We start from the raw sequence: 56,617 nt of genomic DNA, 5'->3' as shown, positions 1-56,617 counted from the left end.
GCTATCGATTTTTGTAGACCCAAAAATTTCTGTCATGTCAGATAATGTGGTGCGCGGAAAAGCCAAGTATACGAGTTTAAAAGGAATCTCCATTATGATGGTTACCTCCAGATTGATCGGGACTGTCCTTGCTCAGATCATATTTATACCCGGGGCCTATTATATTGCCTGGGCTTCAAAGTTTTTTGTATAGAAAAAACGGCACTGCTCATTCAGTGCCGTTTTCGATTTAGATACTTTTGCTCTTGCGCTTGCTGATGAATTTGTAAGCAAAGAAAATAATGAGTCCCGCAAGGATAATCAGGACTAGAGGAAGGGCGTAGCTATTGAAAATTTCCTCTGCTTCTTTATAATGAGGGCCAAGTTTAAACCCAAGATAAACATAGAATGCGGTAATCGGAAGCATTGCCAGGAATGTATAGATTGAGAACTTCCACACATTCATTTTGGCCATTCCGCATGGAATCGATATTGCTGTACGGACAACCGGCATAAAGCGGGCAAAGAAAGCGACCCCAGAACCGTACTTCTCAAAGAACTTGTCCGAAGCATCAATCTGTTTTTGTGAAACTAAGAAGTATTTTCCGTATTTTAAAACCATGGGACGGCCGCCATATCGGCCCAGCGCATATAATGTCAGCGGCCCGATCGTTCCTCCCACAGTGCCTGCTAATACAACCAGATAATAATTAAAGTCACCCTGGAAGACCCAAAAGCCGGCCAAAGGGAGAACCACTTCTGCCGGAACAAATTCAAAGCAGAGGGCAAGCAATATTCCAAAGTAAGAGAACTGTTTTAAAAATTCAATTAAGCTGATAACAATTTCTGACATAGCCACACATCCTGTAAATTTATAAAAAGGTAATTCTTCAAGTACATAAGTCAGTCTAACGGGTAATAGGAAAACAATCAAGTATTTATCGCTGTCTAACGGTCAGTAAGACCCCGCTTCAAGACTCAGAAGAACCAAAGGAGGATAAGTGGGGGTCAAACTGCCCGTAAAGGCCCGAAAGAAGGATAAAGACTAAGAACGCCACGTCCTGTGGCAACGTCTTTGTGACCCACTTCCTGTGGGCCTCAACTAACAATCAGCAGGGAGAAAAGCACTCCCTGCTGATTGTAGTTTCACTTTATATAGACACAAAAATGGCGGCTGCCGAAATCGGAGCCGCCGTTTTTTCTTAAGCTAACTGGGGCTTGCTTTTAAAAACCTCCAGATAATGAAGCTGGTGTCCATCTTTTTCGTGGACTTTAAAAGTAAATCCATCCGCTTCAATCTCTGTTCCTATCTCTGCTTCCATATGCTGTGTAAGGAACCAGCCGCCAATAGTATCTACGTCTTCATGCTCAAAATCCGTGCCAAGCAGATTATTGACATCTTCAATAAGAAGCTTGGAATCAAGGATATAATGGTTATCGTTTAGCTTTCGTATCTCAGGAACTTCATCTTCATCAAATTCATCACGGATCTCACCGACTATTTCTTCAAGAATGTCTTCAACGGTCACCAATCCGGAAGTTCCGCCATATTCATCCATTAAAATGGCAATATGAATGCGTTCCTTTTGCATTTTGACAAGCAGGTCATGAATTGGAATGCTTTCAATGACATGGATGACCGGGTTAATAAAGGAGTCAAGATCAAGATTCTCCGGGGTAATCCTGTCTGTAAGACTGGCTGTCAGAAATTCTTTTACATTAATAAACCCGCGGATATTATCCTTATCCCCATCTTCAACAGGGTATCGCGTGTAATTTTCTGTTTGGATGGTTTGCATAATTTCTGCCAGTGTATGATCTGAAGCAATCGTAATCATCTCTGTTCGCGGCACCATGATTTCTTTTGCAATTCTTTCATCAAATTCAAAGATATTGTTCACGTACTTTAATTCATTCTTATTGATCTCACCGCTCTTATAACTCTCGGATAAAAGAATTCGCAGTTCTTCTTCAGAATGGGCCATTTCATGCTCAGAAGCCGGCTTTAAACCAAATAGGCCAACGAGTACCCGGGCAGATCCATTTAAGAACCAAATGAATGGGAACATCACTCGGTAGAACCAGATAATCGGTGCTGCGAACGCCATTGTAACTGCTTCCGCTTTCTGAATGGCAACGGTTTTAGGTGCAAGCTCTCCTACAACGACATGCAGGAAGGTGACTAAAGCAAAGGCAATACCAAATGATAAAATATGGGTAAGGGACTCTGCTATTTCAAACCTCTCAAATAACGGATGCAATAACTTTTCAACCGTTGGCTCACCAAGCCAACCGAGACCTAATGCGGTGATAGTAATCCCCAATTGGCAGGCCGATAAATATTCATCGAGGTGCGTGACGACTCTCTTTGCCGCTATAGCCCTTTTATTCCCTTCAGCAATCAGCTGATCAATTCGGGAAACACGGACCTTTACAATCGCAAACTCGGTTGCTACGAAGAATGCGGTTAATGCTATTAATAATGCAATCAATAATAAATTTATGGTTGTCAACAAGCAGTCTTACTAAAAAGTAAGACATACACCTCCTAAAATGGTAATAATACTTAATAAGTTCACTACTTAAATTGTGCCCAAACAAATATGCATAATGCTCCAAAATTCAAAAAACCAATATTAGTTCAGCAATAAAAGCAGTGACTGAATTAATGATAAGCTTTCATGTGAAATATTTTTTTTAACGTATTCATATTTTTCCGGATCTGATTTTTTCAGCTGAGAAAGTGCTTTCGTTACATCCTCCTCCAGATCCTGAATTTTTAGCCTTAGCTCAAGAACATCTACCTCTTCAGAAAATTGGCTGATGACTTTTTTCTTGATTTCCTCCAATGACAAACCATCCGCTTTACATTTCTCGATGAAAGCAATACGTTCGATGGAGGAGTGGTCATAATAGCGATAATTTGAAGGTGAACGTTCTGCTTCTAAAAGACCCAGGGAAGTATAGTAATCAATCGTTCTCTTCGTAACCTTTGCTTTTTCAGCCAATTCTCCTATTCTTAACTTCTCAGCCCCATGAGGTTTCCTCCAAACTGTTACGTGATGGTTATGAATCTAATTATACTAAACTATCATAGAAAAGCAATGAAATTGAATGAAGAAGGGGAGGAAGAGCTCCGAAAAAAATAACACCGGATAACCGGTGTTATTTTTTGATCAGGCTTTAACAGCCTCTTTTTTTGCTTCTGTTTCCGCGACAATCACTGCACAAGCAGCATCGCCTGTAATATTGACAGCTGTTCTCGTCATATCAAGCAGACGGTCAATACCAATGATTAATGCGATACCTTCAACCGGAAGGTTAACGGAGTTAAGAACCATCGCCAGCATGATCAGGCCGACACCCGGCACACCTGCAGTACCAACGCTGGCAAGCACTGCGGTAAGAACAACCGTGATAAGCTGGGTGAGTGATAAATCCACATTGAATACCTGTGCGATAAATATAGTGGCAACACCCTGCATGATGGCTGTTCCATCCATGTTAATCGTTGCACCAAGCGGCTGCACAAAGCTGCTGATTGATTCAGGAACTTTCAGATTTTTTTGGGCAGTACTCATCGAAATCGGCAATGTGGCATTACTGCTTGAAGTACTGAACGCTACTCCCATGGCAGGTGCAAATCCCTTAAAGAAGGTTAATGGATTTCTTTTTGCAATGAGTGCTATTGAACCGCCATAGGTGATAATGGCATGGACAAGAAGGGCAAGAACAACCACGATCATATAAAGTCCCATTGCCTTAATGGCATCGAGACCCTGGCTTCCAACAGCAGAAACAATAAGTCCGAATGTTCCATATGGCGCAAATTTCATAACCAGATTAACAAGATACATCATTATGTCATTGCCCTGTTCAATCAGGTTTAAAATGCCTTTTGTTTTATTGCCGAGCATCGTTAAGGCAAATCCGACAAAAATGGAAAAAGTAATAATCTGAAGCATGTTTCCTTCCGTAAAGGCTTTTACCGGATTGGTCGGAATAATATTTAATAGTGTCTCTGAGACAGGCGGAGCTTCTTCAGATTCATACTCCACGTTTGTTACGTCAAATTCCCCGACATTTCCCGGCTGGAAGACATATGCCAAAGCTAGTCCGATAATAATCGCTATACTTGTAGTAACTAAGAAGTAGGATATCGTTTTGACACCTATTCTTCCTAATTTCTTTGGATCACCAAGCCCGGCTGTACCAAGAGTAATGGAAAAGAATACAATCGGGACAACCAGCATGTTGATTAAGTTTAAAAAGATTTTTCCAAGCGGTGTAAACACAAACTTGTCAAGCTCAGGAAATATTCCAGGCGCAAACAAATTAATCAGTAAACCTGTAATTCCCCCTGCAATCAAAGCAATAATAATTTTAGTAGATAATTTCATACGCGTTCCTCCAATGAATAAAGTAAAAAAATGTAAAATATAGACACAGAAAATAATGTCCTTCCCTATATTACCCCCAAAAAACATAAACCTAACTTAAAAAAGGCAACAAAAAAACACAGAGGTAAAAACCACTGTGCATAGATGCAGTGTTTCCCTCTCAACACGCTTACGAGGTTAGCTGTCGGGTTCGGGTCTTGAGAGTACCCTACCTGTAAAAGGATTCACCCCAGGTACTTTTAAGAAAAAGTACAATTGGTTCCCCCGCTCAATTATGATTAAGCGAAAAATATAATGTTTTTTTAATATATTAACAATAATCATAAAAGTTGTAAATCATAAGATTTTCTTATCCATGATTACTATTAAATAAATAGTAATTTTATAGAAAAGGACAAAAAGATCAGAAGTTAAGCCAGCTCAAAAGAGGGTGTCTTTTCTTGTCCGTCACCTTCAGTTCCTTCTTATTCAGCTTGTCTTCATGTTCAGCTAACCACTCTTTTAACTCCTCTTTATCCTTGCATTGCGTATAATAAGTCTCCCCGTTTTTCCCGGTGGCACTCACAACATATCTGCATGTATTTCCCATAATGCACCCTTTTCAAAGTAATTTCTTTTTGAATTATAACAAGATTTATGGGAATGTCCACTATATTTTTAATGAGTATGAGTATATGAATTATGGAAAAAATAATCCTATTTTCGCAAAACTGTAATAAAGCCGTCCAGAATATCGTGACTCACAGTAAATCCTTTGCTTTTATAAAATTCAAGGGCCTCTGTATTTCCATTTGATACATAAATAAAATAATCTTCCACATCATTAAATTGACTTAACCATTCCATCGACATGTTAAAAAGAACTGAACCAATTCCGTATTGCCGATAGCCATCTTTAATAAAGAATTGTGATAAGCAGCCAACATTTTCTTTCCTGACTGAAGTTAGATCAAAAAAAGTGGCGAAATCATTGGAGTAGGCTTCCTTAGGTGAAACATTAGAATAAACATAGCCCACGATTTCTTCATCGTCCTTAACAATTACAATATAATTATGTATAGCAGAATTTACGGATGGAACCAATCTTGTTTCAAAATTCATGCTGTCAAAACGCTCAGGTGTTATATGTGCCTTAGATTTTTGAAAAGCCATCAGCTCATTGCATAAATCCCGGCAAAGGCTGATATTGTCTTTTGTTATCACTTCATAGTTTAAATTCATCCCATTCGTCCCCCTTTAGCTAACATTTTATATTGGAATGCCTATATTCGTCCAAAAAAAGAGGGAAATTATTTTTGATAGAGAAATTATTTTTTAAACTAATATAAGAAGAGGGACCATCATGATTAAGGAAATAAATATTAAAGACCGAAAAGCGGCTGAGCAGGTTCTAAGCGTACAGCTTCCCGCGTATAAAATTGAGGCTGAAATCATTGGTTATCCTGATTTGCCCCCTTTGAAAGATACTGCTAATACCCTGCAAATTACAGGAGAGACCTTTTTTGGGTATTTTACTGGCAAAAAATTATGCGGGGTAGTTTCGTTTAAACAGGAGAAAGGTGTTTTAGATATACATAGACTCATTGTGCATCCTGAATATTTTAGAATGGGAATTGCACAAGAGCTGCTGAATTACATTGAACGGAGGCCGATGATTGAAAAAATGGTTGTGACAACAGGTTCTAAGAATACGCCTGCTGTTAATTTTTATTTGAAGAATGGTTTTAAAGAGCTTGATAAAATGGAAATAAATGAAGCACTCACTATTACTGCTTTTGAGAAATTACTATAGGAAAGCCATGAAGGTTGAAAGGAGCGACTATATGAATTTTAACTTAAGAGAAGCTATTGAAATTCTTGAACGGACACCGGATACGCTGGATGCATTACTAAGCGGTCTATCTTCAGAATGGCTTTATGGCAATGAAGGGGAAGGCACGTGGAATGCAGCCGAAGTGGTTGATCATTTGATTGATGGCGAAGAGAAAAATTGGATTCCGCGACTGTCATTTATTCTGCAGGAAGGGGAAAGCAAGCCATTTCCTCCATTTGACCGTTTTGCTCATTTAAGTTTGTCAGGGGATCTGCCGCTGGAAGAAAAGCTTGAGATCTTTAAGACTCTTAGAATAAAAAATTTGGCCACACTGAGGGAGATGCCTGATCTGGAAACTCATTTTGAAAAGAAAGGGCTTCACCCTGCATTTGGTCCAGTAAGAGTCAGGGAATTGATTTCCACTTGGGCTGTTCATGATCTTACGCATATTTCACAGATTACAAGAGTATTGGCAAATCGGTACAGGACAGATGTTGGTCCTTGGATTGAGTATTTGGGCATTCTAAAAAAGTAAGCATTATACGATTGTTAAGTATTGTAAAACAGCAAAATTTAGGGACCAATACATCATGCCATGGCCGAGGGTGTTCATTTATACTAAGAGTTGATTGTGACTTTTCTGTTTATTCTAAGTCCTTTCAAAACATTATGGAGGCGAATGAATGCTGAATCGTAAGAGAAAAGGTCTGCTTTTATCGTTTATTCTATTTGCTGCCATTCTCATTGTAATGCAGCCCATCCAAGATTCAATAACAAAGGCAGCTGCGGGAGATGGGACCTGGTCATCACCTTATTCGGTTTCACAGGGAATCAATGCACAAAATAACTCATCCAAAACTGTTCAAGGCTATGTGGTTGGACAGCCGACTGCAGCAAATACGGTTATCACCAGCGGGTTTCCAAATGACTATGCTTTAACCTTGGCGGATAGTCCATCAGAGACTAGCTTGGCTAAAATGATTTATGTTCAAATCCCATCCTCCTTTCGCTCAAGCTTTGGTTTGAAATCGAATCCATCTCTGATGGGAAAGAAAATGAAAGTTACGGGAACGCTGACTGCCTATTTTTCTCATCCGGGGCTTAAGGACGGTACTGCTTTTGAACTGGATGGTGGCGGCGGAGCAACTGACCCGGAACCCGGACCTGGCGGGTATTATGATGCTGCATATGGAAAAACAGGTCAGTCTTTAAAATCAGCTCTTCATAACATCATTGATGACCATACTGAAATTTCCTATTCCAATGTATGGGAAGCTCTTCGTGAAACAGACGAAGACCCGGCTAATCCTAATAACGTCATTCTCTTATATACCGGCCGTTCTCAGGGCAAATTCAACAATGGATCTGGAGTCAATGACTGGAACAGGGAACATGTGTGGGCTAAATCGCACGGAGACTTTGGCACAGCGATGGGGGCGGGAACTGACCTTCATCATTTGCGGCCAACAGATGTATCTGTAAATAGTTCGAGAGGAAATCTTGATTTTGATAATGGGGGGTCCCAGCATTCTGAAGCACTTGGAAATTACTATGACTCAGATTCCTGGGAACCAAGGGATTCTGTAAAAGGCGATGTAGCCCGGATGCTGTTTTATATGGCAGTCCGCTATGAAGGTGACAGCGGAGAAGTGAATCTGGAGCTGAACAATGCAGTCAATAACGGTTCTGCTCCTTATCATGGCAGAATGTCTGTCCTGCTCGAGTGGCATAAGGAAGACCCGGTCGATGATAAAGAACGAAGAAGAAACGAAATCATCTACTCTGATTACCAGCATAACCGCAATCCGTTTATAGATCATCCTGAGTGGGCATCTGCGATATGGGAATAATGCAATTTCCGTTTTAGTAAATAATTCAGTTAAAATAACATGTTAATTCACAGGTAAATTAACACAGTAAAATACACACAAAAAAGCTCGGAGCATATGGCTCTTGAGCTTTATTTTTTGTATGTGACATATTCCAATAAAGTACTCAATGAATGCTTAATAATGATTAATGTCTTTTACGATTTCCTTCCAGTAATCCCAGGCTTCAAGGTATTCCTGAAAATCACTTGGGTGATGTTTTATGCAAGTTGCCATTCTAAGATATAAACCAACTAGTGCCTCTTCATATAAAACAGAAGGATTTATTTCCGTTTTAGATTTCAAAAAGGCTGCTGCACTAAGAAGGGTTTCTTTTGTTAGTTCCTCTGGGGATGAACAAAAAGCATATATTAAATCATATAACGGCTCGCCAATAACAGGGGTGGGGTCAATTACACCACTTAATTCTCCATTACGAAAAATGAAATTATGTACTCCGCAATCCCCGTGCAGTAAAAATGGCTCTTTGTCTTTGCTGTTTTTTTCAGCAAGCTCCAGTACGAGATTATAATGACTATTATCTAATCGTGAATGGAGGATTTTATTTGCTTCATCGATGCTATCAAGGATAAAACTCTGCCAAGACTCTGATGGCTGATCCGCCCAGCCCCAGCCTTCACTGTTTTCAACGGGTTTGTAATGATTTAAAAGCCCTTGCACCAGTGTTTGGAGGGTTTCTTTTTTGTTTTTTCTAACATATTTGGCAGTGCCTTCAATGAAGGAATAAATGATGTACTTGTAAAATGGTTCAACGAATAAAAGTTTTGGCAATAAATCAGTCTTCTTGTAATCATTAAGGAAATTTGCCTCCGATTTAATAATTTGTGGTTCATTTTTCTTAATGACATACCTTATATCCTCAAAATGCAGAAGGTACAATTCACTTACCGTACCACCATTTAATTGTTCATGATAAGTTGGCTTTGAATGGAAAATGTTATTGTCCATTAGCTGATGTATTATTTCTTGTATATTCATATTTCTCCCCCTTTCTAGGATACCTCTTCTGCTTCTCTCTATATATTAATATAAGTTACCTGTTTCTTGCTGTTTCTCAAAAAAAAAATCGAGTATAATTGCGAATTCATACTCGATTCCGAATGTTAATTCTATTATTTCTCCATGATATCTGACCTGCTTGCCGTTCTAGGTAGGTACTTTAATATTTCACAAATTATCAATATATTCTGAAATGAATAAGGGGGTTAATCGGTTATAATTAAATAAAGGGGAAAGCGTTTTCATTCCTCCTTTCAAATTTTATAAAAGGCGAAAGGGTGCTGAAAATGAACTATTTAGAAATAAAGAAGAAGCTGGAAGCTGCAAAACAAGAACTGGAGATCAAAATGCACGGTCAGGCTGCATCAGAGAGTGAAAAGGAAACTCTTCAAAAAAGGATCGACAACTATGAGTATATGATTGAATTAACAGAAATGAATCATTTTGAAAGAGGGAATATAATCAGTTAGGGAGGCGGTGCTGAAAGCCGTTTCTTTTTTTTGTGAAAGGCCATGATGAAAATAATATTGATTTTTCTTTTTTAAACAAACGGGGCAGTCGTTTTCGCTTCTTTTATTGAGAGAGAATAGTTAAAAAACTTATTCCTAATATAATTAAAACTGTTCAATACTTGTATAATGATAATAAAATTATTAACTCAATTATTAGGAGATGTTAAATTGGATTTCTTAGGTTTTATTACTTTGTTGATAGCGGGCTTTACTGCTTGTGCTGAGTTTACTTCATACGCTTTAGTGCATCCAGTTATCCGTCATTTACCTCAAAAGCAACATATATTTTTTGAACAAGCTTCCCTGAAAACATATGGACGTATTATGCCTATATTAATGCCTGTAAGTGTCATTCTAACCTTATCCTTTGCAGTATTTACAAAAGAACTTGGAACAATCGAGCTTGCAAGCCGTTTTTCTTCTGCTGGAATGTTCATCTTAGCAGCAATAATAACTATTAGATATAATGTTCCTATTAACAAGGCAATCAAACAGTGGGATGGAGATAACCCACCCGCTGCTTGGAAGGAAATAAGAAAACGATGGATGTTCTTTCAATCTATTCGTTCTTGGTTGCTTCTTATTGGCTTTGTGTTACTTTGTTTCTCAGTTACAATTTAATTAATATTACATATAAAGGATTAAACATTTTGTCATTACCTTATTGAACAAACGGGTGTGCCAGTTCAATAAGGAATGACCAAAAGGACCTTATAAGGAGGTCTTTTTCTTTTGTTCAAAAATTAATATATCTTTAAACAAAGCTTTATGAAAAAAAGATTGACAAGAGATAAACATGGGAGTAATTTATATTTATTAATTTCATAGCAAACCTTTTTGCTGAATCATTTGAGCGGGGGAACCAATTTTGATAAACCTTGTTTATCTTGGGGTGAATCTTAGCATATTAAAGCTAAGAAGGGATACTCTCAATCCCTAATCCGACAGCTAACTCCGTAAGCCAAATCGAGAGAAGGGTTAATGGAAACCATTGGCCATTCTTTATTAAGAGTGGTTTTTTTGTGTTCATTTTTCAAAAAGAAGGGAATTTCTTCAATGAAAAAACAGTATGCTGTATTTGGTTTAGGCCGCTTTGGCGGCAGTCTTGTAAAGGAATTTCATGAATTGGGTGTGGAAGTGCTTGCGATTGATGTGGATCAGGAGAAAGTGAATCATTACGCACAGTTTGTGACATATGCCGTTCAAATCAATGGTATTGATGAAGCTGCGATTAAACAGACGGGAATTAAGAATATTGATCATGCATTTGTTTCATTTGGTGAAAACATTGAGTCCAGCATATTGACATCATTGCTGTTAAAAGAATTGGGAATTCCAAAGGTCTGGGCGAAGGCACATAATGAGTATCATGCCAGAGTGCTCGAAAAAATTGGCGTTGATCGTGTGATTCATCCGGAGCGGGATATGGCAAAGCGGATTGCCCACCATATTGTTTCAGAAAAGATGATTGATTATATTGAGCTGTCTGAAGATTATAGTATGGTGGAGATTGTGGCTACAAATAAGATTGCCAACAAATCTCTATCAGAATTGAATATAAGGGCTAAGTATGGCTGTAATATCGTGGGGATTCAGCGCGGGAAGGAAATAATCGTTACCCCGCCCGCTGAAGAGGTCATTTTAAAGGGAGATGTCCTGATTATAATGGGACACAATAAAGGGATTGGCAGATTTGAGAGGCATGGAGTTTAAGCTTTTCAATTATGTTTACCATCTAAATGAGGAGATTATGGACCATGTACAAAGAAACCAGAAGGAGTAGAAGAATTAAGCGGCCCGGCACCTGGATCAGGATGAATCCTGCTCAGGCTTTGTCTGTTGGCTTTTTAATACTAATAGCGATTGGCACCCTGCTGCTTATGCTGCCTTTTTCCACTAGTGACAGGCATCATCTATCGTTTATTGATGCATTATTTGAAGCAACTTCTGCTGTATGTGTGACAGGTTTAGTCGTCGTAGATACACAAACAACTTTTACGGTTTTTGGCCAGGTAGTTCTTATGGCGCTTATACAAATAGGCGGACTTGGTTTTATGACCTTTGGAGTTCTCATTGCCATTATGCTTGGGAAAACTATTGGCTTAAAGGGGAGGCTGATGATACAGGAATCATTAAATCAGCTTACAATTGAAGGGATGGTACGTCTTGTAAAATTTGTGGTGGCTTTTACTCTGATTGTAGAAGCAATTGGTGCAATCATTTTGGGTGTTCGCTGGGCTGAAGATTTTGGGTTTCCACAATCTTTATACTATGGGGCTTTTCATTCGGTCTCAGCTTTTAATAATGCAGGGTTTGATATAATGGGCGACTTTAGCAGCGTCACCGGTTATGCAGGGGACTTTACTGTCATTATGACGTTAAGCTCGCTGTTCATCATTGGGGGGATTGGCTATATCGTGCTGCTTGATTTAAAAATCAATAAAAGTTTACGGAAACTTTCTCTCCATACGAAATTGGTTTTGCTGATGACACTGATTCTTAATATTTTAGGCACAGTTTTCATATTCTTTTTAGAATTCAATAATCCCGCGACAATTGGTGACTTGGGAATGAAGGAAAAACTGTTAGGATCTTATTTTCACGGAGTCGTTCCAAGAACAGCTGGTTTTAATTCGCTTAATACGGGTGAGCTGACAATGGGCTCGCAGCTTATTACCATGCTTCTAATGTTTATTGGCGGAGGATCAGGCGGAACCGCAGGAGGCATTAAAGTAACAACTTTTGCCTTGATCCTGCTTGCTGTCAGAGCGCTCATTAAAGAAGATGAAGAAGTTAATCTGATGGGCAGAAGAATCCCTAAGGAATTAATTTTTCGGGCATTTACGATTACAGTGTACTCTATGGGATTAATAGCACTGGTTCTATTTCTTCTTTCTTTGACAGAGAATGCACCGTTGAATATGCTTTTATTTGAAGTTATTTCCGCCTTCGGCACAGTTGGGATGTCTCTTGGCTTAACTCCTGAACTGAGTCCATTAGGAAAACAATTAATTGCTTTGATGATGTTTGCTGGCAGAGTGGGTCCTTTAACTCTTGCTTTCGCACTTGCCAGAAGAAGAGAAAAAGCTAATTTTAAATATGCTGAAGAAAAAATCATGATTGGATGAGTAGATGATGATTTAAAAATAAGAAGAAATATAGACGTAATAAGTAAAAAAAATTGAGATTGTGCAGGATAGAGTGGGATGCTCTTCCTGTTTTTTTGTGAAGCTTGAAGCCGGAGATTAGTACAGTTGGGGGGAATTGTTCGTCATCAGGCGGTCATGAGGCCGAAAAAGAGTACAGCGAAAAGAAAAAGATCGCCATGCTAGTGCGAATACCAAATTTCATGCATCTAAATCGATTCAGTTCCTTTTATAATAAAATACATATATTTCCATTTTTAGGCCGACGGGTATTTTCAGTGAGTCATACAGGGGGACGATGATGGCTAAGGTTATGCAGATATCAGACGAACTGAAGGAATGGATTACGGGTGCGCTAAAAAATGAAGTGAGTCCGATTTCCCTTGCAAATGCTTTGATCAAGAAGGGATTTGATAGCCGGTTTGCTTATGAGACTTTATTTAAAATTGTTGGAAATGAAGCAATTGGGACGACAGAAGGGCAGCAGATTCGATATAATTATGAAGTCCCAGAAATAGGCAGGAAGGGGAACATCTTGCATGCCGATGACAGGGACGTCAAAGTGCTTTCCAGGAATGAAAAGCCGTTTGTCCTCCACTTGGATTCTGTGCTCAGCTCAGGAGAATGTGATGAGCTCATCAGTCTTTCAAGGAGCCGCCTGCAGCCATCCCGTGTAGTGGATACGGGTTCGGGAGTTGAACGGGCAGGTTCCGGCAGAACAAGCAGGAGCATGGCTTTCCGCTTCAGGGAAAATGAGCTGGTCGAAAGGATCGAAAAGAGGATAGCCGAATTGATGGGTTATCCGGCAGAAAATGGCGAATGCCTCCAGATCTTAAACTATGGATTGGGTGAAGAATATAAGCCTCATTTTGATTTCTTCCCTCCCCATATGGTGGATGCCGGCAAGGGCGGACAACAATTTATACGGAAAAGAGCTTAAAAGAAAAACCAAAAGGAAGTTTGATAAGGTGAAACTCATCAACAAACTATTCTCAAAGCAAAAAACATCTTCAATTGAATTTTGCCAGCGGAATCTGGATGAATTTTTAAAAGAAGATAATTTAACTGAATTTAATCAATTCCTGAGCCAGAAGAATATTATTTATAAAGAATACGAATGTCAGAGCAAATGCAAAGAATGCAGGCTGTCTCCCTATGCTGTAGTGGACGGAAAATTGATTGCAGCGGAGAATTCGGATGAATTATTAATAAAACTGAAAGAAGAAGTAAAGAAATAAAAGGAATCGGAGCAATCCGGTTCCTTTTTTCATACAATATTCAAATAATTGTTTGAATAAGCTCACAGACGAGGTATAATATATTCAAATGAATGTTTGAATAATGAGGGGAGAAAAAATTGGGCTCTAAAGATACATGCGAAATTTACTGCTTTGATGAAGACAAAGTGAACCGCATTCAGGGGGAACTGGTGAAGGAAGATCTTTCAGGTGCTGCCCAATTATTTAAGGCTCTTGCTGATGAGAACAGGGCAAAAATTTCTTATGCACTAACCCGGGATGAAGAGCTATGTGTCTGTGATATTGCCAATATCATTGGCGCAACAGTTGCAACGGCATCCCACCATTTGCGGACATTGCATAAGCAGGGAATTGTTAAGTTCCGGAAAGAAGGGAAATTGGCTTTTTATTCATTGGATGATGATCATATCAGGCAATTAATGATGATTGCACTTGAACACAGAAATGAGGTGAAAGCCAATGTCTGAACAAGCTGGAATTGCGGAGAAAGAGACGGTAACCTACCGTGTTCAGGGCTTTTCCTGAGCAGGCTGTGCCAAGACGTTCGAAGAGAACGTGAAACGCCTGGATGGCGTTTTAGATGCGAATGTGAATTTCGGAGCTTCCAAAATAACCGTTACTGGGACAGCTTCAATGAAGGCGGTCGAAAAAGCCGGAGCCTTCGAAAATCTGAAGCTGCGTGCCGAGAATGAAAAAGCGGTTGTGCGCGAGCCGTTCTGGAAGCAGAAATCAAATTATAAAGTCTATATATCAGCTCTTATTCTCATTATCAGCTGGTTTTTAAGCGAACAGTATGGAGAGGATCATCTATACCCGATCACAGGGTATGCAGCAGCTATAATCATAGGCGGTTATACTTTATTCCTGAAAGGCTTCAAAAATCTTGCAAGATTGAATTTTGACATGAGCACCCTGATGACGATCGCTATTATAGGTGCAGCGATCATTGGCGAGTGGGGAGAAGGAGCGATGGTTGTCATCCTTTTCGCCATCAGTGAAGCCCTTGAGCGTTTCTCAATGGAAAAAGCGCGTCAGTCCATTGAATCATTGATGGACATTGCCCCTAAAGAAGCATTGATCAAACGGGACAATGAAGAAATGCGGATTCATGTGGATGATATTCAAATTGGTGACATCATGATTGTGAAGCCGGGAGAAAAATTGGCCATGGATGGCGTGGTCTTGAAAGGAACCTCTTCTCTGAACCAGGCAGCGATTACAGGAGAGAGCGTGCCTGCCGTTAAGACTGCAGGTGATGAGGTTTTTGCAGGTACACTAAATGAAGAGGGATTGCTTGAAGTAAAAGTCACAAAGCATGCTGAAGATACCACCATCGCTAAAATCATTCATTTAGTTGAAGAAGCACAGGCGGAAAAAGCGCCTTCCCAGCAGTTTGTCGATAAATTTGCCAGGTATTATACGCCTGCCATCATTGTTTTAGCACTTTTAATAGCGGTTGTTCCTCCGCTGTTTGGCGGGGATTGGAACGAATGGATTTACCAGGGGCTAGCAGCACTCGTTGTCGGCTGTCCGTGTGCGCTTGTCGTGTCTACACCGGTAGCCGTCGTTACGGCCGTCGGTAATGCAGCAAGAAACGGTGTCCTGATTAAGGGCGGCATCCACCTGGAGGAAACAGGGGCGCTTAAATCGATTGCATTTGATAAAACAGGCACATTAACAAAAGGTGTTCCTGCAGTTACAGACATCATCACTATTAAAGGTGATGAAAGACAGCTCCTCAAAGTCACGGCTGCCATAGAGAAAGGGTCACAGCATCCCCTTGCTTCAGCAATCATGAAAAAAGCAGAAGAAATGGGCACTGATTTTACCGGGCTGGACACAGAGGAATTCACCTCTATTACCGGAAAGGGAGTAAAAGCCGCAGTAAATGGTGTCCTCTACTATGCCGGCAGCCCCAATCTGTTTGAGGAGCTTCATAGCGGCATGGAAAGCACTATTCAAAAGCAAATAGCAGATCTGCAGACCCAGGGTAAAACAGTTATGATTCTAGGGACAGCAAGCGAAATTCTGCTATTAATAGCTGTTGCAGATGAAATACGGGAGCATTCGAAAACGGTCATCAGCAAACTAAATGATATGGGAATTAAAACGGTTATGCTGACAGGCGACAATCACAGAACGGCTTTGGAGATCGGAAAGCAAGCCGGCGTTTCCGAGATTAAAGCGGATTTGCTGCCGCAGGATAAACTGGCTGTTATTAAAGAACTTCGTGCCGGCCATCAAAGTGTGGCAATGGTCGGGGATGGCGTCAATGATGCGCCTGCTCTTGCTGCTGCGTCTATCGGGGTTGCCATGGGCGGTGCCGGAACAGATACAGCACTAGAAACAGCAGATATTGCCCTAATGTCAGATGACTTGAGCAAATTGCCTTATACGATTAAACTCAGCCAAAAAGCGTTAAGGATCATCAAGCAGAATATCACGTTCTCACTTGGAATCAAGGCACTGGCTTTATTGCTGGTTGTTCCGGGCTGGCTGACCCTATGGATTGCCATATTCGCGGACATGGGAGCAACCTTGCTGGTCACCTTGAATAGCCTGCGGCTTCTCAAAATAAAGAAATGATAAAACTCAGAGTTATGCCTTCGGGCATGGCTCTTTTTTTGTGGTCTGAAATAAATAAAAAAGAAGGAGCATTATTGCTCCTTCCCTGCACCAAGCTCTTCTGCCAATTCCACAATCGCTTTGTTGATTCTCCAGACGAAATAAAGATGATGAATCAAATCACGCTGGGATTGCTGCCTTGGTGGTGCCATTCGTTCAATTTGTTCTCTTTCTCGGTCCAGACTATAGACAAGTGTGCCGTCTCCGCTTTCTTTAATCAGGTCCATTAATGTTTCAATATTTAATTCAAGTTTCTCCTCAATTCTTGTGAAAACATCGACCAGCTCATCAGGATAGTCGAATCCTTTCCGGTAGGAGGAAGCCACCAGATGTCTTGCATAGTAATTGATGGCTGAAAAAAGGGTGATCCATCTGTTAACGTCAGCATGGCGCGGAGATCCGGGTTTTTTTATCAGCGATTGCGCTTCGACGTTTATGGTTTTAAGCTTTTGATCCAATAAGAAGCCTTTGCCTGAAAGCTCCTTAACATTCACATCTTCCCGGAAGCTTCGCACATATGCCGTGACATACGGTTTCAGTTCTTGAAGATAATCATTTATCGTATCGGCCACTTTATCCTTCGTTTTTTTAGGAAAAATAAATAGAGATACGCCGAATGCAATGCCGGCACCGGCAATCGTATCGATAACCCTGGAACTGATAAGGGAGAATGATATTCCGCCAAGTAAAAGGTCATACATAAAAGCGACCAGCATCGTAATAAACATGCTCATTAATGTATAAGAGACTTCAAATAAATAAAAAGAGAAGAAAACTGCTGCAAAAATGAGCGTAATTTCCAGCACAGAATGGCCGCTGACCACTCTGGCAAGCGTAAATCCAATCACTGCCCCGATAATCGTTCCAACTGACCGCTGAAAACCTTTTGTATAAATGCGCCCGATTGATTCGGTTCCGAGCAGAACGATAAAGGCTGTTAAAAGAACCCAATAAGGCTGGTCAGGCGAAAGAATCTGTCCAGCAATGATGGATATGATGGCAGCAGTCAATGCCTGAAACGCTTTTTTGGTGGAAAGTTTGAGGCTCTTATCTTCCTTAGGTGATTCATCTTCATCAGGCGTCTCTTCAGATACTTCTATTTCATTGTCTTTTACTTTATGAAGCGCCTGCTGTATAGTTATGCCGCCCTCAATGACATGGTTTGCAAGGGACTCGATCCGCCTGATCAAGTAAAGCCATCCTGCCGGTTTGTCTTCCCTGTTGAACAAATCCATAATAAGCAGGCGAAGTGCCTGTACAGCAAGCTCTGCTTCACGAAGATTTTGTTCTTCATATTGATGGGCAAGAACTTCAGCGTCACGGAGAGAGCGGGTGACCCAGACCAGGAGGTTTCTCAGCTCTTCTATGTCAAGGGCATTCGCTTTTTTTAAGTTCCGGATGGAGTCAGTCAGGGTTTCAATCAGCATGCCTGTATCAAATATATATAACCTCAGCTGGGATGGAGTCAGCCCTTGCCATAATTTCTGCACATCATCCTCATTGATATACTCTGAAACGATTACAGCATAATCCCGGAGTTTAAGCACGTTTCTCCGCAATTCTTCCCGCTGATGAGCAGTCATACGCTCTCCCTGCATTCCCTCAATTAAGAGATTGAAGGTAAAATTACTTTGGAAATGAAAGGAGCGGATGCTTCTTTTCAGGTTTTTCGCGGTGTCCTGAAAAAGAATGAAATTGAACAGGAAAGCATACGCGACCCCAATCCAGATCCCGAAGTAAAAGGAAGGAAGCTGGCTGGCTGATAATTGCAGAATAGATGAGAAATAAAGTGTCATGAATGCGATCATGCATAATGAGAAATAGCGGACACCAAAGCGGGTCAAATAAAAGCTTAAAAATATTAATGCAACCATTGAAATATCGGTAAAGATTGTGCTTTCTGCCAGCAGTGAACCGATTGATACCCCTGCCATTGCTGAAAATCCAAGGATGCCGGTTGTGAGCATTTTCCCTTTTTTAGAGTCATCCATCACAATCATGATGCCAAGCATGCCGGCCATTCCGGAAACAATTGCCGGAGTAAGGGCGAGAGCGGCATCTGCCCCACCCAATTGCATAAGAAATAGAGTTGTAAATACCGAAGCCATTAAACTTAATGTGGCCCGTCCGGCTTTTTGAAAACGGATCAGGCCGGGGTCGGACGCCAGCAAGCGTCCAAGCCATCGGTGTTGGATTTGAAGCTGCTTCATTGTTTCACCAATCTTTTTTTTGAGAGTTAAAGTGTATTTTACCATTCGTACTTTTATTATCCAAATGAACCAACTTAAGCTTTTTCTGTTTTTTAGGTTTTAAAACAGAACAAATGTTCTATAATAGAATATGGAGGGATTTATTATGCCGCTAAAAGACAGAGGGAAAATAAAATGGCAGCCTGCTCACTTCATGCCGGAACACCGGGCGATGCTAAGAAAGCTGGAAAGAGATCAAATGGCGCAAAACAAGCCGCTCATTGATGAATATGAATTGGAGGAATATGAAAACAAAATTCACTATGCAATGGAATTTGCTTATCTTTTGAAAGTAAAAGTCTGGCGGGAAGGATTTTTCCTCGAATACAAAGGAAGGGTAAACCGACTGGATGGCATCAGCAGAAAAATTCATCTGCAACTGGAGAGCGGGGATCTGGAGAAAATTAACTTTGATGAAATAGCCGGGGCGGAAGTGGAAGAATGAATAATATTTTATAATTGCAGCAGACTCGAGGAACTTACCTCGAGTTTTTATTTGGGCCGTGGACCGCAAACCTGGAGAAAACACACCCATTTTTTTCAATTTTTAGATATAATAAAGAAAGAGCAGCTGGGAGTGAGTAGCGTTAAAGTACATCAAACATTTTTTCGTTATAAGGAGACTTATCAATGAATGAATTGTTAACAGATTTACTTGATAATCTGCAAAAGTCAAACGGAGGTCATATTCTTTATCACTATGATCAAATGGATTGCTATCTTCAAAATGCGGTCTCATACATAACGGCTGGTGTAAGATGCGGCGGACATGTTTTATTTGTGGAGAATGACCGAAATTATTTTCTTATTGATAAAGAATTAACTAATTTGTTAGGAAAAGAGGAATTAAACAGAGTTCATTTTATGAATAATTATGATTTTTATTACACTAACGGTAATTTTAATCCTGATACCATTTACATTTTTTTCTTAAACATATTCAGCCTTATTTAGACAGCAGTTCTAAGATATATACATGGGGTCTGGTTGAGTGGGGTAACGTGAAGGACTACATTCCGTTAGTGGAACAATATGAAAAGAATCTAAGCAATGCCATTTCTGACCATGACCTGATTTCCCTGTGTGCGTATGATAGCAAAAATACCCCTCCGGAACTAAAGGAGAATTTAATGCGCTGCCATGATGTGCTCATAACAGACAGAGAGTATAAATACCTATAAAATGTTCTTAGGAGAAACCGATGGAAAAGATCACATTTCATGATATTTATAAACCGGGACACACTGTTCTGGAAAATGACCTAATTATTCATAACCATAATCCTGACATGCTCCTTCAGTATGACAGCAATTTTATTGCCTTTAAAAGAATGCCTTCCGTTCAGGAGTTTGAGGAGGCACATCAATATTTAAGAGATTTTCATCAGAAAAATGGCCAAAAGCATGTAAGATTTTATTTTCCGGATGATGAGGAGCTTTCTGGAGAGCTTGTGGCTTTCTTTCAGCAGGATAAAGATAATACGGTTGGGTTCCTGGAGTTATTTGCGATTCTTCCGGCTGATTTTCCGGAAGTCCAGGAAAGGGAAGAAATTAAAGTTGAAAATGTAACGGATAAAACATGGAACGATTATTTGGAATTTCAGTATGAGCAGGATTCGGTATATGGGGAAAACTTCGCAGAGAAAAAGAAAGCTCAGCACTTAAGAAATTACAAAGATGAAAGTATTCAGCAGCTTATTGCATTTTATAAAGGAAAGGCAGCCGGATCTGTTGATGTCATTATCAAGGAACGAACAGCTGAAATTGATGGACTGATGGTCCATGAGGATTTTCAAAAAAAGGGCATCGGCAGCTCCCTGCAGAAATCCGTGATGGATCAGTATAAGGATAAAACGATCATTCTTGTGGCGGATGGAGAAGATACTCCAAAAGAGATGTATCGCAGGCAAAATTACCGGTATATTGGAAAGAAGTATAACTTACTAAAAATATACGAATGAAGGGAAACCTGGTTCAATATGAGCCAGGTTTTTTTGTGTCAATAAAACATTGTTTTACAGTGAGAAGCGCGAACAGTATTGATTTCGTGGTGAATTCCGGAAGATTTGTCGAAAAAAATCAGGAAAAAAAGAATAAAAACACATTTCATACGTAACAGTGTTATGTTACAATCATATCATCAGAAAGGAGTCCTGGAATTGAGCGATGAATTAATTTCAAAAAAAGAGGTTCTGGATTTAACTGGGATTTCATATGGACAGCTTTACCGGTGGAAAAGGAAGAACCTGATACCTGAGGACTGGTTTGTCAGGAAATCAACTTTTACAGGGCAGGAGACTTTTTTTCCAAAAGAGAAAATCCTCGAGCGGGTTGAAAAGATACAGAAGATGAAGGATAGCCTTTCTTTGGATGAGCTGGCTGATTTGTTTTCATTGAATGCTTCGAACCTGAAGCTGCCAAAGGAAAGTCTGATTGCTAAAGGAATAGCTTCTGATCCGGTTATGAATATCTTTCTGGACACACAGGGAGAGATTCACGAATTCAATTATTATGAGATTTTAAAGCTTTATATACTTTCCAGCCTGCTGGAATCGGGGGATATCCATATCGAAGAAGGGAAAATGCTCCTTCAGCTATTAAATGATCATCAAGAGATTCTGCAGCAGCCAAAAGCTGTGATCTGCTTCATTCGAAAACTCGGCATGTCCAGCTGCCTGGCTTCAATGAACGGGGAACAGGTCCTTCTCGAAAAAGGGACAAAATTGGCAGCCGCTATATCGGTAGAGCAATGTGCTGAGGAATTAAAATCCAAATTGGCATAGGAGGAAATGCTGTGGAAATGAAAACACTGGGGAACTTAATCATTAATGGAGTTGGATCGGTTAATGGAGGAACTTTTAATAAAGTCGAAATCAATGGAAAGGGCACGGTAAATAGTGATATAGAATGCGAGAGATTCAATTGCAACGGTACGGGGACGATCCATGGAAACGTAAAAACCGAAAAAGGAAAGATCAGCGGTGCAGCCAAGATCCATGGAGCAGTTAAAGCTGAATCTTTAAATATCAACGGCTCCGCATCCATTTCAGAAGCTGTCCACAGCCAAAAGCTTGAGGTTGCCGGGAATTCCTCCATTGGAGGTTCTGTAAAAAGCGATGAAATGGTAGTGAACGGGAAAGCAAAGATTGCAGGAGACTGTGAAGCGGAGGTTTTCCGCGCGGAAGGGGCTTTTAAGATAGATGGTTTACTAAACGCAGAAACGATTGATATTAAACTATTTGGAGAAAGCAAAGCGAAAGAGATTGGCGGAAGAAAGATAAAAGTGGCACAGCATAGAGAAAGCCTGTTTAAATTGATCAAATCACTCTTCCCCCTCAAGCTCGAGGCAGAATTAATTGAAGGTGATGACATCGAACTTGAAGGCACCTCAGCTCTTGTCGTCAGAGGCAAAAATGTCAAAATCGGCAAAAATTGCGAGATTGGACTAGTGGAATACTCGGGAGAATACGAATGTTCACCAGACTCAGTGGTGAAAGAATCCCAGTTAATATAGAATCATGAATTCCTAACCTGATTGGTTAGGTTTTTTTATTTAGGCTGTTATCAAAAGGCTTTTTGAATAGTATTTACTGAGTTGATTGGAGTGGAAGGTGCGAGATCGTCGAAAATGAATTCGCATTTTCTTCGTGCGGTGAATACTCAAGGAAGCTTAATCTAAGTCTTGCGGGAGCAGCGGGAGAGGTGAGACCCCGCAGACGCGCATCTTCGAGGAGGCTCACCGCTCGCCCCGCTTTTTGCTGAGCATCTTGGAGCGGAAATCAACGGACAACATTGATAGGCGAAAAAAAAATCTATACGAAAAGAGCCTTTTTTAAAAGGCAAGATATTCATAATCCAAATGGTACCGGGCACACTAACAAACAAGATTCGTTTTCCAAAGGAGATTTACTGTGTTCCGGAAACATTACAGTCACCATAAAAAGATAAGTAAGAGTATTCACTCTAATATTCAATACTTAACAGAGCAGTTTGGCAACAGCTCCGATCTATCAGTCCGAAATATAATACTTTCAAACCAAGGAAAAGCAGCCCTCATACATATCCAGGGGATTGTTGACGACCAAAGCCTGCATGACAATGTTCTGCATCCTATTCTTTCCTTTAGTAATGAACAAAAATCTATTCGAAATTGGTCCGATGAAATAACTCAGATCATTTCGGTACCTAAGGTGAATATCATTGATGAATGGCCCGTATTAGTCGACGGTCTGCTGAGCGGGGACACGGTTATTTTGATAGAGGGGCATTCAGAGGCGATCCTTGCGGGAACAAGAAAGATTCAATCAAGGTCTATTACAGAACCTACCACACAAACGGTGGTGAAAGGGCCAAAGGATGGATTTACAGAGAATTTAGGGACGAATATTTCGCTGATCCGTGCCAGAATACAAAATAACAATCTAAGGATTGAACAGACAAAAGCAGGGAAAGTGACCAAAACCGATATAGGCATTTTATATATGGCGGGCATAGCGAAAGAGGAAATCGTCAAGGAAGTGAAGGAAAGAATCAGTAAAATCGATATGGACAGTATATTGGACACAAATTATGTGGAAGAAGCCTTAAAGGACAACAGGAAAACGATCTTTCCCCTCTTCCAGAATTCAGAGAGGCCAGACGTGGTCTCTGCTAACCTTTTAGAAGGCAAAATTGCGATCATTATATAGGGAACACCATTTGCATTGATTCTGCCGGCTGTTTTTATCCAATTTTTTCACTCTCCTGAAGACTATTATGCCAATTACCTGGTGAGTTCTTTTTTAAGACTCATTCGGGTTGGCTCGTTTTACGTTAACATGTATGCATCGGCCATTTATTTGGCCCTGATCACGCACCACCATGGCTTAATCCCTACTACTTTAATGGTGACGCTCATGGCACAAAGAGAACAGGTTCCTTTTCCAGCCATTGTGGAATTACTAGTAATGGAGCTAGCCTTCGAAGTCCTGCGGGAAGCCGGGATCCGAATGCCAAGGGCCATTGGTCCGGCTGTTTCCATTGTAGGGGCACTTATTCTCGGGCAGGCTGCAGTCGAAGCAGGCTTTGTTTCAGCGGCAATTGTGATCATCGTGGCGACGACAGCTATCTCAAGCTTTACACTGCCTAACCCTAATATTGTGAACGCCGCACGCGGATTGCGTTTCATTCTTATTTTTGCCGCTGCTTTTATTGGATTCTATGGAATTATCCTGTTTTCTTTATGCATTATTTTGCACCTTTGCAGCCTTAAATCAGTAGGAGTCCCATATCTCACTCCACTCTCACCGGTCAGAGTCAGCGGTTTGAAAGACAGTTTAGTCCGGATAGGCACCTCTTCCAAGTGAGGCTCCTTGATCCGGAAGTCAATTAAAAGAGCAGGGATGAACGTATGAAAAAAGTCATTTCGGTCCTGTTGATAATGGGTTTACTAACGGGCTGTTCCAATTATAGAGATTTAAATGAAGTCGGTTTAATAATCGCCATTGGCATAGACCTCCCCCAGGAAAGGGAATCAGGCTATCGGGTCACGTATCAATTAATCAACCCGGGTTATTTTTCGCAAAATGGGGCTGTAAACAGCCTTCCGGTTATTAATTACACAGTCGAAGCAGAAACGTTTATTGAAGCGTACCGGATGGCGTCTTTAATCATTCCAAGAGAGAACAGTGTTACTCATCTTTCTTTGATTGTGATTGGAGAGGCTCTTGCAAGAGAGGGGCTGGGGCTTATATTTGATGTGTTTGAAAGAGGTGAATCACGCTCTTCGTTTCCGGTTTTTATTGCAAGGGACACGACTGCGGAAGAAGTTCTGGGGGTCATTGAGCCGCTGGAATCCAATCCAACGAAAAGCATCATCAGTACCAGCGAGAATAATGAAAAAATGTACGCCATCTCAGAAATCGTTCCCATTTATCGGGCCATCTCCCTTTTATCAGGTGAAGGGCAGAACCTTATGCTGTCAGGCATTCATTTGAACAAAACGCTTAAATCTCAGAATCAGACGGATAACCTGCAGGACATCAAGCCTCCGGTCGTGGAGGTAACTGGCTTAGCCTTGTTTAAAAAAGATCAATTAGCCGGCTGGTTTGACGGCAAAATCGCAAGAACAGCCCATTTAATCAACTCAGCCGCTGAATATACATCCTTTCCGCTGCCATGTAACAGTAAAAAAAATATGACCGTCACGACAAAAGGAATAAGGTCGACCATTAAGACAGAGTTAAAGCCAAAATTGACCCTGGCAGTTGACGCAGATATTAAGGGATATATTGCTGAACTGGAATGCTATATAAAAATTGACAGTGATGAAGAAATAAGAAAGATTGAGAAAAAATTAGAAGAAGAGGCTGAAAGCCAAATAAGGGAAACAATCAAAATGGCGCAGGAAATGGAAACCGATGTATTCGGTTTCGGCAGAAAACTATCAATAAATAATCCGAATTACTGGAAAAAACATAAGAAAGAATGGAATACGCTATTTAAAAATGCGGATATTGAAGTAAATGTGAATGCAAAAATTTCGAACGCAGGGTTGCTGACAGATCCATATAAACTACAATAAATCTGGATGTGAAGTAAATGCCGAAAGATAAGATTGATGGAATACAATTGTTCTGCTTGATGGTCCTTTTTATGTTTGGGACAGCCGTGTTTCTGGATCTTGGAAGCGGAGCCCGCCAGGATGCATGGATCGTTACGATTCTTTCACCCATTGCCGGGCTGGCAATCTTCGCTGTTTACTATCGTCTTTACAGACAGCATCCGGATTTGCCGCTGACAGAATACGTGAAAAAAATTTTAGGAAAATACCTGGGAAGCCTTATAAGCTATATGTACATTATCTATTTCATTTATATCGCGTCCAGGGTTTTGCGTGATGTTGAGGAATTGCTGATCAGTTCTCCTTATGCCAAAACCTCCATTATTACGCTGGGTATCTGTATGATGTTTGCATTGATATACGCAGTTCATTTAGGTTTTGAGGTATTTGCAAGAGCAGGGATTATCTGTTTCGCCGTCATGACAGTCACTTTATTGCTAATCCTGATATTCTATGTGATCAGTGACTTGATTCACCTCGAAAATTTACGGCCTGTTTTGGCTAATGGATGGAAGCCGGTCATCGGGGAGATTTTTCCGGTTAATATGACGGTTCCCTATGGAGAATTGGTTCTATTTACGATGATCCTTCCTTTAATGAAACGGAAGACAAAGATTTTGAAAACAGGAAGTATGGCAATTGCTTATGTAGGCATTTATTTAACTATTAATACTATAATCTTAATTTGTATTCTTGGTGCAGACCTCCTTGAGCGTTCGGCCTTCCCGGCATTGGCTGCTGTTGGCTATATTGAAATTGGGGGATTTATTCAGCGTCTGGATCCTTTTATCATCCTATTGATTGTATTTCTGGGGTTTATTAAAGTGGGCATGTTCTTCTATTGTGCGGTAATCGGAATGAATAACCTTTTCAAAATGAAGCCAAATGTTTTTACCTCCTATTTTATGGGCGGGATTATTTGTCTTTCTTCCATTATGATTGCACCAAGCTATCAAAGCCATCTGGATGAAGGATTAAAAGTAGTGCCTTATTTCCTGCATATTGCTTTCCAATTCGCCATTCCTGCTGTATTGCTAGTATTGGCGTCAATCCAGCGTAAATGGAAACTGGGAAAAGTGTGAATAGCGGTTATTTTTTCTTCTTTTCCTGTAACAAGTACATAACGAATAAACCAAGGATAAAAATTACCATAAGAAAATAATCTTCTCCCTGTGCGGAAGACAGAACACTTTTTATGCTTTGCCAGGATTCAAATAATGGATGACCCTGGATATAATCAAGAGAAACAATGAGGCTGATTGTACCGGCTAAAAGTGATAAGAGAATGAATAAAGCACGCAAATGATTCACCCACAGGTATTAGGATATGTATTAGGTTTAACATGTTTTTTCTTTTATAAACTTAATAGGAACCGAGGGTGGCGGAAAATTACGGAATGAATAAGGGATATAAGCCTGTTCTGCAGCATAATGTACAAATAACGAAAAATATACTTTATTATTCATAGAAAAATAAATAAATTTTTTATTTTTGTAAGCGCTTTAAAGGGTTGAAGTTTTCTGAAGACTTTGATAAGATTTAAAAAACCGAAAAGGCTATGTGTAACTGGCGAGACGCGGATCACCGCGGGGGAGCACATAGTGTCGAAGCCGTTCGCCTGGGCAGAGGTAAGGGATTCTACCCTTGCCTCTTTCTGTTTTAAAATCTGACAAAGTTAGTTGAAAAGGGGAGAATCCAGTGAGTACCATGACTTTAGACAAAGTGAAGACGATAAAAACACTGAATGCCATTGCGCCAAGCGGTCTTGAAGTGTTTAACAAGGATCATTTTACAATTGATAATGAAAGCGGCAATCCGGATGCAATTGTTCTTCGCAGCTTTAATATGCATTCTATGGAATTGGGCGATCGATTAAAAGCAATCGCCCGTGCAGGAGCAGGAGTGAATAATATCCCGGTGGAGAAATGCACTGAGCAGGGAATTGTCGTGTTTAATACACCTGGCGCCAATGCGAATGCCGTAAAAGAAATGGTGCTTACTTCCTTAATGGCTTCATCCCGCAATCTTTTTGCCGGCATCTCCTGGACCAAAACGCTGAAAGACGAAGGAGATCAGATCCCTAAGCTTGTAGAAGCAGGGAAGAAGCAATTTGTCGGAAAAGAAATTAAAGGCAAAACGCTGGGCGTCATCGGATTGGGGGCAATCGGGGCACTTGTGGCCAATGATGCACTGGAACTTGATATGGATGTCGTTGGCTTTGATCCATTTATTTCTGTTGACACGGCCTGGAACCTGTCCCGCAATGTACAGCGTGCTATGAGCATCGAGCAGGTGTTTGCAGAATCTGACTATATTACTGTACATGTTCCATTAACCGATGATACAAGGGAAATGTTCAATGAAGATTCTTTTGGCATGATGAAAAAGGGTGTTCACATCCTGAATTTCTCACGCGGGGAGCTTGTGAATGAAGCAGATATGGCAGCTGCCCTTGAAAATGGAAAAGTGGGCAAGTATATTACAGACTTCCCAAATGAAAATATCCTGAAAATGAAAAACGCAGTGGCGATTCCGCATCTTGGCGCGTCAACGAAGGAATCTGAGGAAAACTGTGCTGTCATGGCAGCAAGACAGGTGAAGCACTTCCTTGAAACAGGCAATGTCAAAAACTCGGTGAACTTCCCAAATGCTGCTCTTCCTTACACTGGCAAGCGGCGTGTCACTGCTTTTCATAAAAACATTCCCAATATGGTCGGACAAATCACACTTGCCATTTCAAGCTACCAGCTGAATATCGCAGACATGGTGAACCGCAGCCGCGGTGAATATGCGTACACCATGATCGACATTGATAATAAGGTGAATGGCGATGTGATCCCTGGACTGCTTGAACAGATTAATCAAATAGAAGGCATTGTTACGTCACGGATTATATAAAATGCAGCCTCAATTCCGATGGGATTGGGGCTTTTTTTGAAAGCACACAGAACTAATCTTAAAAATAGTATAGGTGCAGTATAAAATCAGCTATCCTTAGAATAAACTGATAAAAATTTTAATCCCCCGTATCTTTTTGTTCTCTTATTGCGTTATAGAAGCAGAGATGTATTAAAGGAGTGAACAGGTTTATGAAGCATGGGAAAGTTCAGGCTGAATCAAGGAGTTCCTTAAAACAGAAGGAAAGCTGTATTGCAGATATCTATCCTTCACTGCAGAGATATAGCCGGTTTCTTGCACAGAACCGCTGGGATGGGGACGATCTAGCTCATGAAGCAATCGTCCGCGCTTATAAAAACTATTTGCCTGAGAAAATTAATCAGGCTCTTTTAAAGAAGATTGTCTATAATTGCTGGATTGACACTCTTCGAAACAGAAAGCGGGAGCAGCTGGCAGAGTCGCCTGAAGGTGAAAAGAAGAATTCCATCTCCAGTGGAGGAGAAGCAATCAGCCATCTCATCAATCGTCTAACATTAAAACAGGCAGTTATTTTTACGCTGAAGGAAGGGTTTCGATACAAAACTAAAGAAATTGCTGATATCATGCAGACTACTGAATTTGCAGTGAAGTCCGCGCTGACCCGTGCACGGAAGCAGCTTCAACAAGCAGTTGAGGATAAGACTCAGGATATTTTTGCAAATGAGGAAGAAGAAAAGCTTTTTCATCTGATGCAGCAATCAGTGGCGGCTGAAGACCCGTCCATCCTAATAAAGTCCATCCCTTTCCTGCAATCCCTGGAAAGCTATTCGAAGAAGCCTGTTCTGCCCGTCTCATCTCCTTCTAATACTCTCTGTATGGCGGCATAGATCCGCATAGAACAGGAGGGATAAAGATGACAGCAATACCATATGTCATTGAGCAGTCCAGCAAGGGAGAACGTTCCTACGATATTTACTCACGTCTTTTAAAAGATCGGATTATCATGATTGGTGAAGAAATTAATGATGTGGTTGCCAATAGTGTGATTGCCCAGCTGCTATTTCTTGCAGCGGAATCTCCTGAAAAGGATATCTCTCTTTATATTAATAGTCCGGGCGGTTCGACAACCGCAGGGTTTGCCATCTTTGATACGATTCAATATATAAAGCCTGATGTGAGAACGATTTGCACAGGAATGGCTGCGTCATTTGGGGCAATGCTTCTGCTGGCAGGGAAAAAAGGAAAACGCTACAGTTTGCCGAATAGTGAAATCATGATTCATCAGCCGCTTGGCGGAGCGAGGGGGCAGGCGACCGAAATCGAAATTTCGGCGAAACGGATATTAAAACTGAGGGAGCACATCAATGGAATTATTGCAGAAAGAACTGGCCAGCCTGCAGAAAAAGTGGCGCGGGATACGGACCGTGATTATTTCATGACTGCCGAAGAAGCAAAGGAATACGGGATTATTGATGAAATTATCTATAAAAGCTAGGTAAAAAGAAAAAGCAGCCGATGGTGGCTGCTTTTTCCGTTTGATCATTTTTCTCCGGTGTAATACTCGTCAATTGCCCGAAGCCAATTAACACGTGCGATATTTCCGGCCTTTTCTCTGTCTTTTTGTTCAAAAGCTTTTAATATATCTTCATGTTCTTCAATAGAACGTTCTTTTAAAATAATAGTCTTATTATAGTATAACCGCATGACATGAGCCTGCAGCATGGAAGCTGTATTCGAAATATAAGGATTCTGAGCAAGATCGATAATGATATTATGAAACTTTTCATCCTGCTTCAAAGCTGAGAAGGTATCTCCCGCATTTAGAGCTTTGGCGAATTTATGATTGATGTCCCTGAGAATATTGATTGTCTCCTGGCTGATAACAGGAGCGGCTAGTTCAGCAGCAAGCGCCTGAAGGACGCCCAAAGGAGGCAGAATCTTGCTGATATCTTCCGGGTTAACTGAAGTGACTTGAGTTCCGACACCCGGGAACATTTCGACAAATCCCTGAACATTCAGCAGCTGAAGCGCTTCCCTGATAGGGGTGCGGCTGACTCCTAACGCTTTGGCAAGATCAGCATCGTTTAATTTTTCCTTCGGCTGAAGTGTCCCGTCAATAATCCACTCCTGGATTTGGGAGAAGGCGCGATCTTTAGCGGATACACGAGTAGGTGATGAATAATTAGAGGGTATTGGCATAGCTGTGACCACCTTTTCATTTCTAGCAATTTTCCTGCGGATTTATAGTTATTTCCAATAGATTATAAATTTAGTATATAGAAGTATCTTAAAAAATTCAATATATCGCATGATTCGACAAAAAGATTTATGCGATATATTGCATAAGTATTTTGAATATGTTATCTTGAGTTATGCGATATATTACTAGAGTGCAAAAATAATAATATTAGCGCGCTATAATATCAGAAAATTTAAATTTGTTAAATTTATAGCCTTGTTAATAGGAGGAAATAACCATGACGAACAAAGTACCATTCTCATTTACAGTGACAGTTGGTTTTATGCTCTTTGCCTTATTTTTTGGGGCAGGAAACTTAATTTTCCCTGCAATGCTGGGCCAATCGGCAGGAACGAATGTATGGTCAGCAAACGCAGGCTTCATTATAACGGGTGTGGGTTTGCCATTGCTTGGCATCCTGGCTTTGGGCTTCTCGGGGAAAAGTGACTTGCAATCGCTGGCAAGCCGTGTCAATCCATTATTCGGACTGGCTTTTACAGTAGCCCTGTACTTATCAATTGGACCACTTTTTGCGATTCCGAGAACAGCTACAGTTTCATACGAAATCGGCATTAAGCCTTATCTGTCAGAAGGAAGCGGTTCAGTCGGCTTAATTATATTTTCAATTATTTTCTTTGGAATTACAGCATTTTTCTCTTTGAATTCATCAAAAATTGTTGATATCGTAGGAAAATATTTAACACCTATTCTTCTAATTGTTATTGCTGTTTTGATCGGTGCGGCATTCTTTAATCCAATGGGTGCATTCCAGGCTCCGACTGAAGCCTATGTGAACGGTGCATTCTTTAAAGGGTTCCAGGAAGGCTATCTGACAATGGACGCATTGGCAGCATTTGTATTCGGGATTATTGTCGTAAATGCTGTAAAGGAAAAAGGCGCTGCAACCAAGAAGGAGATCATGGTATCTATTGCCAAAGCAGGAGTAATTGCTTCCGGTTTATTAGCAGTCATTTATACATCCCTTTCCTTTATTGGAGCGTCAAGTGTCAGCGGTCTGGGAGCATTGGATAACGGCGGTGCTGTTCTATCAGGTACGTCTGCGCATTACTTTGGCTCATTTGGTACACTGCTTCTAAGTGTAATTGTGTTTGGCGCTTGTCTGACTACCAGCATCGGTCTGATCACAGCGTGCTCTTCATACTTCAATAAACTGATGCCAAAAGTTTCTTACAAAATGTTCGTAGTGGTTTTATCTATATTCAGCGCCGTTTTTGCCAACTTTGGTTTAAGCCAGCTGATCACCATTTCTGTACCTGTATTGGTGGGAATCTATCCATTGGCGATTGCACTGATGGCTCTTACATTCCTTCATCCGATTTTTAAAGGCAGGAAAGAAGTTTATCAGGGAAGCATGCTTTTCACATTTGTGGTAAGTTTGTTTGATGGCTTGAATGCAGCAGGTATTACATTCGCGCCAATCAATGACCTATTTAGTGCAATCCTTCCTTTATATGATGTTGGCTTAGGCTGGATTGTCCCGTCCTTGGCAGGCGGTCTGATCGGTCTTGCGATTGCAGTAATAAAGGGCAGCAGCCAGTCAAATTCTTCTGAAGTGAAGAAAGCGGCATAATGTGTGCAACCTCCAGTTTTCTGCTGGAGGTTTTTTTGTGAATTTTGTAATTACGAATATTAATTAGTAATTATGAACTAAATATTCGTTTTTCAGTTGAATTTATAAGGATTATTTGTTATATTGGCAAAGTAAACTTATAAAAAACATCACTCGTATATGCTCGGTAATATGGTCTGAGCGTTTCTACCTGGTTCCCAATGAAAGAACCGGACTACGGGTTAAAGTATAAAAAAAGCTGTATTCTTTTTTGGCAGCTGCTTTAACTCTATGGTCTGGAAGGTAGAATTCATTCTGCTTTTTTAGGCCTTTTTTATTTTCTATTACCGGCACTACGGTGCATCAGACACCAGGAGAAGGGGAGAACGTAAAATGAAAAAGAAATTAGCATCAATCGCTGCCATCGCAGTCATGTCTGTATCCGTGCTTGCAGGGTGCACTTCAGCACCAAAATTTGAAACAGAAGCAGAAGGGGCACAAAAGCCAATTCTTATTCAAGGACCTATGCCGATCGAGGCAGAAAAATTTGCCCAGCGATTAGACAAGGTTAAGATTGAAAAATCAGGGAATTTTGTTTTCTATAAAGGAAAATTGGACAAGTATCCAGTCATCGTTGCCAAGACAGGAAAGGGTATGGAAAATACAGCTGCAGCTACCGCGATTGCCGTTGAAAAATATGATCCAGCTGCAATCATCAATCAGGGAACATCCGGCGGCCATGATCCGAGCTTGAATGTGTATGATATTGTATTAGGCGAAAGAACAGTCAATATCGGATCACTGAAAACGGGGCATTTAGAAGAAGGAGAAGGAATCGAACCAACCAATTGGATTCCAATGGACCTCATGGCTTCTGAAGGAAGTGCGGGGGAAGACCCTGATGCAGAAAAGATTCGCTACTTTGAAGGTGATGAAAATCTGCTGGCCGCTGCCAATGCCGTAAAAGATAAGTACACCAAGGGCAAGGTAGTTGAAGGAACGATAGGTTCAGCAGACTTATGGAATAATGAAGTGGACCGCATTAACTGGTTCCATGAAAACTATGAAACATCGGTGGAAGAAATGGAAGGTGCTGCAGCAGCGCAGATTGCCGGAGCATATGGTGTTCCATTCCTGGGAATTCGCGTCCTTTCCAATAACAAGACAAACGGGGGCAAGTACGATCCCAACACCGCGGCAGCAAATCAGGATTTTGTGTATGAAGTTGTAAAGCAGTATATTAAAGAGATAAGTGGTAAATAGTTTGAAGTGTGAAGCTGTTTGGATATGGAAATCAGAGTTGGAACCTGGTTTCGTTTCGGACAGGCAGAGTGAGGTTTGAGTCCATCTTCGGACACAGAAGGCGGGAATCCGCGGATTTGAGTCAGAACTTGGTCCATCTTCGGACACAGAAGGCGAAAATCCGGAAGTTAGAGTCAGAACCTGGTCCATCTTCGGACACAGAAGGCGAGAATCCGGGGATTTGAGTCAGAACTTGGTCCATCTTCGGACACAGAAGGCAGGAATCCGGAAGTTAGAGTCAGAACCTGGTCCATCTTCGGACACAAAAGGCGAAAATCCGGGAGTTAGAGTCAGAACCTGGTCCATCTTCGGACACAGAAGGCGGGAATCCGGGAGTTAGAGTCAGAACTTGGTCCATCTTCGGACACAGAAGGCGAGAATCCGGGATTTGAGTCAGAACTTGGTCTATCTTCGGACACAGAAGGCGGGAATCCGGGGATTTGAGTCAGAACTTGGTCTATCTTCGGACACAGAAGGCGAAAATCCGGGAGTTAGAGTCAGAACCTGGTCCATCTTCGGACACAGAAGGCGGGAATCCGGGGATTTGAGTCAGAACTTGGTCTATCTTCGGACACAGAAGGCGAAAATCCGGGAGGTTAGAGTCAGAACTTGGTCTATCTTCGGACACAAAAGACGAGAAACCGGGATTCTGATTCCGAACCCAGGCACCGACCCAATCAAAACCCGTCACCAAAATGATAACGCAAAAAAAGAGTCTTCCCCAAGCGGGAAGACTCTTTTTTATGCTTCTAACCAGGTCTGTGACCATTTTTCTATTTCTTTCATTAACGGCTCCATGGCAAGGCCTTTTTCTGTTAGGGAATATTCAATTCTTACAGGAGTTTCAGGGAAGACATTGCGTTTTACGACTCCCTCATTTTCCAGGTCCTTTAGCCGGTCTGAAAGAACTTTGCCGCTAATCCCGATAGAAGATTCGATGCTGCAGAAACGCTGTGGGCCGTTAAGTAATTGATAGATGATTAATCCGGTCCAGCGCTGGCTCAGTATGCCAATGGCTTTTTCAAATCTTGGGCAAATTAGTGATTTCTCCATCCGTATCACTCCTTGTTTATTATTATAATCATAAACCAAAAATAATTAAATAACTAATAATAAAATAATTACTTGACGACACTAAATATAAATAATATACTAACTTACATAAAGTAAGTAACTAACCAAGGAGGAAAAAACATGAACAAAAACGAATTAGGCCATTTCATTCTGCGTGCTATTTTAGGATTTATTTTCTTTATTCATGGTTTATCAAAATTTCAGGGAGGCATCAGCAATACCGCTGGTTTCTTCGATAGTATCGGCATTCCTGGCTTTATGGCTTATATTGTTGCCGTTATCGAGCTGGCAGGAGGCATAGCGCTTATATTGGGAATCGGCACAAAACTAGTTTCTGTATTATTTGCTGTTATCATGCTCGGAGCAATCTTTACCGCTAAGCTGCCTCTAGGTCTGCTTGGAAATGGTCAAATGGCCGGCTATGAATTAGATTTAATCCTGCTTGCAGCATCAATCTATTTTGTTTTAGCGAAGGAATCACCACTGTCTCTTGATAGCAAGCTAATACAATCTAAAGCAAATTAATGGGAGGAGAAATTAACATGAACTTTCACCAAAAACCGATAACCTTTGTTGCGCAGGTCCATATAAAAGTTCAGGATCTGGAACGGTCCCTGGCGTTCTATCAAGACGTAACCGGATTTAAAGTGTTATCAAAAACAGATAGAACGGCCGAACTGACTGCTGATGGCAAAACACCATTGCTTACCATCGAACAGCCTGAAAACGCTGAACCCAAGATGGGAAGAACAACTGGTTTATATCATTTCGCTCTGCTGCTTCCAAAACGCTCCGATTTGGCTAAAATAGTGCGTCATTTCGTCGAGATCGGGCTGCAATTTGGATCATCCGACCATCTTGTCAGTGAAGCACTTTACTTATCTGATCCAGATGGCAATGGAATAGAAATTTACATTGACCGCAGTCCTTCCGATTGGACTTGGAAAAATGGGGAAGTTATGATGACCGTCGATCCGCTGGATTTTCCTGACCTGCTGTCCATTGGTCAGCAGCAGTCCTGGAAGGGCTTGCCCGCCGGCACAGTCATGGGGCATATTCATTTACATGTGGCTGAACTGGCTAATACTGAAAAATTCTATACAGAGGGACTGGGATTTGAAGCGGTCTGCCGATATGGCACACAGGCATTATTCATTTCAAGCGGAAAATACCATCATCATATTGGTTTGAATACTTGGAATGGAGTGGGAGCTCCGCAGCCTTCAGAGAATAGTGCCGGACTCCAATCCTTCAAGCTCATTTTTGAAAATGAAGCAGCTATAAATCAGGCAGTGGAAAATTTGAAAAAACTGGGCGCGGCGGCAGCAGTTGAAAATAATCAGGTAATTACGGAAGACCCTTCAGGGAATCGAATTATTTTAGGAGTATAAATTATCATCAGGTGGTGTGAGGGATGGGTTTTTTTAATCAATTATTTGGGAGAATATCTAAGGAGGAACAAACAATGAGCGAGAAATTAAATATTGGAATAATCTTAGGAAGCACACGTCAGGGGAGAGTTAGCCCTCAGGTCGGTTCATGGGTAAAAGAGATTGCCGATAAACGCGGTGATGCCGAATATGAGATTATAGATATCGCTGATTTCAAGTTGCCATTCTTAGGTGAAGCGGATTCGCCAGGAATTGCTGCATGGAATGAGAAGCTTAGTAGCCTGGATGGATTCATTTTCATTGTTCAGGAATATAACCACAGTATTACAGGGGCCTTAAAAAATGCACTTGATCTGGCCCGTGAACCGTGGAACAATAAAGCTGCAGGAATTGTAAGCTATGGGTCAACCGGCGGTGCGAGAGCTGCTGAACATCTGCGAGGAATCATGGGTGAATTAATGATTGCTGATGTGCGCGTGCATCCAACATTGTCTTTATTTACTGATTTTGAAAATGGTACAGTATTTAAACCTCAAGATCTTCATCTCGATAATGTGAACGCAATGATTGACCAGGTGATATCCTGGAGTGGTGCATTAAAAAACATTAGATAGCGCAAAAGCAGAACCCTCGAGGTTCTGCTTTTTTAATCTTATTCTGAATAGTGGTTTTTAGGGCGGATAAAAAGGAAATAATTAAACAATCCAACGAGAAGGGAGTGGTCCTGGTGTGGAATGCTGCATTTTGGGGCGCAGTTTCAGGGTCAGCGGTCCTGCTAGGGGCATTGGCAGCCATGTTTCTGCCCATCCGGAAGAAATTAATCGGGTACATTATGGCATTCGGTACAGGTGTCCTGATTGGTGCAGCCTCATTTGAGCTTCTTGGGGAGTCTGTCCATAACGGCGGGTTATTGCCGACCGGCATTGGATTTATGGCGGGGGCTGTTACCTTTACCCTCTTCGATATAATGATTTCCAAAAAAGGGGCACAGCACAGGAAAAGGTCCGGCCATAAAGCAGCAGCCAGCAGCGGAATTGTGCTTTTCGCGGGAACCATTATGGATGCCATACCAGAATCGATCATGATCGGAACAAGCCTGCTTGAAGCAGATTCGGTCAGCTTTCTTTTAGTCACCGCCATTTTTATCAGCAACTTTCCTGAGGGGCTTTCAAGTACTTCAGGTATGAAAAAAAGCGGTTACTCAAAAAAGAAAATCATTCTCCTTTGGAGTTCGGTATTTGTCATTTCGGGAATGGCATCAATGGCTGGGTACATATTTTTGGATGGAGCTTCAGAAGAGGTGCTGTCAGGGATTGCCGGATTTGCCGGAGGTGCGATTATTGCCATGGTTGCATCCACGATGATGCCTGAAGCCTTTGAGGACAGCGGTCCGGTGACCGGATTTATTGCAGCGATCGGCTTGCTGGCTTCATTGGTCCTGGATTATTTTTCTTAACATCTTTTCGAAAAATCATGAATGTTTGGCACCTCATGTGGAAAAGGCAAAGCAGGGGGTGTTATTCATGAAGATAAAAAATATTGTTAGGGAACAGCAGGAAGATGTGCATATTGAGATCGGCAGCTACAAAATGGTCATTGAAAAGCGATATCAGGCTGTTTCATTTGTAAATGACATGCTCCTCGGTGTTCTTTATTTAATCGGAAGTATACTATTTTTGACAGATGTCAGCCAGACGGTTTCCATCTCGTTTTTCCTTGCTGGAAGTATCATGATGATCATCCGTGCAGGCTTAAATTTATTGAAGGATCTTCATATTAATAAGATATCACGAAAATAAAACGGGTTTTGCAGAACGCCAAAACGGCAATACTAGCGACATAGTTAAAAATATATTTATTTTTAAAGGAGAATCGAGATGGCTGAAGAAACAGATAAGGTAAGCAGTGGAAAGAAAGCGGATGTTGGCGATACGATTAGCATCATAAGCGGATCTGAAAAAGGGAAAAAAGGCAGAGTAGTCGTGGTCCGGGATAACTCAGTCATTGTAGAGCTTGGGGTCAATCCGAAAAAGGATGAGCCCATTAAAACGGTGATCAGCCATAAACGCTACAAAGTCGTTAAATAATGGGGGAGGTACAGGAATGAAACCTAAGTCGAAACGGACTTCTGCCTCCATACCTCCAGATGTCCGGGAAAAAATTATTAGTTTAGACAGGGATGAAAAAGCCAAGCGGCAAACAAAACGGCCGCAGTAATAGGATTTCCATGATAGACGAAAATGCTGTCATGGATTTTTTTACTTTTTAGGAATTATATAATCGCGATAGGTTTATACCTTTGTGGATGAATTTATCTACGTCTAGCTTCAGCGCCTACCCCCCTCGAGGTCACAAGCTTGTCTTGTTTCGGCTCCTAGGGACTCGTGACATAAGCCAATCCCTTCCAGAAGGAAAGAACACCTTCTTGCACGGCTCGTCTTATGCTTGTCGTCCCTAAGCAGTCGCCTCCACATTTCGGACAAGCCTCCCAAAAAGGCAAAGAACGCCTTTCCGGGAGGCTCGTCTTGTGCTTGAGGCCCGCAGGATGCGGGTCATGCAGACGTTGCCACAGGACGTGGCGATCTTAGTCTGCGTTCCTTCGTGAGCAAGGCGCTTGCGCTTTTATTATTGAATGGGGGAGTGAAAATGCTGATTGGACATATAAGGGAGATTGTCCGCTATCCGGTAAAAAGCTTTCATGGGGAAAGCGTGAATAAAACGAATGTAATGAATTATGGACTGTATGGGGATCGCAGTCATGCCTATCTGGATGAGTCCAGGCCAGGTAAATACTTGACGATTACTCAATTTCCAGAAATGGTGCGGTATAAAGCAGAGTTTATGGGTGTGGAAAATAAGGACAAATATCCGCCTGTTAGAATTACAGCTCCGGACAGAAAACAGGTCCCCTGGGATGATGAACAATTGATTAAAGAAATAGAAGAACATTCTTCCACAAAAATTACTCCGGTGCAATACAGTCCTATACATGTTCCAGAAGGGGCAATTGAAGAAGAAAATATTTTAGTGGTAACAGATACTTCCCTAAAGAAAATGAAAGAGCTATGGGGAAAAGAGAAGCTGGACTTCCAGCGGTTTCGTCCGAATCTTATGATTTCCCTGGTGAAAAATGAACCCTTTATGGAGGAACAGTGGTTTGGGAAGACGATGAAGATAGGAAATGTGGAGCTGAAAGTTAAGCGGCATTGTGAACGATGCATGATTATTACAGTAGATCCTGAAAGCGGGGAAAGGGATCCAAGCCTCCATAAAAAGGTGATCAGTAAAAGGAATAATCACTTCGGTGTGTATTGCTCCGTCCTGAAAACAGGTGAGATCGCATCAGGGGATAAGGTTTACCTTTTTGAGTGAGAACATGTAAACTAGAAACAAATGTTTCCGGGAGTGAAAAGATGTTTCAGGCTATTATTTTATTTATACTGGCCGGTTTAGCCGAAATTGGCGGAGGGTATTTAATCTGGCAATGGATACGCGAAGGAAAGCCTCTTTCATGGGGAATCGCGGGCGGATTGAATCTGGCATTATACGGTGTTATTGCAGCATTTCAGGCCTTCCCGTCTTTTGGGAGAGTGTATGCTGCATATGGAGGTGTGTTTATCATTCTGTCCATTTTATGGGGATGGGGTATAGATAAAAAAACACCTGATTTTTATGATTGGCTTGGTGCAGGGATTTGCCTAATAGGGGCATCTGTCATCCTGTTTGCACCTCGTCAATAAAAATGAGCCCAGTTCATGAACTGGGCTATTTTCAAGCACTTTGACTCAATCTCTTCCCCTTTTTCTGCATACCTGCAGCAAAAATGAGGACGAAAATACTTGCGGAAATTAAGGTCCCATGAAAAACCCAGACCATTTTAGCCAACGATAAAACTTCCAGTAAAAGCGGCGCGGCAACAAACCCTAGGGCAAAACCCAATGATTTTAAAAGCATGCCGACTCCAAAAATCCTGCCTCTGATGTGGTTGTCTGTCTTTTGCAGGATGGTGGCATGCAGAGTCGTGAAGCACGCATCAAAAATACCGGTTAAAAAGGCAAACGGCAGAATGACAGCTAAGACCGTATTGGACAGGAAGATGATAAATCCTGCGGACATTAGCATGGCTGCTGTGAAGCAGGCAAAATAAAGGCGGTTCCCCTGAAGGCTTTTCAATCTTGGCAGAATGATAGTTGCCAGTACGGAACCGATCCCCCATACCCCCCATATTAATCCGTAATAGAAGCTTTGTTTGCTGCTGTCGATCTCTTCTGCCAGCAGCGGAATCCCTAAATTATGCGAAGCTCCTGCAAATGCCCCGATAAGAAAGACAATATTGACAAGCAGCAGCATTGGTTTAAGTAAGATAAATGAATAAACTTCCTTCAAATCCCGGCCAATCCCGGCCAGCTTTTCCTTAAAGCCGCTGCTGATTCCTTCTTTCAAGGCCGGTTCAGATGTTTGCCACTTCATTTTTACCAAAACCAATGCCGAAATAAAGTAGGTGGCGGCATCAAGGATTAAAGTGACCTCATAGCCAAGGAAATCAGTGATGACTCCAGCCCCGATAAAGCCAAACACCAGGCTGACAGACGTTAGCCTGGAAATTAAAGCATTTGTCTCCAGCACTTTATCCTGCCCAAAAATCTGTGGAATTTCTGCGCTGTAGCTTACCGCAAAAAAGCTAGACGTCAAACCAATAAAGAAGCAGACAATGAGAATCATGATGGGGTTGGGAAACGGAATTAAGCATAGAATGATAACGGCCCGGAAAACATCCGTCCAAATCATTATTTTCCGCCGGTCATATCGGTCGGCGAGAATCCCTGAGAAAAGGCTGGATAAAACGCCCCCAAGTGTCCTGAAGGCCATTGTGGCAGCAAGCCAGGCAGAGCTTCCGGTGGCCACATACATGAGCACATTAATGGCAATCAAGTCCATGAACGTGCCCAGATCAGAAAAGGCTTTTACATACAGAAAAATTTTGCGGTTCATGTGTGTCTCCCTGGCTTTCAAAAATGGTTTCTGTTTTATTTTAAAGATTTTGAATTTAATTCGCAATACGAAATTTCAGATTTATGCTAAAAAGGATATTCTCATAGTGATGTTGAATAAGTGTGACATAGAAAGCGAAAGCAGGGGGATATGGATGATTGCCTATTACGGTGAACTTTGCGCAAAAATGTATGAGAGTGATAAATCAATGGCTGAAGGTGCAGAATTGAGTTTCTACCTGTCATATATAAAAGACCGTGAAATGAAAGTATTGGAGCCGATGTGCGGCAATGGCCGAATGCTCATTCCTTTCATGCAGAATGGAATTGAGGTCGATGGCTTTGATATCTCAGAAGACATGCTGAAGGTGTGCAGAGAAAAAGCTGCTGCATTAAACTTAAAGCCCGCTATATTTCTAGAGAAAATAGAAGAATTTAAAAGTGAAAAACAATATGATTTAATTATGATTCCTTATGGTTCTTTTTCGCTTTTGCCTGATTCCCTGGTACATAAAAGTCTAAAGAATCTTAAGAATGCCCTCAATGAAAAAGGAAAAATGTTACTCACTATTGTGGAAAAAGACCATGAGATAGAAGAGGTTTCCGAATGGGTGGAAACGAACAGGAAAGAGTTTGGCGGACAGTCCATTATAGAATACAGAAAAATAGCATATGAGGAAGAAACGAAAATCCTTCAGATCAAGCTGAAGTATGAAGCCATTCGAAAGGGGATCACGGAAAAAACAGAGATGATGGACTTTCCTATACGTCTCTATGAACCGGGTGAATTCGAGAAAGTGCTCAAAAGCAGCGGATTTAATAAAATCGCAGTTCATGAAGTTAGAGATGGGTATGGAGATGGACAATCTTTTCCGGTTTATGAATGTGCGAAATAATGGAAGGGGGATAAGAGTGACCAATACTGTCTTAAAAACAGACAGATTGATTTTAAGAAAAATGAAAAGAACTGATCTGCCTTTTTTGAAGGAAATCTTTTCAGACCCGGTGGCCATGAGATTTTATCGCTCCACAAAAACAAAAGAGCAGGCTGAAGATTGGATCAGCTGGACGCTGCGTAATTATCGGACATATGGGGTGGGCCTTTGGATTGCGGAAGAGAAAGCTTCAGGCAGGTCTTTGGGGCAGTGCGGGATTACCCCGCAGGATACAGGCGGAGTTACTGAAATGGAGATCGGCTACTTGTCTGCCATGCGTGAATGGGGAAAAGGCTATGCCACGGAAGCGGCACTAGCCTGTAAAGAGTATGGGTTTACCAGCTTAAACAACAGAAAGCTGGTTTCCATTATTAACGTTCATAATCTCGCATCTATCCGTGTTGCAGAGAAAGCGGGCATGAAAAAGGAAAAAACCTTCCATAAAGCGGGAAATAAGATGTATGTATACTCGATTTCCAATGGTTAAAAGATGTTTTTATAATGTTCATTAAACACCTTGAAAAGTCTTTCATCTCCACCGCGGTCTGGATGGAGGGCTTTTAATAGCTTTTTGAATTCTTTTCTGACTATTTGCAGATCCTCATCAGGCTTCAGGTCCAAAAGCTTTGCCGGCTTAATTTCTTCATCAACAATCAGTTTTTGTGCCTGAATCATTTTCTTCAAGGATTTCACCTTTGATTCCTCTATTTGGACACGGGTATTCAGGATTTCGATTTGCCCTTTCAGGTCTTTAACCTGAAGCAGGACTCCTTCGAGCTTTTGGCGATACAGCACTTCTTTTTCCTGAATGATGAAATCAGCGAGATCCTTCATCTTTATGGAGTAGCTGACTTGCCTCCTCGCGCTTCGTTCCGCTTTTATTTTTCCTTCTTCAATCCAGCGCTCAACGTCTTCACTATTCGCCTTTATTCCAGATTTATGCAATTGCCCTACAGCATCAGTAATGTTCATTTTTCTTGCTCGCTCTCTATAAAATCTATACAGCAGTCAAAATAATCATATCACTGATCACTTTCAGAAAAATGACAGGAGGTTAACATAGTATTAAAGTTTATTTACATGATTGTTTCTGCTAAATGAAATAGAATCACCCATGAATAGGTGATTCCTTTGCTGAAATCTACTTTATGGGACGCTCGAGCGTCAGGATTTCATCCTCCATTGAAGCATATTGCTGTTCCACCACATGTTTTACATCAGCGATTGCTGCATTGTAGAAATGCGTGGCCAAAGACTCCTTAACAAAATCCAATACTCTTTCCGCAGAGAACTCAGATAGATCTTCATCTCTCTCCTCGGAAAAGAAAATCTGGATGTCCTCTATCATCTTTTGCTGCTGCTCTTTTGTTATTTTAATAAACATAGCATGTCTTCCTTTCGGGTTGGGATACATGCTACTATACACGGAAATTTTAAAAAATGGGAGGGTGGTATTTTGCCGGTTATGCGTCATCCCCGTAGACATCAAATAAAGAGCTGTAGTAATCTTTTGCATAAGTGTTCTTGTTTGCTTTCTTTTTCGGATAGAGGGAAATAGGAATAGATGACAGGGCAAGAATAGAACTGCATAATAAAACCAGATAGAATATTCCAGATAGAATGAACATGAAGGAAACCTCCTTTAGTTGTTAAGAAAAGCTTAATTTATGAAACGCATTTCATAGCAAGAAAAAACGTGAAAAAAACAGGTGGGTTTATGGCAAATATTAAAGATATCGCTAAAAGAGCGGGAGTGTCAGTAACAACCGTTTCGAGGGTGCTCAATAATCATCCCTATGTGAGGGAGGATAAGCGGGAAGCGGTACTGCAGGCGATGGAGGAATTTAATTATCAGCGGAATATCAATGCTGTTCATTTGAGCAAAGGGGAGACCCTTCTTATTGGAGTGGTTGTTCCTTTTACCAATCATCCTTATTTCGGTCTGCTGGTAGAAGGGATTGCCAATGAAGCCATGAAAAACAACTATAAACTAGTTCTTTTTCAGACGAATTACGAGGAAGAGAGGGAAATTGAGGCTCTGAAAATGCTGCAGCATAAGCAAATTGATTCCTTAATCATTTGTTCAAGAATCTGCGGCTGGGAGGTCATCAGCCAGTTTACCGAGTATGGCCCCATCGTCCTTTGTGAGGATGCAAGGAATCAGGGTGTGTCCTCAACCTTTATCGATCATTACATGACATTCACTAATGCTTTAGAGTATTTACATAATAAAGGGCATCAGAAAATAGGATATTGCATAGGAAGAAGGTCCGGCGCCAACAGCAGGCAGCGCGGAAAAGCCTACGAAGATTTTGTAAGGCGGATTGGGGAGTCTTATAAAGAAGACTATATCTTTTATGAGTGTCTGAATTTTGAGCATGGCGAGGAAGTGGTTCAGCGGTTATTGAACATGGATAATCCCCCAAGTGCACTGCTGGTAACAAGTGATTTTGCTGCTGCCGGAATCGTCACATCCTGCAGAGAAAAAGGGATTCGCATTCCAGGGGATCTCGCGATTATGGGATTTGATAACCAGCCAATCGCCAAAATTATGCACATCACCACACTTGAAATCCCTCTGGTGGAAATGGGAAAAAAGCTGATGCTTCAAGCGATAGATAGTGAAAGCCGTACTCATGTGGAAATATCGGTGAAGCTGATTGAGCGGCAGACTGTTTAGGATGGCAGGGGTCGGGCGTAGAATAAGGAGCATCTATGGACAAATAAAGACTTAAACCATAGCTCTGAGTCCGAACCTGGAGCAATTTCGGACAAATAAAGCAGAAAACGGAGTGTGTGAGTCAGAACCTGACCCAACTTCGGACACAGAAAGCAGAAATCACAGTGTCTGAGTCAGAACCCGGCCTAACTTCGGACAGAGAACGCCGGAAACCAGAGATCTGAGTCGGAACCTGACCCAACTTCGGACACAGAAAGCAGAAATCACAGTGTCTGAGTCAGAACCTGAACCAACTTCGGACACAAATAGCAAAAATCACAGTATTTGAGTCAGAACCAGGCCCCGACTAAACAGCTAAAGGGTGCCACAACAGAATAACTATCCCTCCCCCTGCAAATACTAACAAAAAAATATGGAGCTGATGTTACATGGGGTTTGTACTTTTGGTTTTTCTGGCCTGGCTGGTGCTTGTGCTGTTTACTTCTTTGAATAAGAAGCTGACTTTTATTGAAAATACCTTTGTTTATCTGTCGGTGATGGTCATTCATATTAATTATACGTGGATTGTTTATGAAGAGCTGAATGTAGCACATATTTCCCAGCAGATCTTAAACAATTCCGCTTTTTTAATACATAGGAGCATAACACTTCCAATTACATTAGCAATCACATTAAATTTAATAAGGACAGGGGATTCGCTGGGTTCAAAGTTTATTAAAGTGGGGGTTTCCGTTGCATTCCTTGTTTCTGCTGTGATGATTGCCAGGTATTTTGGAATTTTGGATTATAAAAAATGGAATATTGGCTATGAAATCATCTATCTATTCCTTTTGCATTTAGTGGTTCAATTCTTACTTAAGTATTTTGGACAGCTTAAGACAAGAGGGGTGAATGAAGCATGAAAATGTGGAAGGAATTTGGCAGCAACGAGCTTTATCTGTTGCTCATGGTTGCTGCTGCCTATCTTATATATTTTCTTCTAATAAGAAGGCCGGACAGGCTGGCGAAGCAGGTCAGAGTGCTGAGTTTGCTGTGGGGCATGGCCGTTGGGATCCTTTATGATTTCACAATAGGCGGAGGCAGAACAGATTTTTATAAGGTTAATGATCTAAACAATTATGAAGTCACAGATATTTTATACTATATATTATTTGCCCCATTTGGCTACTTCTTTTTTTACCTTTATGAAAAACTGAACATCGGCAAAAAAACGTTCATTATGTATGTATTGGTGTGGGCATTATTTGGTGTTTTTTTTCAATGGGTTTTAACAGCTGCAGATATAATAACCCTGCAAAAAGGGTATAAGCTCATGCATTCTTTCCCAATCTTTTTGCTGACCCAGACACTGACAGGCGTTTATATTCAGGTGCTCAAATCAAAGGAATCACTTACAGCAGCTGAATAGTACCGGATCTGTATGGCCGCAATTACTGTTTTCATGAAACTTTTTCATGCTTCTGAACGTATGACTTACTAATAGAAGCGGAAAGGAGAATGAATATGAAAGCAGAAAATTGTCCAAAGTGCGGATCAAATGAGCTGGGGAAAGGGAAGCATTCGGGATATGGGGTCATGTTTCCTGTGGATAAGATGAGTCTCGGTTCTGATATTGAATATGTTATTTGCACTAGCTGCGGTTTTATCATTGAAGGGTATGTGAAGAAGCCGGAGAAGTTTAAAAATAGAATGTAGGAGCATCATGAAAAAATATAAGTTAAAGAATCATTTTAAAGGATTAAAAAAGGGTACGCACTTTTACTTAATTGCGGAATCTGAATTTATTGGCATTAAAGAATATGTACTGCGGACAAAAGATTTATCGTATCGGATCTCCATTAATGAGGCCGAGCTCAAGAGGAATTTTATTTTCATACCCAAAGAGTAAAAAAGAATGCTCAGAGCATGCCGCCCGGAGCATTCTTAAAAATTTTGTCACCAAATATCCCCGCGTTCTTTCTTCAGAGCTTTCATTTTTTCAACCCATTCGTCTACTCTCTGTCTAATTTCATCACTTTCCGTTTCAGCTGTATTCCGATTTTTTTCGTGCAGCTCCATATACAGATCCTTCATTTGGCCGCTGCGTTCATAGCCCCATTCACGGAGTTCGGATCGCTGCTCATCCGTGATCCAGCCCTTATCGCCCATAATGGTGACGGCATCCAGGATTCGGTGTGATTCACGCCTGCCGACTGTGAATAATTGGCGGGGATAAACTTCACCGATTTTATATTCATCCATCATTTCCCACGGGCTGGGTGCCATTGTAAAAGCCCATGCGAGGTCACCGGCAGACGGAAGCCACTCGTATTGAATGGTGTCTTTCAGATCGTCGGGACTGTCTGCTTTAAAGTACTCCCCGTTGCCGGCTTCGGCTACTGCTTTTAATTGATCCTCGGCCCTGCCGTCTACATCAAACCCAATGATATTTACAGTATTGCTGCTGTTGTTTTTCACAAGGTTCTCGCTGGCCTGGACAGGGTCGCCGTCACATGTTTCGGCACCGTCGCTAACAATGTAGATCGTGGTGGCGCCGTCATAGCCGCTGCTCATTTCTGCTGCTTTTTGAATGGCGCCGGCAAGAGGCGTCCAGCCTTTGCTCTCAAATGAATCAACAGCTTCGTGAAATTCCTTCTTGGAATATTTGCTCATAGGATAGACTTCCTCAACACCAGAGCAGGAAATTTTTTTATCAGCGTCTGCTTCAGAGCCTTTATGGCCATAGACTACAAGGGATACATCACTGCTTTGGCCAATCGTCTGGGCAAAACTCTTGACGGCGCTTTTAGCGATATCCATTTTCACTTTGCCGTCTGCCTGCAGCAGCATGGATGAACTGGCATCCAGAAGAATAATGGCCTGTTCTGCTGCCTTTTTTTCTTCTTCTCCGGGTTCTGACTTGGTGGGATTCGGCAGGTAAGGTTCTTCAAAATCGGGTTTGTAGGAATTGGACTTTTCAATAATGTCTTTATAATGTGGACTCGCCAGCAGGGAAACTAGCCCTTTTTTAATAGAGTCTGTATCTTTGGCTTCCTTCGTCAGCTCTTCCAGTTTGGGCGTCATCTTCCGTAAAAGTTCAGGATCAGTTTCCGGTGTAACTTCAATGGCTTCAATGTCTTTTTCGTATGTAAGGTTATCCATTAGGGTTCCAGGAGGCAAATTTAGCAGGGTTTCTTCAGAGACCTCTAAATTAATATTCTTAGACTCTGCTAAAATGCTTACCTGCTTTTCTTCTTTCTTTTGCTCTTCTTTAACAGGTGAATCAGCGGCTGTTTTCTCTTTGTCATTGCTGCACGCGGAAAGAATCAATCCGGCAGACAGCAGCCATAGACCATAACGTTTCACAGAAATTCTCCTTTTGTTTATATTTTACTAATAATAGAGTGTAACATGGATAAAGCTGGTTTTGAAGTAATTTCCATATGATAGGATTTTTTTACAGCAATTTGGTATAGTTGAAGATAGATATTTTGCAGAGGAGGCAGTCCGTTGGAAAAAGCATTTCCGATTCTTGAAACAGAAAGATTAATTTTAAGAGAAGCAACTGAAGAAGATGCAAAAGATATGTTTGTATACCTGTCAGATCAGCTGGTTGTAAAGCATATGGGAATCTCAGCCTGTGAAACTCCAGAGGAGGTGCTTGGAGAAATAGAATGGTATAAATCCATTTATACAAATGGCACAGGAATCCGCTGGGGCATCACCCTGAAGGATTCAGGGAAGGTCATTGGGAGCTGTGGTTTCCTGAATAGGAATCCGAAACACTACCGAAGTGAAGTCGGTTATGAACTAAGCAGGGAGCATTGGGGAAAAGGAATTGCGAATGAAGCCCTTGAGAGGGTTTTACAATTCGGCTTTGAACAGCTTGGGCTTGAAAGGATAGAAGCTTTGATCGAGCCAAAAAATCTCTCATCCCAGAAGCTGGTTGAAAGGCAGGGCTTCACGAGAGAAGGGCTGCTTAGGCATTATGAATATACTAACGGGAAATTTGATGACTTGTATATGTACTCCATTTTAAAAGGGGATTTATAAATCGATACATACCAGGAGGATATTCTTATGAATTACAATGGCCGTACCTTTGTTTCTGTGCAAAATACAGAGAATGGTGAAGTTTCATCAAAGACTTTTTTTCATTATAAACAGGATGGAAATATAATATCAGCTAGTTATGGCGGGGGAGAGATCATTCAGGGGACACTGATTGGAATTGCCAATGAAGACGGATGTTTGGAATTCAGATATAACCATGTGAATAACAAAAATCAGCTGCGCGGCGGAAAATGTCTCTCCACCCCTGAAATTTTGGCGGACGGCCGCATCAGGCTGCATGAAAAATGGCAGTGGCAGGATGATGAAGGAACTGAAGGACAGTCGATTATCGAGGAAGTAAAAGAATAAAGCAGGCGGCATGCCAGCCGGAGGGAGTTATCCCTCCGCATGCAGCTTCAGGTTCTGTCGGCTTCTTTTTGTTTTTTCTTTCGTTAAGGTGAAGAAAAAAACAAAGCCGATGAATGATGTAATAAACAAGATGGCAGCCATTGGCACTGCAGTGGTTTCATCAATGCTCACCAATGGGGAAACAGCTGACCCCAGCACTAAAGGAAGCATTCCTATAACAGCGCTGGCACTGCCGGCACGATGCCCCTGATTTTTCATGGCCAATGTAAATGAGCTGGTGATGATCATCCCCATCGAAGTCATATAGATAAAAATCGGAATGACAAGCATGAATAGCGGCCCTTTAATGATGGTCATAATTAATAGGAACAAAGTGGCACTTACCGCAATGCAGACCGCTGTCCGGAGCAAGCTTCTTTCTGGAATGACATCTGCCAGGCGGCCAATCAGGAAACTCCCCGTAATGATGGCCAATCCATTAATGCCAAACAGGATGCTGAACACCTGTGGCGATACACCATAAATTCCCTGATAGACAAAGGGTGTCCCCGATACATAAGCAAAGCTTCCGCCATGTATGAAACCAACGATAAGGGCATACCCGATGAAGGAACGGTCCCTGAAAAGTCCCCCCATGCTTTTAACGGAATTCCCAATGGAGCTTGGGACCCTTTTTTCTGGAGGAAGGGTTTCTTTTAATCGGAAATAGATCACAATGGTAATAAATAATCCCAAAAAGCTTAGAAAATAAAAGATGGATTCCCAGCTTGCGAAAGGAATCAGAAGCAGCGCACCGCCTGTCATGGGCGCAATCATCGGAGCGGTTGCATTAATGACCATAAGCAAGGCAAAAAACTTCGTGAGCTCTTTTCCGCTGAACACATCCCGGACAACTGCCCGTGACAGGACGATTCCGGCAGAGGCGGTTAATCCCTGCAGAAAGCGGGCTGCAATAAAGGCCGCAATATTGGGTGAAACGGCGCATAAAAGGGAAGATACGGCAAAGAGAGAGATTCCGATGAGTAGTGGTTTTCTTCTTCCATGCGAATCACTGAGCGGTCCGACAATTATCTGTCCAGCCGCAAGTCCAATCAAACAGGCCGTCAGACTCATCTGAACAAGTGAAGCACGGGCACCGAAATCATCAGCGATATCTGGAAAGCCCGGCAAATACATATCAATATTGAATGGCCCCAATATGCCAAGCATGCTGAGGAGAAACGCCAGCGCAAGCCGCTCTTTTCCAGTAGGATTGTGAATCATGTTTAACACCTTTCTTTCTATGAAGCTGTTACTCTTTTACATAAATATGGCTAGTATACGCGAGGCAAGGGGGGATGTCCAGCGGGGAATGCTGTAAATAAAAAAATCCATGGCCACATAGCCACAGATTCTTTCATTAGCAATTGCAGATCATCAATACATTGCCATCCGGGTCCTGAAAATTGAAATAAGCAAAATCTCCAATACGTTCAATTTCTCTAACAATCGGGATTCCCTGACTTTTAACAAAAGCGTACGCCTCGTCAATATCCCGGGCAAAGAAATTAAATAAAACGTGACCGGAAGGAGTCCATTTGAAGGATGGATCAAAGGTGTGGTCATCCAGTGTAAGTCCGGTTTGAGAGGTGACCGGAATGTTGTATACCGGAGATTCCACATCCTCCATATTAAAAGGCAGTCCAAGGAGACTGCTATACCATTGAGCCGACTTTTTCAAATCGCTGACATGAATGAATACATTGTTTACTTTGCCAGCAATCGGGGAAGCAATTGATTTCATAATATCCACCGCTTTCATTGTGATTATTTTACATATTCTCCAAACGAGGAAAAATTCCTTTAATTTAAGGGTTTAGCTTGTGTATTTCCCTGGCTATAGGTTCCAAAATGTACACAACTGGAACTTGAGTCGTAATATTCGACTGTTCAAACGTTTCCTCTGTCACATAATAAGCGATGTTTAAATCAGAAACTTTTGCGATTGTTGAAAGCCGGCTGTTTGTGATGCTGATGATTTTACTGCCTTCCTGCTTCAGCTGGTTAAGATGGGTGATTGTAAAAGGAGTTTCCCCTGAGACAGATAAGGCAATTGTGACACTGCTGCTGCGGATACTCGAATGAATCGGAAAATGGGGATCCTTGATATACAGTGAAAACTTGCCGAGACTGGAGAAATATCTGGCTCCGTATTCAGCCAGTATCCCTGAACTGCCGATTCCTATAAAGATAACGTTATCTGCCGTATTTATTAGTTCTGCTGCCTCTCTGATTTTTTCCTCTAAATCACCCCTTAGCGTTCGCTCGAAGAACTCGACAATAGATAGCTTGGAACCTTGTAAAGAGGACTTTTTATTTTCCTGTAAATATAATTTAAACTTTATCTTAAATTCAGTGAAACCCTCACAATTCAACTTTCTGCAAAACCTTAAGATAGTAGCAGTAGAAACATGGGTTTCATCAGCAAGTTCACGAATCCGCATATATGGGATCTTTTCTTTGTTTTGACAAATGTAATGATATATGGATGTTTCTAAATCATTGAAAGATGCGATGATTTCGTTTGAGAACATGATTCAGTAATCCTCCGGCCAAATAATAGTTAGGCTCATTCTATCACACGTAGAAACAATATGTTACTTTGATGTAACAAATATCAAAATGCCGTTAAACAAGACTTAATTAACTCTAATTATTTACATACCGTTTGCCTCGATTTAAGCTTCTTCTATATTCTTTTTTGGGTAATATAAAAACTCCATTTAAACGAATAATAAAAATAGCAGGTATTGGAGGGTATGAATTGAAAAACTACGATTTTCCTAAAGATTTTTTGTGGGGCGGCGCCACTGCAGCGAACCAAATTGAAGGTGGATATAAGGAAGGGAATAAAGGCTTGAATATTGCGGATGTCCTTCCCGGAGGAAAAGAGCGATACAATATTTTAATGAAGCCTGGGTTTGACTTCGAAATTCATGAGGATCAATTTTATTATCCCAATCATGAAGCAATCGATTTCTACCATCGATATGAAGAAGATATTGCCTTATTTGCCGAAATGGGCTTCAAGGCATTCCGCATGTCGATTGCCTGGACCCGTATTTTTCCGAATGGCGATGAGACGGAGCCAAATGAAGAAGGGCTTGCTTTTTATGATCGTGTTTTTGATGAATTGCAGAAATATGGAATTGAGCCGGTTGTAACGATTTCCCATTATGAAATGCCTCTTCATTTAGTAAAAGAGTATGGCGGATGGAGAAACCGTAAAGTTGTAACCTTTTTCGAGAGGTACGCTAAAGCGGTTTTGAGCCGGTATAAAGATAAAGTAAAGTACTGGATGACTTTTAATGAAATCAATAGCGGGTTGGTCATGCCGATTAATGGGCTCGGCTTTTCCTATCAAAGTGAAGAAGATAAATACCAGCCGACCTTCCAGGCCTATCACCATCAATTGGTCGCAAGCGCAATCGCGGTAAAGGCATGCCATGAGATTATTCCTGACTCAAACATTGGCTGCATGATTTTATTTGCGCCTGTGTATGCCTATGACAGCAACCCGGAAAATGTCATGTATGCTCTGCAGGAAGAGCAGCTATTCAATTACTTTTGTGGTGATGTACAGGTGCGCGGGGAGTATCCGGCTTTTATTAAAAGATACTTTAGGGAACATCATATCAGCCTGGACATACAGGAAGGCGACCTGGATTTGTTAAAGGACGGCACTGTTGATTATATTGGCTTCAGCTATTATATGTCCCGCACAGAAAAGAAGGTTAAAACAGATGCAGATTCGTCAGAGGGGAACATCATTGGCGGGGTAAGGAATCCGTTCCTGGAAACAAGTGACTGGGGCTGGGAAATCGACCCTGAAGGTTTGCGGATCAGCTTGAATAAGTTATATGACCGCTATCAGAAACCGCTATTTGTCGTAGAAAATGGACTAGGGGCCTATGACAAGGAAGAAGAGGATGGCAGCATCCATGACGGCTACCGGATTGAGTATCTTCGCGAGCATATAAAAGCAATGGGTGAAGCAATAGAAGATGGCGTCGAGCTAATGGGATACACAAGCTGGGGCTGCATCGATATGGTCAGCATGTCAACAGGCGAGTTTTCAAAACGCTATGGCTATATTTATGTGGATAAGCATGATGACGGAACCGGAACATTGATGCGGAAAAAGAAAAAGTCTTTTTATTGGTATAAAGATGTGATCAAGTCAAACGGTGAAAAACTATAGCAAACTTGACTGGCTGCCTGGGGGCAGCCTTTATTTGTTTATTAAAGGCTGGTTAGGAGACATTAACTAATGAAAATATCTGATTGGAGCAAGATATGGACAAGCAACGAAAATAATATTGCTGAGGTGCTAAAATGGAAGCATTTCCGATCATTCATACGAACTTCTGGGATGCCATAATCGCAGTGCCATTAGTGGTTCTGCTGACCCAGCTGGGCAAGATGCTCTTTAAAATACCCAAGCCATATGTTCCAGGGCTGGCTAATCTCCTGGGACTCATCATCTCGGTATTCTTTGCACACAGGAATAATCTGTGGGCTGGCATTTTTATGGGTTTTTTTTATGGAAATGCGGCCGCAGGATTGTTTTCTTCCTTAAAGACTCAAATTCTCGCCTTTCGGGAGACTGGTGAAGGAGGAAGTAAAAATTGATCTATATCTATCATGATTTTGGAGGAACTCATACAACTTCCCTTGCAGCAGCATACCATCTGAAAATCATTCAGAATCGCAAACTCAAAAAAGAAGAAGTCATTCAGGTGCCATTTTTTAATAAATTGACAAAGAAAGATGCAGGAACTCTTATTTTTCATGGTACAGATGAAGAGGATCATCCGGTATATACTCTGGGAAGAAGGTCTTCCAAACTGACAATTGAAACTCTGCATCACTTTTGCCTATTATTAAATAACCGTAAAGAAATTCACGAGAAGATCATCCTCTCTAATACTTCACCTGCTGTTCCGGTCATTATGTCAATCGGTGGATTCTTAGCCCACGGCCTGAAAATGGGTCCATTAGGAACACCGCTTTTGATAAAAGGAGCCCAGCAGTGCAGCGGAAATATTCTTGACCTCGTGAATGAAACAAAAAAGACTGCTGCCGGCTCAGATGCTGCGATAGTAAAAATTGATAATAAAAAGTTCCAGGCATAAGAAAAGAATCTTAAATTTAAGATGGTTCTTTTCTTATACGGGGTGATGTACAGATTTAGAAGTAAGCAAATTATGATAGTAACTAATTTATACCCCCATAATATATGGATTCTCCTTCGAATACTTTGAATATAATTAATAACTAGTCTTGAGGAGAAAATTATGAAATCACCAGCTAAGGGAGCCCTAGTCATGGTAATAGCAGGGGCTATAACGTTTTCTGCTGCCAATGGCATTTTGAAAGCAACTGAACTTTTTTCAGCGGAAAATTCATCTGTTTTAACAGGTATTCAAAAGAAATCTGAAGGATACAGACAACTTGACAATAAGGCTGAAACAAAAACAGTGTCTGTAAAAAATAAGGTGAAACAAAAAACGGAGGAAAATACTCCTTCTTCTGCAAAATCCCCCAAAAAGGGAGAGAGCAATAAGGCGATAGCTGCTGTGCAAACGGATACCGAATTATCGAGCCGGAAACCTGCAGCAAAACCAGTGATTAAAACGGAGTCTGTATCAGCCAAAAAGCCTTCAGCTCCAGAGCCTGCTTCTGCGTCTTCAGGAAATAAGACAACAAGTGAACCTGCGAAGCCTGTGACCAGCCCAAAAGATTCCCAAGCACCTGCCTCTGGCAACGAAGGGAATAGTACAGCAAGTCCTGCTGAAAAAGTTCTCAACCATGGACAGCAGGTTTCCCAGACCGCTAAAGAAAAAGCTGAGAGCAGACGAGTGGAAAAAGGAAATGAAAACAAAGACAGCAATGGGAAGAACTTATAAAATCATAAAGATCATTTAGAATTTAAAAGGCCTCTCCCGGAATTGGGAAAGGCCTTTTAGTTTATAGCGGATTATCTTGTGTCACACTGCCTTTACGCTTTAGTTTATTCCAGCCGACAGTTACTCCTTTTATGGCGGAGAAAATCGATTTTACCACCACATAGGTCATCAGCTGTTTATATAAAATTCGCTGTAAAAACAATGAGGCCAATGGTTTAGGATTTTCTTTTTCCAGCCTAAAAGCATATAAGGAGGTAAAGAAATCCATCAAGTAAAATAGAACAAATCCAATGGCCGCTTTTTCAGGCTTTGTGCTGAAAAGGGCTAAGATAAACAAAAGATCTGCAATGGGAGAAATCGTTTGATAAACATATTGAAAAAGCCACATGTTTGGAAGTGCTACATATCCTAATGACTGATGTTTCCTGTTAAATAAAGCCTCCCTGTGTTTCCAAAGGCATTGAAGAGTCCCATATACCCACCGGTAGCGCTGTTTTGCCAGGCTTTTAATATCTTCCGGCACTTCAGTATAAGCATAGGCCTTTTCTTCGAATTCAATTTTCTTTCCATTGCGCAATAGGGCAAGTGTGATATCCGTATCCTCTGCAAGTGTATCCTCGCTAAAGTATCCTGCTTCTTCAACCGCAGACTTTTTCCATGCACCGATTGCACCTGGTACTACAGTAATACAGTTGAGAGCGGCGAAGGCTCTCCTTTCCAGGTTAAAGCCTGTAACATATTCAATATGCTGCCAGTTCGTCAGGAGATTCCCTTTATTGCCAACCTTGACATTACCTGACACAGCAGCCACCTGGTCATCTTTAAAATGGCTGACAAGCAGTGAAATAGCATTTTCTGCTATGAGAGTATCGGCATCTAAAGCAACCACGATCTCTCCCTTAGCTTCCTTGAATCCAAGGTTTACAGCTGAAGATTTTCCGCCATTGGCCTTTTTAATTAATCTGACGCGGGAATTGTCTGCAAAAGCTTCCTCAACGGCACGGGCCGTATGATCCTTTGAGCCATCATCAATAACCAGTATTTCAAAAGCAGAATAGTCACTGGTTAAAATAGAATCTATAGTTTTGCAGATGACCTTTTCCTCATTATAAGCAGCAATGACTACACTGACATATGGAGTAAATCCAGGGTCAAGCTTTGTCTCTTTATACCTCTTAACCTGTTTCCTGGACAGGAAAACAAGAAAAATCAGACGCAAAATTCCTAAAAGGATGGCTGAATAAAACAAAAAGCTGATGCCGGTATTCCAGTTTTTAAGGATTTTAAAAACGGCACTATCATATACAGAATAAGGGTTTTCCTGATCAGCAAAAGGCATGATCTCACTGTCACTTTTCCCAATTAAGCCGGCAGTAGTTGAAAATGTATAGCCGCGGCCTTTAAGTGTTTCAATAATAATCGGAAGGGCCTCAACTGTTTTGGAGCGGTCACCGCCGGCATCATGAAGCAAAATGACATTTCCTTCTGACAGCTGATCCAATGTTTGATTTACAAGATCATCAACTGTGGCTCCTTGCCAATCTCCAGGGTCAATGGATTGGCCCACCATGGTATAGCCAAGTTTCTGGGCTTCCAAAACAGGAAGCTGCTCTTGTTTTGTACTAAGCTCCGTATCTGCAATGTAAGGTGGCCGAAAAAGAGTCATAGAATGGCCGGTTATGCCTTGAATTAAGCGTTGTGTTGCATTTAGTTCCATCCGCAAACGAGAAGGTGTGA

63 protein-coding genes, 2 pseudogenes and 4 riboswitches (2 of these 69 cut by a window edge) are annotated in these 56,617 nt (G+C 41.4%); of the genes and pseudogenes, 45 read left to right on the top strand and 20 right to left on the bottom strand.

All coding sequences use genetic code 11. The features are described 5' to 3' along the window. Positions 1-193, top strand: the end of a protein-coding gene (locus CE058_RS05770; protein WP_163141010.1) for a lipid II flippase Amj family protein. Its footprint begins 623 nt before the window's first position; 193 of the gene's 816 nt are visible here — the last part of the coding sequence; its start codon lies beyond the left edge, outside the window; it ends in the stop codon at positions 191-193. Between the two features lie 36 nt (positions 194-229). Here CE058_RS05770 and CE058_RS05765 read toward each other — a convergent pair whose 3' ends face one another. The 6 genes from CE058_RS05765 to CE058_RS05740 all read right to left on the bottom strand — a co-directional run bounded on the left by CE058_RS05765 (position 230) and on the right by CE058_RS05740 (position 5,600). After that, complete coding sequence (locus CE058_RS05765) at positions 230-832, bottom strand: DedA family protein (RefSeq protein ID WP_163141007.1); 603 nt, start codon at positions 830-832, stop codon at positions 230-232. Between the two features lie 349 nt (positions 833-1,181). Further along, entirely contained in the window at positions 1,182-2,492 is a 1,311-nt protein-coding gene (locus tag CE058_RS05760; protein WP_163141004.1) for a hemolysin family protein, read from the bottom strand. Positions 2,493-2,615: 123 nt separating this feature from the next. Further along, the gene (locus tag CE058_RS05755) at positions 2,616-2,987 is read right to left on the bottom strand and encodes a MerR family transcriptional regulator (RefSeq protein ID WP_048010004.1); all 372 of its coding nucleotides are present in this window, start codon (positions 2,985-2,987) and stop codon (positions 2,616-2,618) included. 168 nt (positions 2,988-3,155) lie between these two features. Then, positions 3,156-4,379 carry a dicarboxylate/amino acid:cation symporter gene (locus CE058_RS05750; protein WP_048010005.1) on the bottom strand — a complete coding sequence of 408 codons (1,224 nt, stop codon included), beginning with the start codon at positions 4,377-4,379 and terminating at the stop codon, positions 3,156-3,158. 150 nt (positions 4,380-4,529) lie between these two features. Beyond that, positions 4,530-4,674, bottom strand: a riboswitch (cyclic di-AMP (ydaO/yuaA leader). A gap of 108 nt (positions 4,675-4,782) precedes the next feature. Further along, a complete protein-coding gene (locus CE058_RS05745) occupies positions 4,783-4,968 on the bottom strand; it encodes a hypothetical protein (protein ID WP_048010006.1) in 186 nt (61 codons plus the stop codon). A gap of 107 nt (positions 4,969-5,075) precedes the next feature. After that, positions 5,076-5,600: a GNAT family N-acetyltransferase gene (locus CE058_RS05740; protein WP_048010007.1), complete on the bottom strand. Its 525-nt coding sequence runs from the start codon at positions 5,598-5,600 to the stop codon at positions 5,076-5,078. A gap of 121 nt (positions 5,601-5,721) precedes the next feature. Between CE058_RS05740 and CE058_RS05735 the strand changes: the two genes are divergently transcribed. The 3 genes from CE058_RS05735 (at position 5,722) to CE058_RS05725 (ending at position 8,042) form a co-directional block, all read left to right on the top strand. Beyond that, positions 5,722-6,171 (top strand): GNAT family N-acetyltransferase, encoded by a 450-nt coding sequence (locus CE058_RS05735; RefSeq protein ID WP_048010008.1) that lies wholly within the window; start codon positions 5,722-5,724, stop codon positions 6,169-6,171. A gap of 31 nt (positions 6,172-6,202) precedes the next feature. Next, positions 6,203-6,727 carry a DinB family protein gene (locus CE058_RS05730; RefSeq protein WP_163141001.1) on the top strand — a complete coding sequence of 175 codons (525 nt, stop codon included), beginning with the start codon at positions 6,203-6,205 and terminating at the stop codon, positions 6,725-6,727. 148 nt (positions 6,728-6,875) lie between these two features. Continuing rightward, positions 6,876-8,042, top strand: a complete 1,167-nt coding sequence (locus CE058_RS05725) for an endonuclease (RefSeq protein WP_163140999.1) — start codon at positions 6,876-6,878, stop codon at positions 8,040-8,042. Positions 8,043-8,198: 156 nt separating this feature from the next. On the opposite strand, the gene CE058_RS05720 is transcribed toward CE058_RS05725, so the two are convergent. Next, positions 8,199-9,059, bottom strand: a complete 861-nt coding sequence (locus CE058_RS05720) for a phosphotransferase (protein WP_163140997.1) — start codon at positions 9,057-9,059, stop codon at positions 8,199-8,201. Positions 9,060-9,367: 308 nt separating this feature from the next. Here CE058_RS05720 and CE058_RS05715 point away from each other — a divergent pair, with 308 nt between their 5' ends. The 8 genes from CE058_RS05715 (at position 9,368) to CE058_RS05680 (ending at position 16,583) form a co-directional block, all read left to right on the top strand. Next, complete coding sequence (locus CE058_RS05715; RefSeq protein WP_053071361.1) at positions 9,368-9,550, top strand: DUF3896 family protein; 183 nt, start codon at positions 9,368-9,370, stop codon at positions 9,548-9,550. Between the two features lie 210 nt (positions 9,551-9,760). Next, positions 9,761-10,213, top strand: coding sequence for an anthrone oxygenase family protein (locus CE058_RS05710; protein WP_163140995.1), 453 nt, complete (start codon positions 9,761-9,763; stop codon positions 10,211-10,213). A 207-nt stretch (positions 10,214-10,420) separates the two neighbouring features. Beyond that, a riboswitch (cyclic di-AMP (ydaO/yuaA leader) is annotated at positions 10,421-10,570 on the top strand. Positions 10,571-10,648: 78 nt separating this feature from the next. After that, positions 10,649-11,305, top strand: a complete 657-nt coding sequence (locus tag CE058_RS05705; protein ID WP_048010013.1) for a potassium channel family protein — start codon at positions 10,649-10,651, stop codon at positions 11,303-11,305. A 44-nt stretch (positions 11,306-11,349) separates the two neighbouring features. After that, positions 11,350-12,720 carry a TrkH family potassium uptake protein gene (locus tag CE058_RS05700; RefSeq protein ID WP_163140993.1) on the top strand — a complete coding sequence of 457 codons (1,371 nt, stop codon included), beginning with the start codon at positions 11,350-11,352 and terminating at the stop codon, positions 12,718-12,720. A gap of 319 nt (positions 12,721-13,039) precedes the next feature. Next, positions 13,040-13,678 carry a prolyl 4-hydroxylase family protein gene (locus tag CE058_RS05695; protein WP_250800756.1) on the top strand — a complete coding sequence of 213 codons (639 nt, stop codon included), beginning with the start codon at positions 13,040-13,042 and terminating at the stop codon, positions 13,676-13,678. 28 nt (positions 13,679-13,706) lie between these two features. Further along, a complete protein-coding gene (locus tag CE058_RS05690; protein ID WP_048010022.1) occupies positions 13,707-13,976 on the top strand; it encodes a DUF1450 domain-containing protein in 270 nt (89 codons plus the stop codon). A 119-nt stretch (positions 13,977-14,095) separates the two neighbouring features. Then, complete coding sequence (locus tag CE058_RS05685) at positions 14,096-14,464, top strand: ArsR/SmtB family transcription factor (RefSeq protein WP_163140991.1); 369 nt, start codon at positions 14,096-14,098, stop codon at positions 14,462-14,464. Further along, the gene (locus CE058_RS05680) at positions 14,457-16,583 is read left to right on the top strand and encodes a heavy metal translocating P-type ATPase (RefSeq protein ID WP_163140989.1); all 2,127 of its coding nucleotides are present in this window, start codon (positions 14,457-14,459) and stop codon (positions 16,581-16,583) included. Before CE058_RS05685 ends, CE058_RS05680 begins: the two co-directional genes overlap by 8 nt. A 71-nt stretch (positions 16,584-16,654) precedes the next feature. Here CE058_RS05680 and CE058_RS05675 read toward each other — a convergent pair whose 3' ends face one another. Further along, entirely contained in the window at positions 16,655-18,832 is a 2,178-nt protein-coding gene (locus CE058_RS05675; protein ID WP_226617595.1) for an FUSC family protein, read from the bottom strand. A gap of 145 nt (positions 18,833-18,977) precedes the next feature. Here CE058_RS05675 and CE058_RS05670 point away from each other — a divergent pair, with 145 nt between their 5' ends. The 8 genes and pseudogenes from CE058_RS05670 to CE058_RS05630 all read left to right on the top strand — a co-directional run bounded on the left by CE058_RS05670 (position 18,978) and on the right by CE058_RS05630 (position 26,553). Further along, positions 18,978-19,316 carry a YolD-like family protein gene (locus CE058_RS05670; RefSeq protein WP_163140987.1) on the top strand — a complete coding sequence of 113 codons (339 nt, stop codon included), beginning with the start codon at positions 18,978-18,980 and terminating at the stop codon, positions 19,314-19,316. A 185-nt stretch (positions 19,317-19,501) separates the two neighbouring features. Continuing rightward, positions 19,502-20,052, top strand: a pseudogene (locus CE058_RS25250) (MEDS domain-containing protein). Between the two features lie 20 nt (positions 20,053-20,072). Next, positions 20,073-20,831 (top strand): GNAT family N-acetyltransferase, encoded by a 759-nt coding sequence (locus CE058_RS05655; protein WP_163140982.1) that lies wholly within the window; start codon positions 20,073-20,075, stop codon positions 20,829-20,831. A gap of 198 nt (positions 20,832-21,029) precedes the next feature. Next, complete coding sequence (locus CE058_RS05650; protein ID WP_163140979.1) at positions 21,030-21,653, top strand: YhbD family protein; 624 nt, start codon at positions 21,030-21,032, stop codon at positions 21,651-21,653. Positions 21,654-21,670: 17 nt separating this feature from the next. Further along, positions 21,671-22,384 carry a polymer-forming cytoskeletal protein gene (locus CE058_RS05645; RefSeq protein ID WP_163141152.1) on the top strand — a complete coding sequence of 238 codons (714 nt, stop codon included), beginning with the start codon at positions 21,671-21,673 and terminating at the stop codon, positions 22,382-22,384. A gap of 397 nt (positions 22,385-22,781) precedes the next feature. After that, positions 22,782-24,215 (top strand): annotated as a pseudogene (locus CE058_RS05640) (spore germination protein). A gap of 44 nt (positions 24,216-24,259) precedes the next feature. After that, positions 24,260-25,432, top strand: coding sequence for a Ger(x)C family spore germination protein (locus tag CE058_RS05635; protein WP_163140976.1), 1,173 nt, complete (start codon positions 24,260-24,262; stop codon positions 25,430-25,432). A 17-nt stretch (positions 25,433-25,449) separates the two neighbouring features. Next, on the top strand, positions 25,450-26,553 hold the full coding sequence (locus CE058_RS05630) for a GerAB/ArcD/ProY family transporter (RefSeq protein ID WP_163140973.1): 1,104 nt from the start codon (positions 25,450-25,452) through the stop codon (positions 26,551-26,553). A 7-nt stretch (positions 26,554-26,560) separates the two neighbouring features. On the opposite strand, the gene CE058_RS05625 is transcribed toward CE058_RS05630, so the two are convergent. Next, complete coding sequence (locus CE058_RS05625; protein ID WP_163140970.1) at positions 26,561-26,773, bottom strand: YczF family membrane protein; 213 nt, start codon at positions 26,771-26,773, stop codon at positions 26,561-26,563. A gap of 251 nt (positions 26,774-27,024) precedes the next feature. Further along, positions 27,025-27,103, top strand: a riboswitch (ZMP/ZTP riboswitch). 67 nt (positions 27,104-27,170) lie between these two features. Here CE058_RS05625 and CE058_RS05620 point away from each other — a divergent pair. The 3 genes from CE058_RS05620 (at position 27,171) to clpP (ending at position 29,844) form a co-directional block, all read left to right on the top strand. After that, positions 27,171-28,370: a phosphoglycerate dehydrogenase gene (locus CE058_RS05620; RefSeq protein ID WP_048010753.1), complete on the top strand. Its 1,200-nt coding sequence runs from the start codon at positions 27,171-27,173 to the stop codon at positions 28,368-28,370. 191 nt (positions 28,371-28,561) lie between these two features. Then, on the top strand, positions 28,562-29,236 hold the full coding sequence (locus tag CE058_RS05615) for a sigma-70 family RNA polymerase sigma factor (RefSeq protein WP_163140967.1): 675 nt from the start codon (positions 28,562-28,564) through the stop codon (positions 29,234-29,236). A gap of 26 nt (positions 29,237-29,262) precedes the next feature. Then, on the top strand, positions 29,263-29,844 hold the full coding sequence (clpP, locus tag CE058_RS05610; protein WP_035329466.1) for an ATP-dependent Clp endopeptidase proteolytic subunit ClpP: 582 nt from the start codon (positions 29,263-29,265) through the stop codon (positions 29,842-29,844). 44 nt (positions 29,845-29,888) lie between these two features. Here clpP and CE058_RS05605 read toward each other — a convergent pair whose 3' ends face one another. Beyond that, complete coding sequence (locus tag CE058_RS05605) at positions 29,889-30,548, bottom strand: GntR family transcriptional regulator (RefSeq protein WP_163140964.1); 660 nt, start codon at positions 30,546-30,548, stop codon at positions 29,889-29,891. Positions 30,549-30,826: 278 nt separating this feature from the next. Between CE058_RS05605 and brnQ the strand changes: the two genes are divergently transcribed. Together brnQ and CE058_RS05595 are read left to right on the top strand one after the other, a co-directional pair. Then, positions 30,827-32,179 (top strand): branched-chain amino acid transport system II carrier protein, encoded by a 1,353-nt coding sequence (gene brnQ / locus CE058_RS05600; protein ID WP_163140961.1) that lies wholly within the window; start codon positions 30,827-30,829, stop codon positions 32,177-32,179. Between the two features lie 133 nt (positions 32,180-32,312). After that, positions 32,313-32,416: riboswitch (purine riboswitch) on the top strand. A gap of 135 nt (positions 32,417-32,551) precedes the next feature. Next, positions 32,552-33,421 carry a 5'-methylthioadenosine/S-adenosylhomocysteine nucleosidase gene (locus CE058_RS05595; RefSeq protein WP_163140958.1) on the top strand — a complete coding sequence of 290 codons (870 nt, stop codon included), beginning with the start codon at positions 32,552-32,554 and terminating at the stop codon, positions 33,419-33,421. A gap of 780 nt (positions 33,422-34,201) precedes the next feature. On the opposite strand, the gene CE058_RS05590 is transcribed toward CE058_RS05595, so the two are convergent. Next, positions 34,202-34,513 carry a winged helix-turn-helix transcriptional regulator gene (locus tag CE058_RS05590; protein WP_048010760.1) on the bottom strand — a complete coding sequence of 104 codons (312 nt, stop codon included), beginning with the start codon at positions 34,511-34,513 and terminating at the stop codon, positions 34,202-34,204. Positions 34,514-34,654: 141 nt separating this feature from the next. Here CE058_RS05590 and CE058_RS05585 point away from each other — a divergent pair, with 141 nt between their 5' ends. The 8 genes from CE058_RS05585 to CE058_RS05550 all read left to right on the top strand — a co-directional run bounded on the left by CE058_RS05585 (position 34,655) and on the right by CE058_RS05550 (position 39,665). Then, the gene (locus CE058_RS05585; protein ID WP_163140955.1) at positions 34,655-35,059 is read left to right on the top strand and encodes a DoxX family protein; all 405 of its coding nucleotides are present in this window, start codon (positions 34,655-34,657) and stop codon (positions 35,057-35,059) included. A 17-nt stretch (positions 35,060-35,076) separates the two neighbouring features. After that, on the top strand, positions 35,077-35,925 hold the full coding sequence (locus tag CE058_RS05580) for a VOC family protein (protein WP_163140952.1): 849 nt from the start codon (positions 35,077-35,079) through the stop codon (positions 35,923-35,925). Between the two features lie 23 nt (positions 35,926-35,948). After that, positions 35,949-36,539 (top strand): NADPH-dependent FMN reductase, encoded by a 591-nt coding sequence (locus CE058_RS05575; RefSeq protein ID WP_163140949.1) that lies wholly within the window; start codon positions 35,949-35,951, stop codon positions 36,537-36,539. A 113-nt stretch (positions 36,540-36,652) separates the two neighbouring features. Beyond that, the gene (locus CE058_RS05570; protein ID WP_163140946.1) at positions 36,653-37,381 is read left to right on the top strand and encodes a ZIP family metal transporter; all 729 of its coding nucleotides are present in this window, start codon (positions 36,653-36,655) and stop codon (positions 37,379-37,381) included. A gap of 67 nt (positions 37,382-37,448) precedes the next feature. Continuing rightward, entirely contained in the window at positions 37,449-37,724 is a 276-nt protein-coding gene (locus tag CE058_RS05565) for a YrhK family protein (RefSeq protein WP_048010765.1), read from the top strand. A gap of 78 nt (positions 37,725-37,802) precedes the next feature. Then, positions 37,803-38,012 (top strand): DUF2187 family protein, encoded by a 210-nt coding sequence (locus CE058_RS05560; RefSeq protein ID WP_035329457.1) that lies wholly within the window; start codon positions 37,803-37,805, stop codon positions 38,010-38,012. Positions 38,013-38,571: 559 nt separating this feature from the next. Then, positions 38,572-39,297 (top strand): MOSC domain-containing protein, encoded by a 726-nt coding sequence (locus tag CE058_RS05555; protein ID WP_163140943.1) that lies wholly within the window; start codon positions 38,572-38,574, stop codon positions 39,295-39,297. Between the two features lie 41 nt (positions 39,298-39,338). After that, complete coding sequence (locus tag CE058_RS05550; protein WP_163140940.1) at positions 39,339-39,665, top strand: YnfA family protein; 327 nt, start codon at positions 39,339-39,341, stop codon at positions 39,663-39,665. A 31-nt stretch (positions 39,666-39,696) separates the two neighbouring features. Here CE058_RS05550 and CE058_RS05545 read toward each other — a convergent pair whose 3' ends face one another. Further along, a complete protein-coding gene (locus tag CE058_RS05545) occupies positions 39,697-40,917 on the bottom strand; it encodes an MFS transporter (RefSeq protein ID WP_163140937.1) in 1,221 nt (406 codons plus the stop codon). 154 nt (positions 40,918-41,071) lie between these two features. Between CE058_RS05545 and CE058_RS05540 the strand changes: the two genes are divergently transcribed. Both CE058_RS05540 and CE058_RS05535 read left to right on the top strand, forming a co-directional pair. Continuing rightward, the gene (locus CE058_RS05540; RefSeq protein WP_163140934.1) at positions 41,072-41,812 is read left to right on the top strand and encodes a class I SAM-dependent methyltransferase; all 741 of its coding nucleotides are present in this window, start codon (positions 41,072-41,074) and stop codon (positions 41,810-41,812) included. Between the two features lie 16 nt (positions 41,813-41,828). Continuing rightward, positions 41,829-42,338: a GNAT family N-acetyltransferase gene (locus CE058_RS05535; RefSeq protein WP_286167887.1), complete on the top strand. Its 510-nt coding sequence runs from the start codon at positions 41,829-41,831 to the stop codon at positions 42,336-42,338. Here the strand turns inward: CE058_RS05535 and CE058_RS05530 are convergent. From CE058_RS05530 to CE058_RS05520, 3 genes are all read right to left on the bottom strand, one after another. Then, complete coding sequence (locus CE058_RS05530; RefSeq protein WP_048010768.1) at positions 42,335-42,823, bottom strand: J domain-containing protein; 489 nt, start codon at positions 42,821-42,823, stop codon at positions 42,335-42,337. The genes CE058_RS05535 and CE058_RS05530 overlap by 4 nt on opposite strands. 169 nt (positions 42,824-42,992) lie before the next feature. Further along, entirely contained in the window at positions 42,993-43,235 is a 243-nt protein-coding gene (locus CE058_RS05525) for a DUF2164 domain-containing protein (RefSeq protein WP_163140931.1), read from the bottom strand. 79 nt (positions 43,236-43,314) lie between these two features. Continuing rightward, positions 43,315-43,479 (bottom strand): hypothetical protein, encoded by a 165-nt coding sequence (locus CE058_RS05520; protein ID WP_163140928.1) that lies wholly within the window; start codon positions 43,477-43,479, stop codon positions 43,315-43,317. A gap of 89 nt (positions 43,480-43,568) precedes the next feature. On the opposite strand from CE058_RS05520, the gene CE058_RS05515 reads away from it, so the two are divergent. The 4 genes from CE058_RS05515 to CE058_RS05500 all read left to right on the top strand — a co-directional run bounded on the left by CE058_RS05515 (position 43,569) and on the right by CE058_RS05500 (position 46,226). After that, positions 43,569-44,531, top strand: coding sequence for a LacI family DNA-binding transcriptional regulator (locus CE058_RS05515; protein WP_163140925.1), 963 nt, complete (start codon positions 43,569-43,571; stop codon positions 44,529-44,531). Between the two features lie 428 nt (positions 44,532-44,959). Next, a complete protein-coding gene (locus CE058_RS05510) occupies positions 44,960-45,433 on the top strand; it encodes a hypothetical protein (protein WP_163140922.1) in 474 nt (157 codons plus the stop codon). Continuing rightward, entirely contained in the window at positions 45,430-45,939 is a 510-nt protein-coding gene (locus CE058_RS05505) for a hypothetical protein (RefSeq protein ID WP_163140919.1), read from the top strand. Before CE058_RS05510 ends, CE058_RS05505 begins: the two co-directional genes overlap by 4 nt. Positions 45,940-46,034: 95 nt before the next feature. Continuing rightward, positions 46,035-46,226: a transcription initiation factor TFIIIB gene (locus tag CE058_RS05500; RefSeq protein WP_396021374.1), complete on the top strand. Its 192-nt coding sequence runs from the start codon at positions 46,035-46,037 to the stop codon at positions 46,224-46,226. Positions 46,227-46,466: 240 nt separating this feature from the next. Here the strand turns inward: CE058_RS05500 and CE058_RS05490 are convergent, their stop codons facing one another. Further along, positions 46,467-47,876 carry a vWA domain-containing protein gene (locus CE058_RS05490; RefSeq protein ID WP_163140910.1) on the bottom strand — a complete coding sequence of 470 codons (1,410 nt, stop codon included), beginning with the start codon at positions 47,874-47,876 and terminating at the stop codon, positions 46,467-46,469. A 144-nt stretch (positions 47,877-48,020) separates the two neighbouring features. Between CE058_RS05490 and CE058_RS05485 the strand changes: the two genes are divergently transcribed. Further along, positions 48,021-48,563 carry a GNAT family N-acetyltransferase gene (locus CE058_RS05485; RefSeq protein WP_163140907.1) on the top strand — a complete coding sequence of 181 codons (543 nt, stop codon included), beginning with the start codon at positions 48,021-48,023 and terminating at the stop codon, positions 48,561-48,563. Between the two features lie 27 nt (positions 48,564-48,590). After that, positions 48,591-48,932, top strand: a complete 342-nt coding sequence (locus tag CE058_RS05480; protein WP_163140904.1) for an avidin-fold protein — start codon at positions 48,591-48,593, stop codon at positions 48,930-48,932. Between the two features lie 27 nt (positions 48,933-48,959). Here CE058_RS05480 and CE058_RS05475 read toward each other — a convergent pair whose 3' ends face one another. From CE058_RS05475 to CE058_RS05465, 3 genes are all read right to left on the bottom strand, one after another. Further along, the gene (locus CE058_RS05475) at positions 48,960-50,195 is read right to left on the bottom strand and encodes a Bcr/CflA family efflux MFS transporter (RefSeq protein ID WP_163140901.1); all 1,236 of its coding nucleotides are present in this window, start codon (positions 50,193-50,195) and stop codon (positions 48,960-48,962) included. A 136-nt stretch (positions 50,196-50,331) separates the two neighbouring features. Continuing rightward, the gene (locus tag CE058_RS05470; RefSeq protein WP_163140899.1) at positions 50,332-50,715 is read right to left on the bottom strand and encodes a VOC family protein; all 384 of its coding nucleotides are present in this window, start codon (positions 50,713-50,715) and stop codon (positions 50,332-50,334) included. Positions 50,716-50,779: 64 nt separating this feature from the next. Then, positions 50,780-51,505 carry a MurR/RpiR family transcriptional regulator gene (locus tag CE058_RS05465; RefSeq protein ID WP_163140895.1) on the bottom strand — a complete coding sequence of 242 codons (726 nt, stop codon included), beginning with the start codon at positions 51,503-51,505 and terminating at the stop codon, positions 50,780-50,782. A 230-nt stretch (positions 51,506-51,735) separates the two neighbouring features. Between CE058_RS05465 and CE058_RS05460 the strand changes: the two genes are divergently transcribed. From CE058_RS05460 to CE058_RS05445, 4 genes are all read left to right on the top strand, one after another. Next, positions 51,736-53,172 (top strand): glycoside hydrolase family 1 protein, encoded by a 1,437-nt coding sequence (locus CE058_RS05460; protein WP_163140892.1) that lies wholly within the window; start codon positions 51,736-51,738, stop codon positions 53,170-53,172. A gap of 134 nt (positions 53,173-53,306) precedes the next feature. Next, on the top strand, positions 53,307-53,603 hold the full coding sequence (locus CE058_RS05455) for a hypothetical protein (protein WP_048011850.1): 297 nt from the start codon (positions 53,307-53,309) through the stop codon (positions 53,601-53,603). Continuing rightward, positions 53,600-54,106, top strand: coding sequence for a DUF3189 family protein (locus tag CE058_RS05450; protein WP_163140889.1), 507 nt, complete (start codon positions 53,600-53,602; stop codon positions 54,104-54,106). The genes CE058_RS05455 and CE058_RS05450 overlap by 4 nt, the downstream gene beginning before the upstream one ends. 162 nt (positions 54,107-54,268) lie before the next feature. Beyond that, positions 54,269-54,880, top strand: a complete 612-nt coding sequence (locus CE058_RS05445; RefSeq protein WP_163140886.1) for a hypothetical protein — start codon at positions 54,269-54,271, stop codon at positions 54,878-54,880. Between the two features lie 61 nt (positions 54,881-54,941). Here the strand turns inward: CE058_RS05445 and CE058_RS05440 are convergent, their stop codons facing one another. Beyond that, on the bottom strand, positions 54,942-56,617 hold the final stretch of the coding sequence (locus tag CE058_RS05440; RefSeq protein WP_053071404.1) for a polysaccharide deacetylase family protein. Its footprint extends 1,981 nt past the window's final position; only the last 1,676 of its 3,657 coding nucleotides appear in the window; its start codon lies beyond the right edge, outside the window — the gene reads right to left on this strand; the stop codon is at positions 54,942-54,944.

Origin of the sequence: Bacillus sp. 22-7 (assembly GCF_010628845.1) — a bacterium.
Taxonomy (GTDB): domain Bacteria; phylum Bacillota; class Bacilli; order Bacillales; family Cytobacillaceae; genus Cytobacillus; species Cytobacillus firmus_B.
Note: the sequence above shows the minus strand (reverse complement) of the source record. Positions and strands in the feature narration are given on the sequence as shown.

Excerpts from the sequence above, each read along its gene's own strand:
- CE058_RS05595 (WP_163140958.1), top strand. The coding sequence starts at position 32,552 with ATGAAAAAGAAATTAGCATCAATCGCTGCCATCGCAGTCATGTCTGTA.
- CE058_RS05515 (WP_163140925.1), top strand. The coding sequence starts at position 43,569 with ATGGCAAATATTAAAGATATCGCTAAAAGAGCGGGAGTGTCAGTAACA.
- CE058_RS05645 (WP_163141152.1), top strand. The coding sequence starts at position 21,671 with ATGAAAACACTGGGGAACTTAATCATTAATGGAGTTGGATCGGTTAAT.
- CE058_RS05635 (WP_163140976.1), top strand. The coding sequence starts at position 24,260 with ATGAAAAAAGTCATTTCGGTCCTGTTGATAATGGGTTTACTAACGGGC.
- CE058_RS05575 (WP_163140949.1), top strand. The coding sequence starts at position 35,949 with ATGGGTTTTTTTAATCAATTATTTGGGAGAATATCTAAGGAGGAACAA.
- CE058_RS05475 (WP_163140901.1), bottom strand. The coding sequence starts at position 50,195 with ATGATTCACAATCCTACTGGAAAAGAGCGGCTTGCGCTGGCGTTTCTC.
- CE058_RS05730 (WP_163141001.1), top strand. The coding sequence starts at position 6,203 with ATGAATTTTAACTTAAGAGAAGCTATTGAAATTCTTGAACGGACACCG.
- clpP (WP_035329466.1), top strand. The coding sequence starts at position 29,263 with ATGACAGCAATACCATATGTCATTGAGCAGTCCAGCAAGGGAGAACGT.
- CE058_RS05580 (WP_163140952.1), top strand. The coding sequence starts at position 35,077 with ATGAACTTTCACCAAAAACCGATAACCTTTGTTGCGCAGGTCCATATA.
- CE058_RS05585 (WP_163140955.1), top strand. The coding sequence starts at position 34,655 with ATGAACAAAAACGAATTAGGCCATTTCATTCTGCGTGCTATTTTAGGA.
- CE058_RS05740 (WP_048010007.1), bottom strand. The coding sequence starts at position 5,600 with ATGAATTTAAACTATGAAGTGATAACAAAAGACAATATCAGCCTTTGC.
- CE058_RS05605 (WP_163140964.1), bottom strand. The coding sequence starts at position 30,548 with ATGCCAATACCCTCTAATTATTCATCACCTACTCGTGTATCCGCTAAA.
- CE058_RS05455 (WP_048011850.1), top strand. The coding sequence starts at position 53,307 with ATGGAAGCATTTCCGATCATTCATACGAACTTCTGGGATGCCATAATC.
- CE058_RS05745 (WP_048010006.1), bottom strand. The coding sequence starts at position 4,968 with ATGGGAAATACATGCAGATATGTTGTGAGTGCCACCGGGAAAAACGGG.
- CE058_RS05550 (WP_163140940.1), top strand. The coding sequence starts at position 39,339 with ATGTTTCAGGCTATTATTTTATTTATACTGGCCGGTTTAGCCGAAATT.
- CE058_RS05655 (WP_163140982.1), top strand. The coding sequence starts at position 20,073 with ATGGAAAAGATCACATTTCATGATATTTATAAACCGGGACACACTGTT.
- CE058_RS05695 (WP_250800756.1), top strand. The coding sequence starts at position 13,040 with ATGGCTAAGGTTATGCAGATATCAGACGAACTGAAGGAATGGATTACG.
- CE058_RS05545 (WP_163140937.1), bottom strand. The coding sequence starts at position 40,917 with ATGAACCGCAAAATTTTTCTGTATGTAAAAGCCTTTTCTGATCTGGGC.
- brnQ (WP_163140961.1), top strand. The coding sequence starts at position 30,827 with ATGACGAACAAAGTACCATTCTCATTTACAGTGACAGTTGGTTTTATG.
- CE058_RS05590 (WP_048010760.1), bottom strand. The coding sequence starts at position 34,513 with ATGGAGAAATCACTAATTTGCCCAAGATTTGAAAAAGCCATTGGCATA.
- CE058_RS05500 (WP_396021374.1), top strand. The coding sequence starts at position 46,035 with ATGAAAGCAGAAAATTGTCCAAAGTGCGGATCAAATGAGCTGGGGAAA.
- CE058_RS05560 (WP_035329457.1), top strand. The coding sequence starts at position 37,803 with ATGGCTGAAGAAACAGATAAGGTAAGCAGTGGAAAGAAAGCGGATGTT.
- CE058_RS05480 (WP_163140904.1), top strand. The coding sequence starts at position 48,591 with ATGAATTACAATGGCCGTACCTTTGTTTCTGTGCAAAATACAGAGAAT.
- CE058_RS05555 (WP_163140943.1), top strand. The coding sequence starts at position 38,572 with ATGCTGATTGGACATATAAGGGAGATTGTCCGCTATCCGGTAAAAAGC.
- CE058_RS05675 (WP_226617595.1), bottom strand. The coding sequence starts at position 18,832 with ATGAAGCAGCTTCAAATCCAACACCGATGGCTTGGACGCTTGCTGGCG.
- CE058_RS05505 (WP_163140919.1), top strand. The coding sequence starts at position 45,430 with ATGAAAATGTGGAAGGAATTTGGCAGCAACGAGCTTTATCTGTTGCTC.
- CE058_RS05630 (WP_163140973.1), top strand. The coding sequence starts at position 25,450 with ATGCCGAAAGATAAGATTGATGGAATACAATTGTTCTGCTTGATGGTC.
- CE058_RS05725 (WP_163140999.1), top strand. The coding sequence starts at position 6,876 with ATGCTGAATCGTAAGAGAAAAGGTCTGCTTTTATCGTTTATTCTATTT.
- CE058_RS05750 (WP_048010005.1), bottom strand. The coding sequence starts at position 4,379 with ATGAAATTATCTACTAAAATTATTATTGCTTTGATTGCAGGGGGAATT.
- CE058_RS05445 (WP_163140886.1), top strand. The coding sequence starts at position 54,269 with ATGAAATCACCAGCTAAGGGAGCCCTAGTCATGGTAATAGCAGGGGCT.
- CE058_RS05765 (WP_163141007.1), bottom strand. The coding sequence starts at position 832 with ATGTCAGAAATTGTTATCAGCTTAATTGAATTTTTAAAACAGTTCTCT.
- CE058_RS05715 (WP_053071361.1), top strand. The coding sequence starts at position 9,368 with ATGAACTATTTAGAAATAAAGAAGAAGCTGGAAGCTGCAAAACAAGAA.
- CE058_RS05520 (WP_163140928.1), bottom strand. The coding sequence starts at position 43,479 with ATGTTCATTCTATCTGGAATATTCTATCTGGTTTTATTATGCAGTTCT.
- CE058_RS05670 (WP_163140987.1), top strand. The coding sequence starts at position 18,978 with ATGCCGCTAAAAGACAGAGGGAAAATAAAATGGCAGCCTGCTCACTTC.
- CE058_RS05525 (WP_163140931.1), bottom strand. The coding sequence starts at position 43,235 with ATGTTTATTAAAATAACAAAAGAGCAGCAGCAAAAGATGATAGAGGAC.
- CE058_RS05565 (WP_048010765.1), top strand. The coding sequence starts at position 37,449 with ATGAAGATAAAAAATATTGTTAGGGAACAGCAGGAAGATGTGCATATT.
- CE058_RS05510 (WP_163140922.1), top strand. The coding sequence starts at position 44,960 with ATGGGGTTTGTACTTTTGGTTTTTCTGGCCTGGCTGGTGCTTGTGCTG.
- CE058_RS05470 (WP_163140899.1), bottom strand. The coding sequence starts at position 50,715 with ATGAAATCAATTGCTTCCCCGATTGCTGGCAAAGTAAACAATGTATTC.
- CE058_RS05720 (WP_163140997.1), bottom strand. The coding sequence starts at position 9,059 with ATGAATATACAAGAAATAATACATCAGCTAATGGACAATAACATTTTC.
- CE058_RS05700 (WP_163140993.1), top strand. The coding sequence starts at position 11,350 with ATGTACAAAGAAACCAGAAGGAGTAGAAGAATTAAGCGGCCCGGCACC.
- CE058_RS05615 (WP_163140967.1), top strand. The coding sequence starts at position 28,562 with ATGAAGCATGGGAAAGTTCAGGCTGAATCAAGGAGTTCCTTAAAACAG.
- CE058_RS05705 (WP_048010013.1), top strand. The coding sequence starts at position 10,649 with ATGAAAAAACAGTATGCTGTATTTGGTTTAGGCCGCTTTGGCGGCAGT.
- CE058_RS05465 (WP_163140895.1), bottom strand. The coding sequence starts at position 51,505 with ATGTTCTCAAACGAAATCATCGCATCTTTCAATGATTTAGAAACATCC.
- CE058_RS05530 (WP_048010768.1), bottom strand. The coding sequence starts at position 42,823 with ATGAACATTACTGATGCTGTAGGGCAATTGCATAAATCTGGAATAAAG.
- CE058_RS05540 (WP_163140934.1), top strand. The coding sequence starts at position 41,072 with ATGATTGCCTATTACGGTGAACTTTGCGCAAAAATGTATGAGAGTGAT.
- CE058_RS05735 (WP_048010008.1), top strand. The coding sequence starts at position 5,722 with ATGATTAAGGAAATAAATATTAAAGACCGAAAAGCGGCTGAGCAGGTT.